This is a genomic window from Paraliomyxa miuraensis, from assembly GCF_026337845.1.
GTDB classification, from domain to species: domain Bacteria; phylum Myxococcota_A; class Polyangia; order Nannocystales; family Nannocystaceae; genus Paraliomyxa; species Paraliomyxa miuraensis.
Genome location: NZ_JAOVZF010000152.1, coordinates 57,672 through 115,342, shown reverse-complemented (window position 1 = coordinate 115,342; position 57,671 = coordinate 57,672). Strand labels below are relative to the sequence as shown.

The window sequence follows — 57,671 nt, the reverse complement described above, 5'->3', positions numbered from 1 at the left end:
GCCACCTCCACGTTGGCCGCGTAGTCACACGCAGTGCAGGCCGCGATCGCATCCTCACCGCTTTGGGCCAGCACCTGGAACTCCGCGCTCCCGCTGCCCCCCATCGCCCCGCTGTCGGCCGCCACCAGGCGATACTGAAGCCCCAGCCGCCCGAACACGCGGTGGTAGGCGGCCTCCATCGCGTCGTAGCTCTTGCGGGCCGCCTCGGGTGACACGTCGAACGAGTAGGCGTCCTTCATCAGGAACTCGCGACAGCGCAACAGCCCCGCGCGGGGCCGCGGCTCGTCGCGGTACTTCATCTGGATCTGATAGAGATTGATCGGTAGCTGCCGGTAGCTCTTGATCTCCCGGCGCACCATGTCGGTGATGATCTCCTCGTGCGTGGGCGCGAGGTGGTACTCGCCGTGCTTGCGATCGTGCAGGCGGAACAGGGTCGGCCCGAACTTGTCCCAGCGCCCCGTCTCCTTGAAGTACTCGGAGGGGAGCACCGCCGGCATCAGGACCTCTTGAGCGCCGGCGCGATCCATCTCTTCGCGGATGATGGTGGCGATCCGCTGCAGCACCCGCACCCCGAGCGGCAGGAACTCGTAGAGCCCCGCCCCTACCATGCGGATGTAGCCCGCACGCAACAGCAGCGCGTGAGAGACGGTCGTCGCCTCCTTGGGGGTCTCGCGGAGGGTGGGAAGGAAGGCGGCCGAGTAGCGCATGAGCGGCGGGAACCTAGCAGACCCGCACGCCCTTGGGCATCCACTACCAAAGCGCCACGATCGCCACGAGCAACCCGCCGCAGAGCACCGTGGCGAGCGTCGACACGCCAAAGCCGATCCGAGCGGCGAGTCGAGCGGCACGCAGGCCTCGGGTGGGCCGACGCTCGACCATCCGACCCAACGTGCGCGACGCCCCCCGCATCGACAGCAGCCCCACCAGCGACAGCAAGAACGCCAGCAGCAGGGCCTGCATCGCTGCGGCCACTGCGCCCGCGCCGACAGCGCTCATCCCGCACGCCTCGGCGGTAGCGCTCCACCCCATCGCGCCGGCCCCTACCAATCCCGCTGCCAACCCTCGTGCGTGTCGCATGCGGAATGAGGAGACGAACGAGCGCGCGGTTCGGTTCCCGAGGGCCGAAGATCGAGCCGCAGGTCCTCCAAGCCGCCCCGATCGCCGCGGATGCCTCGGCCCGCGTCAGGGCCAGCGAGCCAGCATCCCGACCAGGACCTCACCGTAGCCTGCCTCGAGCGACTCCTCGCGAAGCTCGTACACGGGGGCCTCGCCGCTGCGAAAGTGAGTGGTCGCTCGCACCTTCGTCCAGGGCCCCACCCCGGCCCGCCCCACCCATGAGTAGCCCAACCCCACCTGCCCGTGGATCCCGTGCCGGGGCATGGGCTGACCGGCGGGCTCGAGATCTCGGTTCACGTAGTAACCCACCGCATCCATCGAGAGCCGATGAGCCGGGCGCGGATGAAAGGCCAGCCGCATGCTCAGCCGGACCTGGCGCTGGGTGTCCTGCTCGACCCACGCATAGCGGGCCTGGGCCTGCCAGCCGAGGCGCCAGCGCGTACCCAGCAGGTGGTCGAGGCCGTAGCCGAAGTGAACGATGGTGTCGTGCAAGCCGTTCGCCGACTCGGCGCCATCGGCCACCTCGCTCCAGCGGATTTCGTGCGTGGTGATCCCGACCGAGAGACGGTCGTCGAGCGCCACGTCGGGACGCGAGCCCGCCAGCGGTCGACCCGACAGCTCGGCTTGGTGCTCGTGCACGCGAAGGCGAGCCGTGTCGGCGTCGTACCACGCGACCGCATGCCGACCGCCCATCGCCAGCCATGGGGTCAACGCCAGCGCCCACGCACCCGCCGGCCGCACCGACCATACCGCGTGATCGGCCAGCCCAAACGAGGTCGGAAGGTAGGTCGCCGACGCGTCGATCCCCAGCCACAGCGTGCGACGATTCTCGGGATCGCGGTAGCGGATCGGACCCAGCTCGGGATAGGGCGCGAACACCTGCCACTGCCCCTCGTCGACGTCGCGACGCCGATCTCTTCGACGCCGGCTGCGATCACCCTCGAGTTCGTCCTCGTCGAGCGGGACGTCATCCGACTTGGCTTGGCCCGACGGGAGCGCCCCACGAGCGGGTGCTCCCGACTCGCCCGCTTCGCCTCCGCCTTCGCCTCCGCCTTCGCCTCCGACGACCGCGCTCGGGGCCGACGCTCCCGTCGCCGCACTGGCCGTCGACGCACTGGGCTCGCCCTCGCTCGGCTCGCCCTCGTCCGACTCGACTGCGTTCGGCTCGCCCTCGTCCGACTCGACCGCGTTCGGCTCGCCCTCGTCCGCTTCGGGCTCGCTCGGCTCCGACTCGGCCAAGCTCGCGTCGCCGTCCACGGCCTCGGCGTCGCTCGCCCCCTCGTCCTCCGGAGCGACGGCTCCCAGCGTCGCGGCGGCGATCAAGACCAGCGCGAGCATGGCCCTCCCCCGTCCTTCGCCGTGGTCGATGAAAGGTGCCCGGACACGCCCACCGAGTTATAGCAGACCCATCCGCAGCGCCACCGGACCAGGGCTCGCAATGGGATGGCTCACCCCGAAGGGGCCATGCTCTCGGTCGCCCGCGCCGCGATTGCCGTCAGCCACGCGGCCCCATCGCTGACCTGCGCGTCGTCGAGGGACTTCACCCACGCCACGTGATCGAGCTCGGCGCCGTCATCGAGCGGCAGCGGACATGCGGGCACCTCGGCGTCGAGCGCGAACGCAGGCACGTCCCCTCCCCGCTCGCGAACGAATGCCTCGAGCCGCTCGACCCGCTCGGCGATGCACGACTCCAAGGTGTCACGCGCGGCTTCGAGCACCGTCCGCCGGGGCGCGTGCGCGGCCCCGGTGGGCACCCGACGCAGCCGAACGTGCCGATACCATGCCCGCAACGCCACCAGCTGCCCGATGTACTCCACGTTGCGTCGCAGCCGAGGCTGCAGCTCGTCGAGCTTTCCGGCGGGAAACGGCCGATCGAGCTTGGGGGAAGCCTCGAGCACCAGCCGCTCCGGCCCCACCGTGCGACGCACGACCTGCCCCGCGGCCGTGACCGAGCCATAGCCCACGCGACCCGGGCCCACCAGCCCGCCCGCTCCCCCGAGGAAGATCCTTCGCTCGCGCAGGAACACCCCACGCGTCACGTCACCCACCAGGGTCGGCGTGGCCTTGTCGCCGCGCTCGCCCCACGGGGTGAAGTTGAAGTGGATGAAACCGCTCCCCACCTCGGAGTGATCGCGGCGCGAACTGCCCCCCGCCATCAGCACGTCGCAAAAATTGATCACCGAGCCCAGGGTCACGAACGAGAGCAAGATGGTGTGCTTGAGACCCACGCAGTGAGCGGTGGAGGCCTCCTCCTCGAGCAGCGTCCCCGGTCGGAGGTGCCCACCCCACCCCACCCGCGCCGCATCGAGGAGCACTGCGCCTTCCACGTAGCCAGCGTCGACCCGCGCTCTCGCCCCGAGGACCGCGTCCTGCAGCGTGGCCGGCCCTTCCACGCCAACCTCGGCCCCGGGGCCAAGGAAGGTCCGAGAGCCGCTCACCCGGCTCCCAGGGTGTAGGACTACACCGGAGCATACCCGCTCCAGCGAGACATCAGGGGCAACGTAGGTTTGGCGCGGGTCGACCACCTCCACCCCTCGCGCGACCAGGGCCGCGAGCCGCTCCTCCATTTGCCACGTGGCCATGGGTCGCCGTATACCACGACATGAGGCATCGAGCGTTTCGCTCGAGCCTCCCGAGAGGCACACGATCTCCCGGTCTTCCCAACGCTCTGGACGACGCGGCCTAGGCGTGAACGAGGAACAAACCGTCATTCACAAGCGCGTGCCGTTGGGCGGAGCTCCTCGTGAGCGCAACGCCTATCTCATCGTGCTCTCGGGCCGTGCCGTCGGGCAGATGTTCAAGCTCTCGCCGGGCGACCACATCCTCGGCCGCTCGGTCGACGCCAACATTCGCCTCGACGACGAGGGGGTGTCCCGCTCGCACGCGATGATGCGGCGCCGCTCCGACGGCACGGTGGAGCTGTCCGACCTCGACTCCACCAACGGCACCTACGTCAACGGCGCGCAGATCCGTCACTTCACGCTCAGCGACGGCGACCGCATCCAGATCGGCTCGGTCACCATCCTCAAGTTCAGCTACCAGGACTCGCTCGAAGAGCAGTTCCAGCAGCAGCTCTACGAGTCGGCCACTCGCGATCCGCTCACCCAGGCCTACAACAAGCGCGCCTTCAACGAGCAGCTCGACAAGGACTTCTCCCACGCGCAGCGCCACGACCTCCCGCTGTCGCTGGTGATGCTCGACGTCGACCACTTCAAGCGGATCAACGACACCCACGGCCACCCCGCGGGCGACCACGTGCTCCAGCGCCTCGCCGCCACCATCATGGCCTCGCTGCGAACCGAGGACGCGTTCTGTCGCGTGGGTGGCGAGGAGTTCGCGGTGATCATGCGCGACTGCACCGAGGGCGAGGCCACACAGCTCGCCGAGCGCCTGCGCCGGCTGGTGGCCAGCACCCAGTTCGTCTATGGCGGCCAGGTCCTCCCGGTGACGATCTCGCTGGGCGTGGCGAGCTTCGTGCAGGGTCGACACAGCCGTACCATCGATCTGGTGGAAGAGGCCGATCGCTGCCTCTACGAGGCCAAGCGACGCGGCCGCAACCGAGCCTGCCACCCCGCCGACCTCGGCAACCTCTGAGCACCCGGGCCCGAGCATCGGCCAGGGCATCGCGCACGCCGTCGCGATCCTGGTAGGCTAGCGTCCCCTCATGGCTCAGCTCAGCGACGAAGAACTGCGAGAAGCGGCCGCCGAGGCGGGGATCTCCCCGCACGAGCTCCGCCATGCCCTGGCCGAGCGCGACAGCAGCGGGCTCGCTCGACCGGAGCAGGCGGGCAGCCTCATGGGCCCCCCCGACCGTGGAGCCTCGGCCGCCCACGCCGAGGGACGCCTCGCCCACCCGCCCGCCCAGGCGCTGGCAGCCGTGCGAGCATCCATCGAGCGTCAGACCGGGCGAACCGGCCACCGCCAGGGCGAGCACGAGGCCGATGTGGTCGACGACGACCTCGGCCTCAACTACCGCGTACGAGCCCAGGACGACGGCGCCGGCGGAGCCCTCGTGCGCGTCGACGTCGATCCCACGTCGGGTCGCAGCGCTCGCAACCTCGCCCTCACCGGCGTCGTGGGCGTCACCCTCGCCATGGTGGGCCTGGCCGTGCTCGTCGGCTCCACCACCCTGCTACTGGGCGGCGTGGGCCTGGGCGTCCTCGGAGGCCTGCTCGTTGGTCGCAAGGCAGGCCGGCTGCAGCGCGGGCTCGTCAGCGCGCGCGCCATCGCCTCTCATGCGCTGATGGAGGCCGAGGACCAGAGCGACGGACCTCGCGGCGCCCTCCCTCCTGCGCGCTGACGAGGCCGACACTCCCCCAGCCTTCGGTGCGAGCTCGCGGAGCTGCCTCCACCCAGCCGAACCAAGCAACCAATGGACTGGGGCCCACCGAGTCGATCGATGGGCCCCGAAATCACCGAACACTCGAGCGTCCGCCGCTACGCGAGGCTGCGACGCCGACGCGAGGCCAACCCGAGCCCCAGGCCCAGCAACATCAGCAGCGAGCCTCCCAGGCCCGAGTGGGTCCGGCAGCCGCAGCCGCTGCCCTGGTTGTCGTCCGCCCCGCCGGTGGTCTCCGTATCGGCCCACGCGCCGCCGTTCCAGCCCATCGCATCATTGTAGGCGGCCAGCGCCGCGTCGATCGCCTCGGTGTTGTTGGCCAGCACCACTGGTGCACCCGCCGACATCACCTCCTGCACCTCCTCGGCCGACTCCATCGCCCAGGCGGGCTCGTTGTCGAAGTCGGGCCACGGGTCGCCCTGCGGCAGATAGACCTGGCGCCCGTCGGGCAGGATGTAGACCGAGTCACCGTTGCAGAGGATCCGCTGCACGCCGTTCTGAGCCGCCGCCACGTCACCGAGCTCGCGGTTCTCGTGGAACATCGGATCCTCGGTCATCTCGCCCGGCGAGATCGTGGTGTACATGCGCGTGAGGTAGGGGTTTTGGTCGAGCAGGTCGTTGGCGTGCTGCCCGGGGACGATCACCCGATCCTGCAGTGCCGCCGCGAACCGCACCCCGTCCCACGCGACGGCGTCGATTTGATCCTCGTAGCAGCTCAGGCAGCCGTAGAACTCGTCCGCCGAGAGCCCGGCCGGCACCGGCAGGAACTCGTCGAGGACGGGCTGCACCAGCGGGTGGGTGGCCGAGCATCCGTTGCCAAAGTCGAAGTCACAGAAGAACAAGCCCTGGGCCGTCAGCTCGTCGATGACCCCGATGGTCTCGATGGTCTCGAACACCTGGCTGTTCCACTGGTTGCTGTAGAGGTTGCCGCGCGGCACCACGTCGCTCGGGCCCGCGTACTCGGTCACGAACGCGCGCCCCGAGGCCCCCGGAGCATCCACGGCCTGCGTGATGATCTCCTTGTAGTTGCTGGCGATGCCGGCTGGCGTCCAGTCGATCTTGACGTGGTTGACCAGCACGTGCCGGTAGTTCTGCGGCACCGTGCGGTAGTCACCCAGGAAGAAGCTGCGCACGTCCATGTCCTCGACCGCGGCAATCCGGGTCAGGCGCAGCGGAATGCAGGGCTCGTTGCCCTGGAAGCGCAGGACGATCGGATGGATCTCGTCCACGTCGGCGCCCCCGGTGAGCTTGACCGCGCCGAACAGGTGGCCCTCGTCGAGGTAGGCCTGCAGGATCGGCTCGGCCTCCGGGTCTTGTTGGTAGCCGTTGTCGTCGAGCCACTGCACGACCTCGGCCGCCGTGCCCCCCGAGAGCACCGTGATCTCGTAGGCACCCACCGTCTGCTGCAAGACGATCGTCGGACCTCCGTCCTCGCCCCCATCCCCACCGGTGATGCCGCTATCCGCGGCACCGGTACCGGCGCCATTGTCCCCCGGGGGGAATGCCCCGCCCTCGTCCCCCACGTTGCAATCGTCCTGCATCGTCTGGGTGAAGTAGGTGGGGACCGATCCGGTCAGCAGGTTCTGGAACATCGGCTCGGAGCCGACCGAGAACTCGGGGACCGATTGCAGCGGAATCACCCAGCCAAAGCGCTCGGCTTCGCCTTCGTACTGGATCTGGATGTGAGCCTCGATGAACTGGCCATCGCGAACGAACAAGATGTTCTCGCCGGACTGGTCCACGGGCATCGGCAGCGGGCCGCCGTCACAGAAGGTGCCACCGCACGCCTCGGCGGTCTGCGGCATGGCCATCACTGCACCCAGGGCCGCACACGCGCCCAGCATCATCGTCAACGAGTTGAGTTTCATCCGATCGAGCTCCGGTAAGACTACACAGAAGAAATCCGTAACAACGGTAAGCGAGGAGCAGGCCGTGGGCCAAGCGCCAAGCCTGCAAGCCGCCCCGAAGGTAGCACCCGCGCCCTCATCCACGCACGGTTCACGGTTCGCGCGCGGTGAGAACGTCCCCAGACGCCCTCGTGACCGCCTCGCCTTCCGCCTGCGCATAACACGCGCAGCCATGAGCATGGAGGACCGGTATCCTGCGGTCGATGAGCGAGCGCGTCTTCGTTCCCGTGCGCGTGGCGGTGTTGACCGTCTCGGACACCCGCACCCGGGAGACCGACACCTCGGGCGGAACCGTGGTCGAGCGGCTGCAGGGCGCGGGCCACCACGTTGCAGCGCGCCAGATCGTGCCCGACGACCTGCCGGTGATTCGCGAGCAGCTGCGGGCCTTCATCACCGCCCCTGACATCGATGTCGTGATCACCACCGGCGGCACGGGAGTGACGGCACGCGACGTCACCCCCGAGGCCCTTGCACCGCTCGTCACCAAGCCGATCCCGGGGTTCGGAGAGCTCTTTCGCTGGCTCAGCTTCGCGGAGATCGGTACGTCGACGATCCAGAGCCGGGCCGAGGCCGCGCTCTGCGAAACGACCTACGTGTTCTTGCTGCCGGGCTCCACCGGCGCCGTTCGAATGGCCATGGACAAGATCCTGCTCTCGCAGCTCGACGTTCGCCATCGCCCCTGCAACTTCGTCGAGCTGCTGCCGCGAATCCGCGGCCAGTGAGCACGAGCCACCGCCCGTCGACTACTCGAGGCGCTGGCCGGTCACCAGGTCGTAGACCTGTCCCGGCAACGCGATGCGGAAGCCCAGCGCCTCGGCACGCGCGCGGTGCTCCTCGAGGTCGTCCTCGTGGTGCATGAGCACGATCTTGCGTCGGATGACCTCGGGCAGGGCCTCGAGCGCCTGGAACGAGCCATGGACCTGCCCTGGGTACTCGGTGAAGGTGCAATCGTGGAAGAACACGCTCGTGCGCGGCTCGAGCTCGGCGAGCAGATCGGGCATCACCGTCACGTCTCCGCTCCACCATGCGATCTTGGGGGCGACCATGGAGTCGCTCCCAGTCGCGTCGCCCGGCTCGTCCACCGCGATCTCGAGCGAGGTACTGGGCTTGCCCGGGACGTGCTCGGTGTCGCGAGCCACCATGCGAAGCCCGCCCACCGCGAAGTGCTCGGCTCGCGACCATGGCATGGCGGCCGGCGGCTCGACCTTCGAGGGCTCGATCACCTCGAAATAGGTCTCGAGACGACCCGAGGTGGGCGACTCGGGGTCGGGCACGTAGCGCAGCGCCGCGGCCATCGTCTGCCACACCTCCTCGCGCACGGCACGATGACACACGAGCTTGGGTCGCGGGCCGCCGTCGCGCACCGAGTCGATCCCGCGATCGGAGTGGAAGAAGCGCGAGAACGCAAAGTCCTCGAGCCCAAAGGTGTGATCACCATGCACGTGCGTGATGATCTGCCCCTCGATGTCGTGCCACGATACGCCCGCGGCGTGGAGCTGATCGGGAGCCTGGCGACCGCAGTCGATGAGCCACCGATGACCGTTGCGGAGCGTGATGCCCGAGCACGTCGTGCCGTACTTGCGAGAGAATGCACCGCCCGCGCCGAAGAAGCGCAGGGTCATGCTGGGGGAGGAGGCGCTCACCGTCGGGATCCGTGCGCGGGGGTCGGCCGAAGACGACGGCCCTCACGCCCTCGGAACGTAGCTCATCCGGTGCCACTTCTGCATCAAAACGGAGGATCCTGGCCGCAACCTCCGCTATGCGCAGATCTCGCGGATGGGCCACGGGCTGCTTCGCGAGAGAATGGGCCCAGCTGGCCGCCTGCGGGACCCCGCCGCGCTGGTCCGAGCACGAAGGCCCCCCTCTCCACGTGGCGGCTGGTCGGTGCCGTCGATGCGCTGGCATCAGGCAGCGCGGCGGCGCCACCACAGGACCAGGCTGCCGATGTTGGCTCCGGTGATGGCCAGCACCAGCAGCCACAACAGCCCCGCCCGAAGCTGGTCGCCCGGCGTCTCGCCGACCGCCACCACGAACCCCTCGGGGTCCACGGTGATGATGCGCTCGAGCCGAACCGACGCGAGCTGGGCCAGCGGCAGGCTCATCCGGTCGCTGGGTGCCCGCTCGATCAGGCGGCCACCCTCGACGTCATGACCGGGGCTGGCCGTGTTGTCCCCGTAGGGGAACACCACCGAGTCACCGTCGAGCGTCACGTCGCCGACGGCGGCGCCATAGTTGGCGGGCAGATCGAGCACGAACGCCCCGACCTTGGGGTCGGTGCTGTCCTCGACCCCGGTGAGCCCTGCGTTGAGGGCCGCCTGCGCCTTGGGGCGCTCGGCCTCGGGGATCCGCACCACGAAGCGAAAGAACGTCGCCGATGCCGGGAGCTGGACATACGGGTGGCCAAGGGCCGCCACCGCCCGCTCCGCCGCGGCTTCGTCCGCGAACGAGCTGCGGCCCAGCTGGACGCGTGCATCGGGCCCCTCGAACACCAGACGCAGCTGGTCGCTGGGACGCACGTCCACCGCACCACCCTCGAGCGTGGGCAAGCGACCCGAACCTACGGCCTCGACTGCCCCACGGGCCTCGAGATCGATCGAGCGGGTCACCCGCTCGGTCGCGTAGAACTCGGCCAGCCACTGGTACGCCCGATCCTCACCAAGACGACGCAGCCGGCCGACATAGCGCCCCTCGAAGTTGTTGTTGACCTCCTCGGACTTCGCTCGAGGCACGGCCGCAAACAGCCCTCCGTCGCCCTCGGTCACGCGCAGGTAGCCGATGAACTGCTCCTCCGTGGTCAGCCGAGTCGCGTGCTGGACGTCGGGCGTCCCCTCGATCGCGACGTACTGATTCTCGTAGGCTTCGAGCGTGCGGCCATCTTGTAGCAGGGTCGACGCATGGCCGAGCTCGACTGGCTCCCCGGAGCGAAGCCAGTAGCGAAAGTCGGCGAGCATGGTGACAAGGAGGTACACCCCGAACACGACCACCACCATGGAGATGAGCGGTGAGCGGCGAGGGCGGGCCTTGGCGGTCGTCGCGTCGTCGTCCTCACCGCTCGCGCTGCGCAGGCGAGCCACGACCCCGTCGACGCCCATCGCCTCGAGATCGCTGACGTCGAGCCCATCCTCTTCGGGGTCGCCGCCCTCGGCCTCCAGCGCCTCGAGGTCCACCTCACCCGGGCTCGTCCCCGGGGCCGGGGGCTCGTCGCCGCGTACGTCTTGGGGTTCGTTCCCCGTGTCGTCTCTGGTCTCGCTCACGGTTGCCTCGCTATGACTACCTACCACGGCGCCCACCGGGCGTTGTGCCACTTGCACGCCTCCATCGACCCCTCTTGCCGCAGAAGGTTCCCCGCCTTGCTCGGACCTCGAATCGCCGGGGCGCGGGCACGGCGCAGTGCCCCCGGTCCCCCGCATTCGCCCCCGGTGAACGAAACCAAGGGAGCGGCTCGGGGTACCGCTCGTTTGACAGGGACGCCGTGCCCCCCCACCATCGAAAACGATGGCCGAAGAGGGTCTGGTCGCCGCCCCTTCGAGGCAAGAAGCGGCGCCACGCGACCGGTTTCGCGTTCGTGTGGCGCTCTGCCCCGATGCCCTGTGGGATCGCGTGCTGGCCCACCCCAAGGTCCGTGTTGCTCACGAGCCGGCGCCAGATCCCGCTCCCCCCGAAGGCGCGCCCTTCTTGGCCGCACGGCAGTCGCCGACCGAGCTTCGCCTGCGGCACTGGGCGGGTCCCGCCGACGCTACATCGCCCGTGATCATCTTGGAGCTGCGACCGGACGGCCACGGGGGCACGCTCGTCGATGGTCGCTTCGAGACTCGACATCGGCAGCGCCTCCTCGTCGACTTTCCCCGCGTGCGTCACGGCGGGGCCGTTTGGATCGGTGCCGGAATCGTGGCCACCTTGCTCTCGCTGGCGCTGCTGACCCCCGTGCTCGTCGGTAGTCCCACACGATTCGTGGTGTCGGTGGTGGTGCTGTTGTTCTTCTTCACCATCCCGACCGCGCTGGTGTTCATCCCCGGGCTGCTCATCTGGAACGCGGAGGGACGAAAGCAGCTGACTCCTCCGCTATGGGAACTCGTGGGCGAGCTGATGACCCCGATCGCGCTGCCCGAGATCGACACGGACCGACCCTTCCGCGGGCATGCGCTCCCGGTCGCGCGGGAATGAGACCCGAGCCCGGCCCATCTCGGCCGAGCCGCTTTCTTCGTCCCCGCGGCCGATCGTGCGAGCGTGTCCTGCGCTGGTTCAATGCCCGGGATTCCCGGATTTTACGAAGCGTTGACCAATGCATGGGGCCAAACGCCCGTCTCACGACCCTCCGACGCCGATGGACGGCGCGGCAGACGACCCAAGGAGCACGACCATGCGTTTCGATCTCGAGCAGTTCCTCGCCCTCACGATGGCCCTCGGAACCGCAGGTGCGCTGGGCGTGGCGGTCTACAGCAGTCAGGACGCCACGGCCGCCTCGCCGCAGTCGGTGGCCGCGCCGCCCGATGGCGACGAGCCCTTCCCCGAGGCAGAGGACGAACCCGCCCCCCGATCGACCGAGAACGTGGCCTTGGCGCCTGCTCCCGAGCCCACCCCCGTACCGGCCCTCGACGCCGCACCCGAGGAGCTGGAAGCGGCCCCAGGACCGCAGGTCGAGACCATGATCTGGTGATCGACCCTCGCCGCACAGGCATCACACACCCGGACGCACGGCATCGTCCGCGCGTCCTTCATCGAAGTAGCGCAGTCCTAGGCCCGCCCTCGGCTCTCCCCATCGCGTACGGCCGACGCAATGAGGTGCGCCAGCCGCAGCGCCTCCGGGACGTTGCCCGTGTCGGTCAGCCTGAGCAAGGCCTGATGGGTGACGTCTGGATCCATGCCGCATACCTGGAACACGAACACACCGCGGCGGTGGATCGGCCCTGCTCTGCGCAATCGCTCGAGCCGCAGCTCCGGGCGCGACAGCGTTCGAATCGCCCGCTCCATGGCCACGAGATCGGGCAACCGTCGCATCACCGCCACGCAGGGCCGCTCGATCGCCTCGGAGAGTCGGGGCAGATCCACCACATTGAGCCCACCAAAGGCGATCCCGTCCAGGAGGACCAAGTGAACCTGCGGCAGGTACTTGCTCCCACGCAGCATCTCGATCACCCGCTCGGTCGCCTGCCACCCATCCTTGCGGGTGCGCCCCCACAGCAGGCCCTCGAAGCGCGTGCCTCGGCAGACCACTCCGGCCAGGTCCACGCGCGCGCCCCTACGTCGCACGAACGGTGCGTCGTCGAAGCCGATGACGCGAAGCTGACGGGGAGGCTTGGGCAATCGCACGACGCGGATCCTAGCGTCGCCGACGACGTCGGCTCGCCCCCAGCCCCAACGACGCCACGAGCAGGCCGAGCACACCACTCCCGGGGGCCCGGCGCCCGCTCCGGCACGCACATCCGCCGTCGTCATCGAGCCCGGGAAACGGCCCCGGCTCGGTCTCGCTGGGGCCCGCCGTGCTCCCCGTGCTCGTAGTTCCGTCGCTCATCGGCGGAAGCAGCCCCGTGCTGCCTCCGCTCTCGTCCAACCCTCCCGAGCTGGTCGAGGTCGAGGTCCCCGGAGTCCCGGTGCTCTCGCTCCCGGTGTCGTTGGATCCCGTCGAGCCTCCACTGCTGTCGCTGGTCGGTGCTTCCATCGTACAGGTGCGCGTGCAGCCGTCACCGTCGTCGGTATTGCCGTCGTCGCACTCCTCCATCCCGGTCCACACGAAGCCGTCACCACACGTCGCCATCAGGCAATTGCCGGGGCACTCGTCGGTGTCGTCCTCGTTGGCATCGTCGCACTCCTCCGTCCCGGCCCACACGAAGCCGTCACCACACGTCGCAGCAATGCACCCGGGCAAGCAAGCGTCGGTGGGCTCGGTGTTACCGTCGTCGCACTCCTCCACCCCGGCCCACACGAAGCCGTCACCGCAGCTCGCCGCCATGCAGTTGCTGGGGCACCCGTCGGTGTCATCACCGTTGCCGTCGTCGCAGAACTCCACACCGGCCCACAAGAACCCATCCCCACACATCGCGGCCACGCAGCCGACCAGGCACGCATCGAGGTTGCTCATGTTGCCGTCGTCGCACTCTTCGATCCCCGCGAGCACGAATGCATCTCCGCACTCGGCCACGGTGCACGTGGTCGGGCAAGCATCCGTGTCGTCACCGTTGCCGTCGTCGCACTCCTCGCCATCGTCGAGGATCCCGTTGCCGCAGCAGCTCACGGGAATCCGCACCATGGCCGCGAGCGGGCCTGCGCCGCTCATGTCGTCGATGTCGACCTCGAGGTAGATCGAGCCATCGTTGGTCAGCACGTCTCCGTGCGTGTTTCCGGACGCGTTGAGGTCGGTGACCAGGGCGTCCCCCACCCCGTCACCATCGAGATCGAGCTCGTCGATTCCGGTCGAGAGGATCGCCAGCGAGCTGCCGCCGAGATCGGTGGGATCGCACGCATAGAACAGGCTCTCGATGGCGCCATTGGCGTGGCTCCACGCGTGCGCGACCCGCCCCGACTCGGCCACGGAGAGGAAGCGAACCACCGCAGTGGTCGTGAGCGTCACGCCATCGAGCACATCGCCCTCGCGAATGACGATCACGCCGTTGCGCGCGATGAACTCGTCGGTCGCCACCACCCCGGTGGTGTCACCGCTGAACACGTAGCTCCCGGCGTTGTTGACCGCCACCAGATCGAAGTTGTCCCAGTTGTCACCGGTGCCGTTGGGCGTGTTCTCCTGGTGGAGCAGCGCGCCGTCGAGGAACACGTGGCCGTCGTTGATGGCGCTCCCGGTGTCCATCAGCAGCACCGCCACGTGGTGCGTCTCGTCATCCGAGATCTGGTACGACAGGTCGATCCCGGTGGGGCTGTCGATGACGAGCCCGCCCACCATGTCCCCCGTGGCGAGCACGACTTGAACGTCGGCTGGCGACGCGGTGGGGCTGCGATAGAGCACCCGCTCCTGGGTCGTGCCTCCGCCCGTGAGGTCGAGCCCGGCCACCCAGTAGGCCGTGCCAGTGGGCACCATGGTCGGGCGACTGTGGAAGGTGGTCACGACTCCCGCCGGATATACGGGCGCCTGGGTCCCTCCCATGGCGAGCAAGCCGTTGTGCGTCCATACCGCCTCCACGCCGTCGACGCTGGGTCCATAGATGAAGCCGCCCGTCGTCGTGGCTCCCATCGAGGCCTCCGTGCCCGTCAGCATCGACATCATCTCGTTGCTGCTCAGCCAGACCACCTGGTCGTCGATGAACACGTAGACATCACCGTCGGCGAGGGTGCCGGTGAACGCAGCCGTGCCGTCGGGGAGGGTGAACGGTGGCAACGTGGTGGCCAGCGGCACCGTCGCCCCGAGCGGGATGTCACCCGCCCGCGCCACCAGCTCGGCGGGGACCACGGCTGCATTCGCCAAGAGCGCCGGTCCCACGCCGAGCGACACGGCAAGCACGCAGAGACAGCGAGCAGCGGCGGCACGGAGCGAGGTACGGCGGCGATTGGCACGAAGGAACGTCGAGCGAGCGGCCATGGTCCGGCCAGGATATCCCTCGATTGGCGGTCGAAGCCGCACCCGAGACGAGGGTCGAGGTCGCGCTCGGCTCGAGGCGGCCACCACTCGCGCGCGGTCGCCCGACGGCTCGAGCACTCTCAAGTGCGCCTCGCTCGTCCGAGCCTCCCGCGGGCTCCTTCACCCTCGATCCATCCACAGGCAACCTCGGCCCCGCTCGCGGGTGGGCTCATCGCCGCTTCGACTGAAGGCAACGATGCGTTTGGACCATGAAAAAGTAGGTGCCTCCTCATTGCGGTTTGTTAGTATTAAGGCTGCACATATTCTCGTGACCGCCCCCACCTCTGGGCCGCTTCATCGCGTGCCCTGGATGCGCGATTTCGCGTAGTCCTGGCGTTTCCACCCCCAGAGCACACTCCCGAGACCCACCATGAAGCCTGCCCCCTTGCTTCGGCGCACTCGTGCGCCTCGCCGTCTTTGCGCGTTCTTCGCGTTCTTGTTCGCATGCTCTGCCCCCGAGGAGGACGCCGGATTTCGAGGCGGGCTGAGCACCACCTCCACCACCGGGTTCGGCTCGGAGGTCTCCGACGGTGGGATCGCCTTCATCGAGGAACCGTTCTTCGACGTGGGGGGAGGACCGGGGACCACCACGGGGGGCGGATCGGGCTCCGGGGGAGGGATCGAGGTGGAGCTGCCACCCGACGCCTGCGTGCCGCTCGAGCTACTCGACCCCCGACGCTCGCTCATCGAGACCAACGAAGCGGTGCTCGCCACGTTCTCGCTGCGGAACGTGTTCCATCGCCTCGCGATCAACAGCGGCATGAAGTCGGAGCCCTCGTCGACGCACGACTTGCTCATCGACACGGCCAACGACAGTGGGACGGCGCACCTGGCCAACATGGAGCACTGCGACGACGAGCTGACCGATGGGGTCCCGTCGCTCAACGGGTATCCGGTCCAGTGCCCCCGCGCCGAAGGCGGGCAGATCGGCAACCTCGACCAGTGGCAGCTCATCGCGTTGGTCAACCGCATCGACCTGGCGCCAGCCGACGGCTCGCACTGCGGCGAGCAGCGCATGATCTTCTCGAGCAACGCGCAAGATCGGATGTTCATCATCTTCGAAGCGCAGATCCCCAATCCCGATCCCGCCTGCGGTGTGGCGGCTTGCCGCCCGCTGGCGGAGTTCTGGGAGCAGCAGAGCGCCATCACCGACATCGAGGAGCGTACGACCCGGCTGCGCAAGGCGTTCCTGGCCAGCTGGCCGGAGCTGAGCGCGGCCGGCTTCCCCCCGTTCATGCGAGCGCAGCACATGACGTTCGGGACGGGACAGGTGCGTACCAACAACTTCGATCAGTTCCCGTGGGACCTCAAGGAGTTCAAGCTCGTCGAGGGCCCAGGCGGTCGCTTGAGCGTGCAGCGCGTCCCGGTGGCCTCCAACCTGTTCGGCCCCCTGCTCGACGACGGCTTCGCTCATCCCAACGGTCCCATGTGCCGACAGGCCTTCATCGATGCGCTGGACGGGCTCCTGGTCGATGACGTCAACCTGATGGCGCTCGACGTGCCCGAAGCGTGCCTGGCCGGGGAGAGCCTGGACGAATTCGACAACCTCTACGACTTCCAGATCGCGCTGGGCAGCCAGGGATTCCGCGACGCAATCCAGGCCGAGCTCGCCGCGCTCGGCAGCGACCTCACCATCGACGAGGTCGCTGCCCGGGCGGCGTTCGCGGGCTCGTGCATCGGCTGCCACCAGCAGCAGGTGGGCGCCGACCTGGGACACGGGGTGATCGCCCCGTTCTCGGGCGGCCTGGGCTTCGTGCACGTCGAGGAGTTCTTCACCGAGAGCTGCGGCCCAGGAGGTGGAACTTGCTTTGCGATCTCGCCCGCGCTTCAGGACGTGTTCCTGCCGTTCCGACACCAGGTGATGCTGGAGCTGTTGGCGGAGTGCCCGGATGCCTGCGCGTTGGCCCCGCTCGCGTTCGACCCCACCATTGCGACGGAAGCAGGAGGATTGCCATCGGCCACGCTCGGCCCTGCGGCCCTGCGCCAGATCGACCGCGCGGCTCGGGCCCGTCGTGGCGCGTACACCCTCGGGGGACGCCCGCTGGCGGCCGTGCACTGACGAGCGCCGGCCGCCCGCGGGTCGGGGAACGCATCCCGGCGCCGCACGGTGCCGACCGGCGGTAGCATCCGCAGCAGTGGACGGCCGCCGGACGAGCCCTCGAGGTGGCAGCGAGTCGAGCATCGAGACGCTCGACGATGCGGACGTGTCGATCCCGATCCCGGTCGCCACGTTCGAGCGTGGTGACGTGCTCGGCCACTACGTCGTGCTCGAGCGCCTCGGTGCGGGCGCGATGGGCATGGTCTACGCGGCCTACGACCCTCGTCTCGATCGCAAGGTGGCGCTCAAGCTGCTGCACGCGCACGGTGCGTTCGAGGAAGGTAGCCGCCGAGCCCAGCGCCTGATGAGGGAGGCGCAGGCGCTGGCGCAGCTGAGCCACCCCAACGTGGTCGCGGTCCACGACGTGGGCACGGCGCAGGGTCGGATGTTCCTTGCCATGGAGTACGTGCAGGGGGGGACCCTCACCGCCTGGCTCGATCAGCCTCGCTCCTGGCCGCAGGTGCTCGAGGTGTTCATGGCCGCGGGTCGAGGCCTGGCGGCGGCCCACACCAAGGGTCTGATCCACCGCGACTTCAAGCCCGAGAACGTGATGATCGGAGACGACGGCCGTGTCCGCGTGATGGACTTCGGACTCGCGCGTGTGGGCGACGACGCCAGCGGAGAGCTGGCGATCCCGCTGCGCTCGTCGTCGCAGGAGCTACGGGTGGCCACGCAGCTCACGCGCACGGGCGCCGTGCTGGGGACGCCGGCCTACATGGCGCCCGAGCAACACCTGGGGCAGCTGGTCGATACCCGCAGCGATCAGTTCTCCTACTGCGTGGCGCTCCACGAGGCGCTCTACGGCGTGCGTCCGTTCGCCGGCGAGACGCTGGCCATGCTCGGGATGGCGATCACGCGGGGGCTGGTGGTCGATCCTCCTCCGGGACGCGCGGTGCCGCAGTGGCTGCGCAAGGTAGTGCTGCGGGGTCTGTCCCGTTCCCCGAGCGATCGCTACCGCGACATGGACGAGCTGCTGCGCGCGCTGCAGCACGACCCCCGGCGACATCGACTCACGGCGCTCGTGGGTGCCGGCGTGCTCGTGGCCGGTGGAGGGCTGTGGCTCCTGCGCCCCACCCCGGAACCGGCCGCGGTGCCCTGCCGCAACGTGGAGCAGCACCTTGGGGGCACATGGGACGAGGAGCGCGCGGCAAGGGTGGATGCGGCCCTGCGAGCGACGGGGTCGCCGCTGGCCGAGGACACGGCGGAGCGCGTGGCGGCACGCCTGCGGCGCTACGCCGCCGACTGGGTGACGATGCGAACCGAGAGCTGCGAGGCCACGCGGATTCGGGGTGAGCAGAGCGAGGCCATGCTCGACCTACGCAACGCGTGCTTGGACGACCGACTCCACCGCATGCGCGACCTGGTGGAGGTGCTCGAGCGGGCCGATGCCGAGGTGGTGGAGCGAGCGGTGGGTGCGGTGGCCGAGCTGCCCTCGCTCGAGCCATGCGCCGACGTGGTCGCGCTGCGCAGCGGGCTCGCTCCACCCGACGATCCCGCGGTCGCATCCGAGGTCTCGCGATTGCGCGGCTCGATTGGACGCGCTCGGGCGCAGCTCGTGTCCGGCCGCTACGAGTCCGCCAGGGCGCTGGCGACCACGGTGCTCGACGAGGCCCAGGCTCTCGGCTATGCCCCCATGCTGGCCGAAGCACACGCACTGGTGGGCGAGGTGCTCGCCGAGACCAGTGAGCCCGAGGCCGCCGCCGAGGCGTTCACACACGCGTACTTCTCGGCGTTGCAGGTGCGCCACGACGAAGTCGCGGCCCAGGCCGCCGCATCGCTCACGTCGCTGGTGGGCTACGAGCTGGCCCGCCACGAGGAAGGCACCCGCTGGGGCGAGCACGCGCTGGCCATGGGGCTACGCGTGGGCAAGGACCGGCTGCCCGAGGCCGACGCTCGGCACCGGTTGGGGGTGCTGGCCGTCGCGCTCGGGGACACCGAGACGTCCAGGCTCCACCATGAGCGCTCGTTCGCGCTGCGCTCGACCCTGCTGCCTCCCGATCATCCCGACCTGGCCAGCTCGCTGAACGCGCTGGGTAGCGTACACCTGCGCCGCGGCGAGTACGACCAGGCATTGCAGCGCTACCGAGCGGCGCTCGAGCTACGTGAGCAGGTGTTCGGCCCTCACCACCCCGAGGTGGCGGGCTCGCTCAACAATGTCTCGCTGATCCTGCGCCGCCAGGGCGAGCTCGCGGATGCACGCCAGGCCTTGGAGCGTGCGATCTCGATCTACGACGCCGCGCTGGGACCGGACCACATTCCCACGGCGCAGTCGCTCGACAACCTCGGCCGAGTGCTCCGAAAGACCGGCGATCCCACGGCGGCCGAAGCTTCGCATCGTCGCGCGATCCGCATTCGCGAGCGAATGCTGGGTCCCGAGCATCCCGACGTGGGCGACTCGCTCCTCGGCCTCGGAGAGGCGCTGTCCGATCGAGGGCTCCACGCCGAGGCCGAGCCCTTGCTGATTCGAGCCTTGGGGCTCTACGAGCGGGGTTTTGGGCCCAATCATCCGGCCGTGGCCGATGCGTTGCTCGCCCTCGGCGCGGCCCGGCTCGCCCATGGCGACGCCGTGCATGCGGAGGCGGATCTCGAGCGAGCACGTGCGCTCCTGGCCGATCGTGGAGCCGCCACCGACGAGCTCGCCGAGGCCACGCGCCTGCTCGAGCGGGCGCGTGCGGCCATCGCGAGAGACTAGCAGCTCACCGGACAAGCTCCGCCGCAGTCGACCCCGTCTTCGTCGCCATTGGTCGACCCGTCGGTGCAGGTGGGCACGTCGAAGGTCTCGGAGATCGCGGCCGCCCACGCCTCGGCGCTGCGGATGGCATCGGGACCGCTGCGCTGGCAGGACGTGCCCTGGATGCACTTCTTCTGCTCGATGTGGATCAGCCGGGCCGAGACGTTGGGATGGAGGTAGGGGTCGAGGTCGGGGGCCACGCCCTCGTAGCCGCAGACCGGGTTGGAGATCTCGTTGGAGCCCTCGTCGGTAACTCCGTTGAAGTAGCGCGCGAGCGTGTTCGTGCTGCCGACCTGGCCGCAATCCGGCATTCCATCGCCCGGGTGTGCGATGCCCCATTGAGGGTTGTGGGCATGCAGCGCATCGACGAGCTGCAACGCCCCGTCGCCGAGCGCGAGCTCGCTGCGATCGCCGTTGCTGACGAGCACGTGCACGCTTCCGCAGTTCGCCAGCCCCATGGAGTGGAATTGGAGGACGTGGAATCCGGGAGCGGCCCCGGAGAAATCGACCACTCCCCCCGCCTCCTGCGCGCCATGGTAGGCCGCGATGGTCTTGCTCGCGACGTAGAAGGGATCGATGTTGTGGGCGACGTCGGCCTCGTAATAGGGATCGCCATCGGCGTCCGTCAGGTACCCCTGGCAGGGGCTCGACACCGTGTTGGCCTCCCGATGAGCACCCGCGATCAAGGCCGAGCGTGCGTGGGTCTGTTCGAACGTCTCGGCGGCCTGCCACGCGGTGTAGAGATCCGCGTGAGGGTGCGGAGCCTGGATGCACAGCTCGTTGTGGGCGTCGGGCGCGTACAGGAACGTGCCCCAGCCGAGATCCGCGTAGCCGTCGACATCGGCATCCCGAAACTCGTAGAGCACGCAGAACTCCCGATCGTTCGATTCGAACCGTACCACGCGGTAGTGCTCGTCGAGACTGGGGGGCACGCTGGCATCGCAGTCGAAGACCCCATCGTCCATGTCGGTCATCATCTGCTCCACCACGAAGGCGAAGTCCTGGGCGTCGGCGAAGCTGGGAGGCGTATAGAGCCCGGATGCGGCGGGAGGCATGGCCGCCCTCACGCACGTGACGAAGTCCGTGATCGTGGAGTCGAGCTCGCACTCGAGATCTTGGAGACTCGGGAAGATCGGAGGAACGCCGCCCGACGGACCGCTCCAGCACGAGAGCACGTCCATGGGGTCGGAGGGATCGTCGCACACGGCACCGCCATCGCCGGCCACCGAGATCACCGAGGTCGTGACCATCCAGGGAAGGAGGACGCCCAGGGAGATGAGGCAGACTTGTCTCGCCGTAGACATTCGCTCACCCACGGCCTACGACGAGGACCACGGGCTTCAAGGGGGCGCACAGCCGCTCCGTGGCCACACGTCAGCCGATCCCGCAGAAATTGGCCTCATGCGCCTGCGCCGGCCGTGGATGCTCGCTAGCGCCGCTGCGGAGCGTCTGGTACCAGCGATACCGTGACCGCGGCGCCGTCGCGCAGCACCACCACGTCGACCGCCTTGCCCGGCTCGAGCACCGCAAACGTGGCCATGTAGTCGTCGAGGTTGTGGATCTCGCGGTCGCCGATCTTCTGGATCACATCGCCCTTTTGGAGGCCAGCCTTGGCGGCCGCGCCTCCCTCTCGCACGCCGGTGAGCCGTACACCGTCGACCTTGGCGCCGTAGTCGGGGATGGTGCCCAGCGAGACCCGAAAGCCGCCGCGGCTCCCGGCCTTGCGAGCGACCTTGATGTAGTCGGGGCGGATCCCCCCGGTGCTGAGGGCATGGATCACCCGCAGTGCGATCCCGGCCACCGTGGCCGCGCCCGCGAAGTTGATCTTGTCCACGTCGTCGGTGGGCTTGTGGTAGTCGGAGTGCGTGCCGGTGAAGAAGTGCAGCACCGGCAAGCCGGCCTCGTAGAAGCTGGTCTGATCCGACGCCCCGTAGCCGTCGTCGGAGGCGCGGAGCTCCTGGGTGCCCCGCGACTTCTCGAGCAGGTCGGGCCACACCGACGAGGTTCCCACCCCGGCGACCACCAGACCCTGCTCGCCGCCGAGTCGCCCCACCATGTCGAAGTTGAGCATCGCGACCGCGCGTTGGCGTAGGGCGGGATCGAGGTGCTCGACGTAGTGCTTGGAGCCCAGAAGGCCCATCTCCTCGGCCCCGAACGCGACGAAGTGCATGGTGTAGGGCCGCTCGCCGACGGGCAGGGCTCCCAGCACGCGGGCCATCTCGAGGATCACCCCCACCCCCGAGGCGTTGTCGTCGGCACCGTTGTGCACGGCCCGTACGCCGGGTGCGAGCGAGGACGAGGTGCCGTTGCCCAGGTGATCCATGTGGGCCCCCACCACCAGCACCGGGCTCCCCTCGGGTCCCGGCAGCACTCCGGACACGTTGGCAGTGGTGAGCACGATGGGCTCGATCGGCGTGTGCAGCGAGGCCTTGCCCTTGCCCACGCGGCCGACCTTGGGTGGCCTCGTGCCACCGGGCATGCCCCCCAGCGCCTTGGCGAGCGCGTCGCTGCCCGCCTTGCCCACCCACGCCGCGGGCATGCCCAGGTCGTTGGCCTCACCGTGATTGGGATACGGGACCTCTTGCAGGGGCTCCCACAGGATGAAGCCGACGGCACCGTGGTCGCGCGCGGCGATGAGCTTGCTCTGCGGCCGCGTGACGGCCGGGGTGAGGTGGGGATCGTCGGACGGGCCGCCGCCGATGACCACGACGATCTTGCCGCGAACCACATCCTCGCGCCCCTCGTAGTCGCCGCTGCCCTTGCCCTCGGGCGCGATGCCGTGACCCATGAACACCAGCGGTGCGGTCACGGGCGCGGCGGTCGACCCGGTGAACGGCACCAGGCCATGGGGAACCGCGTTGCGGCCGATCTTCAGGCCGGGCTCGCCGGTGGGGCGCACGCCGTCGGTAACGTCGAAGGGCTGTCGATAGCCGTCGCCGAACGCGGGCCGAAGGCCCGCGAGCTTCATCTGCGCCTCCACGTAGTCCTGCACCCGCCGATCGGCGTCGGTGCCCGGCGGCCGCCCGAGCTGGGCATCGTCGGCCAGGAACTCCACGTGGGCGCGCACGCGCTGGGCGTCGGCATCGAGCACGACCGGTGCGGGCGCCGGTGGCATGGGCGCGGGCGCGACGACCGGCGCGGGCTCGGGCGTGACCGTTTCGGCCTTGGGCTGGCAGCCGAGGGCCAGCAGCAGCAGGGCGAGGGCAGAGGACGAGCGCATGGGGGGAGCCTACCCGCGGCGACGAGCGTCGTCACCCGGGGCGGCTCACACCATCCACACCAGGCAGCCCGTGATCCACAGGCCTCCCGCCAGCATCCAGATCGCCGTGTAGCCGATGATGTCGCGGGCTCTCACGCCCGTGATGGCGAGCAGCGGCAGCGCCCAGAACGGTTGCAGCATGTTGGTCCACTGGTCGCCGTAGGCCATGGCCATCATCACGTCGGAGACGGGCAAGCCGAGGCTCAGGGCCCCCTCGACCAGGATCGGCCCCTGCACGGCCCACTGACCGCCGCCCGAGGGGATCAAGAGATTGAGCAGACCGGCCGAGAGGAACGCCATCACGGCGAATGCCCCCCCGCCCACCGCCGAGAGCGAGCGCGACAGCGCGGCCGACAGCCCCGCGCCCGCCATCACCCCCATGATCCCGGCGTAGAGGGGAAATTGCAGGATGATGCCGGTGCAGCCGCGCACGCCGTCCTCGCAGGCGGCCAGGAACCGAGCGGGGCGCCCATGGAGCACCAGCGCCCCGCACCAGAGCGCCAGGTTGACGGTGTCGAAGTCCAGGCGCGACACGCCGTGCTCGGCGAGGGTGAGCCCCAGGGCCGCGGCCATGGGCAAGGCGAGCAGCCATACGATCGCCGAGCTCTGCTCGATGCGCTCGACCCACGTGCGCGGCGCGGAGGCGGAGGGCGGCTCGCGGACCTCCGCTGGCGCGGAGACTCGGGAGCTGCGATCGCAGGCCACGGCGTCGGGATCGTCTCCGGCGCGCGGGGTGAGCCAGTAGAACAACAGCGGTCCGAGCACGAGCAGCCCGCCGGTCACCACCATGTTCAGCGAGCCCAGCACCGATTCGGTCAGCGGGATGACCCCCGCACGAGCGGCCAGGTCGGGCCCGAGCACCTCCGTCATGCCCGCCGCGGTCGTGGCCTTGAGCGGGGCGCTGCCCGAGAATCCTCCGTGCCAGGTCATCATGCCGGCGTAGCCCGCCGCGCACAGCAATGGGTAGTGGACCGAGGTGCCCCGGCGAGCTGCCTCGCGGCCGGCCTCGCGGGCGAGCAGGGCGCCGCCCACCAGACACAGGCTCCAGTTGAGCAGCGACAGGACGATCGAGACCAGCGCGACCAGGGCCACCAACGCCCGCGGCGACGAGACCCGACGCGCCAGGCCCGAGAGGCCGGCCCGGATGGCGGGCGCTGCCGCCAGCGCCGTGCCCAGCACCAGCATCGCGCACATCTGCATGGTGAACGTCAGGAGCTTCCACAGCCCCGACCCGCGGCCCCAGTCGCGCAACAGATCGAGCGGAGCGCGTCCGCCGGCGAGGGCGGTGAGCATCACCGCGGCCGTCAACAGCACCGCGATGGCGAAGGGATCGGGCACCACGCGACCGAAGCCGCTGCGCACCGAGATCCCGAGCCTGGCCAGCATCGCGGCCAGGCTATCGCGCCCGCGTGATCCCGGCCATCCCGGTGATCCATGTCCGGCGGGCCATCGTGGCCGCGCTTCCCGGCCAGCCGCTCAGGAAGGCGTCGGCTCGGAGCTCACCCCGAACGCCTCGATGCGAGCGCGCAGATCGTCGGGCCAGGGGAGTGCTCGCGCGTAGGTGGGGCTTTGGCGGTCGAGATCCATCAACGCGCACACGGTCCGGCCGCGCAGGCGGATCGACTCCGCCTCCGCGTCGCATCCCACGAACACGCGGTAATTGAGATCGATCGACGTGCGCCCCAGACGAGCGACTCGCAGCTCGACCACCAAGCGCTCACCGAAGCGGCACGGCGCCTGGAAGTCGGCCTCGGTGTGCACCGACGGCAGGCCGAGCTTGCGCTCCATGATCAGCGCGTCGTAGGGCTGGCCGAGCGCATCACCGAACCAGCGCTCCATGGCCTCGTGGAACTTCTCGAAGAAGCGAGGGAAGTACACGATGCCGGCGGGATCACAGTCGCCCCAGGTCACGTCGACGGGGTAGCGGAAGACACCGGCACAGATGGATGGCTCGGGCACCGCGAAGGAGCATAGGTGACGACCCGCCGCCGCGCCGCAGGGTGCGCAGACGCTTCGAACCCGACTTGGGGGCCATGGCCGACAGTCACTCCGGGTGCCCCCGACGATCGAGGTCGGTCGGCCCCAAGTCCACGTCGAGCACGCATGGCCGTGCCGTCTCGCGCAACGATCAACGGCGTTCCAATGCGGAGAAACCATCGAAGTGATCGATCCATCGAGGTGCGTGCAGTGGCACCATGAACGTGAGAGTGCGAGCGATGACCACGCCATACGGGATAGGGGTCGACGAGCAGGTGGCCCTCGAGGACGGGGGGTCGGCCGTGCTGTCGGGGTCGGTCACCGTGACCGCGGCCGAGCCCGGGTTCGTGCGGGTCGAGATTGCACCCGGGAGCCCGGTGGTGACCCTGCGGGTCATCGATGCCATCGAGCTGTGCGATGGCGACCTCATCGCAGCAGGCAGCCAGTGGCTTCGCTTCCAGGCCGGGGCTTCGCCCGTCGATGCGCCGCGGCTGCACCTGCTCGACGAAGCGGGCGCGGTGATGCTCTCGTTCGGCCTGCACGGACCGTCGTTGTCGATCGGGCGCACGTCGGGGGACGTGGTGCTCGGACGCGACGGCCAGCTGTCCCGGCTGCACCTGCGAGTGCTGCGACGACCGGAGGGCGTGTTCTTGCAGGACCTCGACTCGTCCAACGGCACGTGGACGGTGGTTCGACCCGGGGAGCTGCTGCCCGCGGGCAGCGTGGTCGCGGTGGGGGAGCGGCTCTACCAGCTCGGCATGCCGGCGGCCCCGGTGATGGTCGAGGCGTCGGAGGACGACCTGACCTGGCCGATCGAGCTGGCGGCGGCGTAGCGGGGACGGTGAGACGGAGCTCGTGCGGGCGAGTGTATGCTCGCCGCCGACCGCTCCTTGGCACCGCCTGCGGGGTCGAGCGAGCGCCCCGACCGCTCCTTGGCCTCCGCCTGCGGGGTCGAGCGAGCGCCCCGACCGCTCCTTGGCCTCCGCCTGCGGGGTCGAGCGAGCACTCCGACCGCTCCTTGGTCACCGCCTGCGGGGTCGAGCGAGCACTCCGACCGCTCCTTGGCCACCGCCTGCGGGGTCGAGCGAGCACTCCGACCGCTCCTTGGCCACCGCCTGCGGGTCGAGCGAGCACTCCGACCGCTCCTTGGCCACCGCCTGCGGGGTCGATCGATCTCGAAGAAGGCCTTCACTTACCGCGAACGGTGCCGTCTGAGCGCACCAAGCCCTCGTGCACGACGTCCGAGCCGTCTTCGACGCAACGATGGCCGGTGGTGGCCGAGCTCAAGGGCATGCACCAGGGCCCAAGGCTCTCCGCCCCCGACCTCACCCGAGCGCCACGAGCCGAATTTCCTCCGTGGAGAGACCGTAGAGCGAGTACACGAGCGCGTTCATGTCCTGCTCTGCCGCCTCGATCTCCACGTCGAGCGCCTGGATCTCCCGATCGAGGCCAACGACCTTCGTGGCGATGGCTGGGTTCGAGGTGCTCCGAAGCAGGAGCAACGTGCGCAAGAGCTTCTTCCCGTCGAACTTCTCGGTGACATGGATGCTTCGCATGGCGTGTCGCCACTGGGCACCGACGAAGCCGGCCTCGTCGTCGGCGAGGAACACCCCCTCGATCGCAGCAACCCCGTTGACGAGCACGCGAAGCTCACCATCCCCGTGCTCCACGGCGAGCGTCGCCCCGGGCTGGAGCATCACATCCAGCCCGTCGAGGTGAGTCGCGAGCCGCTGCGCACGCTCGAGCTTCGCCCAGCGCGTTCGCTCTCGCCCCGTGAGGCTCGACGGCGCCTCCTTCATCAGCTGCTTCGCGGTCTTCACATCGGCCCAGATCCACGACTCGTCGCGCTCGTCGTCCTCGCACCGATCGCTTGCGAGACAGGCCTCCACCCTGGCCACCAGATCCAGTCGCTTGGTGTGCAGGTCCTCGAGAGCCCGAGCCCGCCGTGCCACGTCGTCACGCTCCTCACCGGTCGCGCGCGGTATCGGTAGGGGCGCGATGAACTGCTTGTTGGCCGCTCGATAGTCGTTCTGGAACGGCTTGGAGATCCGGCGCCAAACCCAATTGGCCACGGGAGCATTGAGGATCCCGAGCAGGAAGAGCGCATCCTCGATGCCGTCGGTCAGGATCCCATTGACATCGACGTTGTCGAGACAGCACCCCCCCTCGGCATCGAGCGCGGCGAATAGACGGAGGACCAGACGCGGCACCATCAGCTTGACGAGGTGCTGCTTGTTCAGGTTCTTGGGGTAGTTGTATCCCCACCATGCGTCGTCGACGTCCATCTTCCCGCGCTCGCGGGCACGAAGCGTCGCCTCGTGGCTCTTCAGATGGGCCCACGCCAGAGGGAACGACCGCGCCATCGTCTCCGCAGGCACGAGCGAGGCCCGCTCCTCGGCGTCGACTCGATAGGGGAACAGAATGTAGGTGTCCGTCCGAGGTCGCTGATAGCGATTGGCCTCGGCGCCGGAGATCAACGGGCGCATGATCTCGTCTTCGATCTGCACCTCGACGCGATCGTCGCGACCCGCCGCCCGGCTGAGGTAGCGCCCGGGGCCGCGCTTGACGAGGTGATAGATGTGGTCGGCGCTCGTCTGGACACCAACCGCGATCCGGCGGCAAGACTCCGCCAGGATCGGATGCTCCACCCGCAGCCGGTGCCAGAGACGAGCCTCGATCTGCGGCATCAGCTCCCACGCCGCACCGTCGTCGAGCGCCGAGTAGTCGACGAACGCCGCCGGAGCCCCCCAGTCCACCGCGGCCAACCCCTCGGGGCCTGCCGGCGCGAAGGCGCAGCGCAGCGATTGCACCTCGGAGCCGCGAAAGAGCTGGACCGCGGTGTACGTGACGGCCTCGTCGAAGACTTGATGGCTCTTGAAGTCGAGCCACCGATCCAGCGCCTTCGTACGCTTCACGAAGCGGCGCAGGCCCTCGCCATGCTCGTTGACCAGCCAGGCGCTGGGTGCGATGTAGCCGAGCTTGCCGGTCGCATTCAGCAGCTCGACCCCCCGCTCGATGAACGGCAGGTAGAGATCGAAGTTCCCCGTCTGGGTGCTCTCGTAGCGCGGCCGGCCATCGGCCTTCTTCGCCCTCAGCAGATACTCGGCCTGAACATCGAGGACCCTGCGGAAATTCTGCAGCTTGACGTAGGGGGGATTGCCGATGACGCAGTCGAATCCGGGGTTCTCTCGCGCGAACACCCCCGGGAACGCCGCCTCCCAGTCGAAGGGACTGAGGCGATCCATCGCGTCCGCCGGCATGCTGGCCGGATCCCGGCCGAGCTGCTCGCAGAAGTCGGTGCCGACCAGGGCGTTGCCACACCGGATGTTCTCGTCGAGGGCCGTCAGCGGTCGATCCGGCCCAGCGGTGTGCAACCACAACACCAGCCGCGTGATCTCGATGGACTCGGCATTGATGTCGACACCGTAGAGATTGTTCGAGAGCACGGCGCGCATGGCCTCATGGGCATCGAACCGACCGAGCACGCCCGTCACCCGCTCGAGCTCGGCCGCGACCCACCGGCGTTGCTCGTACAGGCACTGGAACGCCGCAATGAGGAATGCGCCCGAGCCACACGCGGGATCGACGACCTCGAGCGCGTCGAGCCGCCGCCCGTACGCATGCAGGGCCCGCTCGTAGTCCTCGACGACCGCCGCCTTCCGGCCATCCTGTCGATTCGCGGCAATCTGGGCGCGGGTGACCACACCAATGCGATCGAAGCCCAGCTCGTTGCGAATCTCGGCGAGGCGCGTCCCGATGGTCTGCTCGACGATGTACTTGGTCACCCACTCCGGGGTGTAGTAGACGCCATCCCGCTTTCGCCTGGTGATCTCGGACATCGACTCGCGACCGGCCGCATGCGCCTCCATCACCTCGAGATCGGTGATGCTCTGTTCGAAGATCCGCCCCATCGCCGCGAGGGTGAGCGTCCTGCCCGAGCTTCCGCCCGTGGTGCCAAAGTCGTACTTGGTCGAGAAGAACAAGAGCGTCTTGGGAGCTCCGACCCAGCGAGGCTCGGCGCCGCCCTGGCCTCGAGCGCAGAGCACGAAATTGGGCACCCGCAGGTCATCGAGCTCGGGCTCGACGGCAAACAGGCCACCGTTGAATTCGCGGATGTGGTCGTCGCCGAACGGACCGCCCTCACGCATGGCGGCAAAGAGCGCCCGAACCCGATCCCATGCCTGCGTACCCGTCTCGTCGTAGGTCTGGCCATCCGAGACCTCGATCAATCGATCACGCAGGACGTTCGGCGGGAAGTGGAGCTGTTGCCCCATGTCCTCGCAGTAGAGCACGAAGATGAAGCGATCGAGCAGGCGCTGGGTGAGGCCGACGAGCCGACGCAGACGCCCTTGCCGCTCGAAGCTCGGGTTGGCCTCGCGCAGCGCTGCGAACAAGTGCTCCCGATAGGCATGGTACTCCCGGTAGAACTCGGCCTCGAGGCGACGCTCGTGGGTGACCTGCTCGCGGAGGAGCTTCTCGAGCGGCGACTTGCCGCACTCGGCCAGCAGAACGTCGGCGTGGAAGATGCGCGCGAACACGAAGCGCTGGAACGCCGCCTCGTCGGAGTCGTCGATCAGGGCGACGGCGGGATCCCCCACGGGGGGCGTGATGACGAACCGCTGGTACTGGCTCCGGTTTCCGTAGACGTACAGGCGAAACTCGTTCATGTCCGACACGAAGGCCCATGTCGGGAGGACCCGCGACGACGGTCCTGCGCGAGCCTCTCTCAGCGTATCGAAGCACCGGTCGACGAGTGAGCGCCGATGGCGGCCGCCGTGCCCGAGGTCGAGTCCAGAGCGATCGGCCTCGACCTTGCCGACGACCTGGGGGATGCCTCCGCGCTCACCTCGCCCGAAGTGGCCGAGCGCAAAGGCGGCCTCGCCGATCACCCCATCGTGGCCGTCGTTCTCCACCCCGTACGGTTGCTGGAGCGTGTAGCCGCGCCCGGCATCACCCCGACCACCGAGCCGGTATCCCCATGTGGCCTGGAGGAAGTCGTCGACGAAGGCCCTGTGCGTGACGGTCACCTCTTGCAAGGCCCTGTTGGCCCAGCATCTGAGCCGTTCATGCAGGGCGACCGCCGCGTCGGAGCCCTTGAAGCCATCGAATTCCTCGCTCCAGAGCCATCGGAGACATGCGGTGCCGAGAAGCGGTCGATGAGCAGCTTCGGCTTGCTGGAGGTTGGACTTGCGCATCGTCCGGCTCGCTCGAGGGCCTCATATCACCGGGCTTGGACCTCATCCAGGCGTGCCAAGGCTTCGGCGGAGGACGCCTGCGCCCCCGGCATCTCGAGCGCTCACCGGTCGTGGCCCTGGTCCTGTCGATCGCGAAGTGATCGTCCTTCCGCCCTCGAGCACGTCCCGAGCCCCGGTGATACGATCGCCTCGCGGCCGTGGCGATGCGCCTCATCGAGTCCGACGCGTTCCCCTTCGAGTTCGTCTCCGCGATCGCCGAGCGCGAGAGCTGGCGCAAGGAGGTGCACCGCCCCGTCTACTATCTCCACAAGTGGTGGGCCAAGCGCCTGGGCAGCGTGTTCCGAAGCCTGTTGCTGGGCGCGGCCCTCGACGCCGACGAGGACTTGGGGGCTGCCTTCTATCGCCGGGCCTCGTTCGACGATCGGGCGGTGCTCGACCCCTTCATGGGCTCGGGCACCACCATCGGGGAGGCCCACAAGCTCGGCTTTCGTGCCTACGGCCGCGACATCAACCCGGTGGCGGTCGACGCGGCAAGGACGGCGCTCGGCCCCCTCGATGCGGAGGCGATCACGACCGCCTTTGCCCACCTCGATCGCACGGTGGGCGCGCAGATCCGCGAGCTGTATCGCACCACCGATCGCCGGGGCCGACCGGCGGAGGTGCTCTACCACTTCTGGGTCATGTGCGCGGCCTGCCCGCGGTGTCGCGCCCGGGTGGAGCTGCGCTCGTCCTACGTGTTCGCGAGCAACGCCAAGCCGCAGCAGCGGCCCGAGGTGCGGATCGTGTGTCCCGACTGCGGCGACGTGTTCGAGGGCAGGCATGGAGTGACCACCGTGACGTGCTCCCGTGGTCACCGTTTCGAAGCCACCGCGGGCCCCGTCCGCCGCAGCATGGCCACCTGCCGCCGCTGCGACGCGACCTTCAAGATCACCGACGCGATCGGCGGCAAGCGCCCCGACTATCACCACTACGCCAGGCTCGTCCTCACCGCCGACGGCCGCAAGGAGTACCTTCCACCGACGCCACGAGATGCGCTGGCCTACGCGCGATGCGGCGAGCGGCTCGACCCGCGCCGCCACGGGCTGCCCACCCTCGAGCTCGCCGACGGGCACAACACTCGCCAGGCCCTGGCCTACGGATTTCGCCGCTGGTCCGACTTCTTCAACGACCGCCAGCTGCTGGCGCTGTCGATGCTGCGCGAGGCCATCCTCGCCCTGCCCGAGCCCTCGACCCGCAACGCGCTGTTCACCCTGTTCTCGGGGACGCTCGAGTTCAACAACCTGTTTGCCTCCTACAAGGGCGAGGGCACGGGCGCGGTGCGCCACATGTTCGCGCACCACATCCTCAGGCCCGAGCGAGCGCCGATCGAGGCCAACCCATGGGGCACCGCCAAGAGCTCGGGCTCGTTCTCCAACCTGTTCCATCGCCGGCTGATGCGGGCGATCGCCCATCGTCGTGCCCCCACCGAGGTCGCGCTCCCAGGCTCGTTCGAGCGCCCGGTCTGCTCGCCACCGTTCACCGGCACCCTCGTGCCCTGGGCCCACCCGCTACCGCCGCGGTCGATCGCGCTGTCGGTGGGCGACTCGGCCCACACGGGACTGCCCGACGGCAGCGTGGATCTGGTGGTCACCGATCCCCCGTTCTTCGACAACGTCCACTACTCCGAGCTGGCCGACTTCTTTCGCGCCTGGCACGTACCGGGTACCCCACCCACCACGACGCGCGCCGAAGGGGAGGTCCAGGACGGCGACGCGGACCGCTTCGCCCACAAGCTCACCGCGGTGCTGACCGAGTGCCACCGCGTGCTCGCGGACGATGGCCTGCTGGTGTTCAGCTACCACCATTCCCGCGCCGAGGGATGGTCGGCGCTGGCACGGGCCATCCTGGGCGCAGGGTTCGTGGTGGTCAACGCCCACCCCGTCAAGGCCGAGATGTCGAGCGCAGCGCCCAAGTCGCGGGCCAAGGTCCCGATCTTGATCGACAGCATCATCGTGTGCCGCAAGGCCGGCTGCCCAAGACCCACGATCACGGTGGCGGCCGCACGAGCGTCTGCGCGGGCAAAGCTCGAGCGTCTGGCGGCCGCTGGATTCTTGCTGACGGCCAACGACGAGCTGGTGGTCGAGCAGGGGCAGCTGCTCACCACCCTTCGCCCGCCTGCGCCGACGGCGGTGCGAGCATCCGACTACGTGGTGCCGCCGGAGCTTCCGGTACCGGTGCCACTGCCCCCCGAGGAGCTTCCGGCGTCGGTGGAGCCGCCCGAGTCGGTCGAGCCAGCCGAGCCGCCGGTCGTACCGGTCGAGTCGACCGTACCGGTCGAGTCGACCGAGCCGGTCGAGTCGGCCACCCCAGTGCTCGACGGATCGGCGGTCGGGGGCAGCTCCACGCACAACCCCGACAAGCACGCGAGACCAGGATCGCAGCCACCGCCCTCGGTGCACTGGCAGGCCTCGGTGCCCGGCGAGCAGCCCGCGTCGACGCAGTGATCCGACGCGCAGATGAGGCCCGGATCGCACGAGCCCTCGGGGGTGCACGCACAGGTCTCCGTGCCCACGGGGCACGTGTCGGCCACGCACAGGTCGAGGTTGGTATTGCAGACGAACGGATCGTTGCACTTGCCGCCCGAGGTGCAGTTGCAGCCCTCGGTACCGACCGCGCAGCCGCCGGTCCCGTAGGTTCCCGCGTCGTCGTAGCCGCCCGTGATGATGCAGGCGGCGGAGCCCCACCCGGACAAGAGCAAGGAGAGCAGGAGGGTCGGTGCAGACGATCGAATGGCCATGGCTAGAGCCCCATGGTTCACCACGAACGCGCACCCGCCAAGGCCCACGTCCGATTTTATGGGCCCCGTGTGCCACAGCGCGCATGGATTCGAGGATGAGTACGGAGATCCCTCCACGCGCCGTGCACGGAGCGCGGCGCGCGAGAGGGCCGCCGAGAACGGCGTCATACCGCGCTGCTCCACAGAGCCGCGCTCATTCGCTCCCGCCTGGGCGCGCGGCCCGAGCGTCGTGGCGCCCCCGGCTGGTAGACTTTCGAGCCGAGGAGATCACGCGATGCACGGAGCCACCGCGATGCTGCTGGGCGCCGCCCTGGCCCTACTGACTTCGACCGCGGGCTGGGGCAGCGAGCCGGTACCCGATCACACCCCGCCGCCGCCGACCGCCGAGAACGAGGCGGAGATTCGCGCGTGCCAGGATCGCTGCAACGCCCAGGGCCTCGACGAGACCGACACCGCCACCTGCCGCCTCAACTGCCGCCAGTCCGTGCAGGGCCGCAACGAGAATCACATCATCCGATGGACCACGGAGAAGCCGGTGGGCGGCACGGTGCCCGGACAGGAGGCCGCGCCCACCGTGACCACGACCACCAAGGTCACCCCGGGTGGCACCACCGTACAGACCACCGCCACCACACCCAAGCCCGCCGTGGCGCCCCCCGCCCTGCCGCCCAAGGTCGAGGCGTCGCCGCGACAGAAGTACTACTTCGGGCTGTGCGACTGTCAGGACCGCTGCAACGGCAACCCCGACGAGTCGGCCCGCGCGCGCTGCAAGCTCCGGTGCCTGCGACTGCAGCCCGGACCACCGCCGCCTCGCGCAGCGGCTCCCCCATCCCAGGGATAGGCCCAGGGATCGGCCCAGGGATGAGCCCAGGGGCCGAGCTCACCGGGAGAGCTCGTAGGCCTCGAACACCTCTCGCAACCGCTCGAAGACCTGATCGCGAGACAGCCCAAGGTCTTCCAGCCGCGCGGCAGACCCGTCGGACGAGCGATGCCGACCGGCCTGCTCGGTCAGGGCGAGCTGCGCTTGCTCGGCCACCGCCGAGCGAGGCATGCCCAAGTGCTCGTAGACCCTCCCAACGGTCCCCATGGGATCGGCGACCAGATCGGAAAAGCGCAGGGTGATCCACTGCGACGATGGGATCCGTCGCTCCCAGCGAAGCAAGCGCTGGTAGGTCTCGATCACGAGCTCCGCATGCATCCGCCACATCGGGTGCTCGATCGGCATCTCGGGACGCTGACCGGGCGGAAGACCCAGGTAGTTGCTCACCCGGAACAATCGCACGGCCGACGGAATCACCTCGTAGGGCTGGCGCACGATGTGGATGAAGCGAGCGTCGGGGAACCGCTCCCACAGACTGCCGATCCGGCCGGCCGAGTGCACGTTCTTGGCGAGGTAGGTCCGTCCCGGGGCGCGATGGAGCAGCCGCTGCAGGGCGCGGTGGTAGGCCTCCATCACCGCGACCCGGGCCGCGGGTGGCTGATCGTCGAGCGCCGTGAGCTCGACCAGCTCTTCGCCGCGAGGGAAGAAGCGCAGCGACGAGGGACACATCAGGTGGCGGTCGAACAGCAGCGTGTCCTCCTCGAGCTCGCGGTGACGCACGCGATGGATCGGATCGGACTCGGCGAATCGCCCCTCCTCCCAGCGCGAGAAGCCCTCGGCGAGGCGACCACCGCGGTAGCGCTTGGCGAAGCCCCCGATGGCCTCGGCCGTGCGCAGCAGCGCGAGCGAGGGCAGCAGCGTCTCGTAGAGCCGCGGCGCGAACATCTGGGGATCGGCTGCGAGCAGCGAGTAGAGCAAGGTGGTCCCGCTCCGGGGCGGAGCGACCACGAACACGGGAGCCCGGACCTCGACGGCGCGAAACGATGGTGCGATCGCGTAGTCGAGCGCACGACCCACGTCGGAGATCGAGAGCCGAAGGACCAGATCACGGAGCAACCGCAGGCCCATGGAGGACAGCTCGCGCTCCTCGGGGGTACCGTGGCGGCGTACCTCGAGGTGCTGGCGAAGACCGCGGAGGAGGAGGGAGCGAGCGGGAGATCGGGACACGCGTCCCCACCGTAGCAAGCACCCGCCAGCCCTGCTATGCGCCCTTCTTCTGCTGCTCGTGCCGGTGCTCGGGATGCTCGTTGTACCAGGTCTCGATGGACTCCTGCGAGATCTCCACCACCAGCGGCTCGCAGTCCTCCGGCACCTTCACCTGACATCCCAGCCGGCTATAGGGCCGTACGTCGAAGCCCATGTCGAGGCGATCCTCCTCGTCGTCCTCCATCTCGGGCAGGTCGTCCAGACCCTGCCGGATGTAGCAGTGGCACGACGAGCACGCGCACACCCCTCCGCAGGCCGAGCCGAGCTTGGCCCCGTGGTCCTCGGCAATCTCGAGCAGGGTCTGGCCTGGCTTGGCCTCGACCACGGTGGTGGTGCCCTCGGGATCGATGAAGGTGATCTTGACCATGGCTGGGCTCTCGGGGAGTACGGACATTGGGCCGACGCTCAGGCTAGGGGCTCGGGCTCGTGACCAGCGCGGCGCTCGGCCAGCCGCTCCTCGTCGGCCAGCGCCGACTCGATCTCGGCCAGGCTCTTGCCCGACATGCCCGACTGAAGGGCGCGCTCCATGCGGCGACGGGCAAACGGCTCGCTGACCTTCTCGAGGCCCTCGCGCGCGGCATTGATCGCCTTGTGCACTTGCGGGCCCTGCGGACCCATGGCCTGCTCGGCGCGCGCCAGCGCCTCTTCGATGGCGGTGCGCTCCTGCGGCGGCAAGAGCTCGCCAAGGTGCCCCACCTCGTGCAGCGCGGTGCGAACGGCGAGCACCACGCGTCCCAGCTCGACCCGAGCTTCCGCCAGGTTGCGCGCGTCGTAGTCCTCCTCGGCGTGGTCGAGGCTCTCCATCACCAGCGCATCGACCTCGGCATCGCTGAGGCCATAGGTGGGCTTGACCTCCACCGTCTGCTTGATCCCGGTCATCAGCTCGCGCGCGCTCACGGTGAGCAGCGCGTCGGCATCGAGCTGGAACGAGACCTCGATGCGCGCCATGGAGGGCGGCAGCCGAGGCAGGCCCTTCAGCTCGAAGCGGGCCAGGCTGCGGCAGTCGGCGGCCAGCTCGCGCTCGCCCTGCACCACGTGGATCACCATGGCGGTCTGCTTCTCGGAGTAGTTGGTGAACACCTGGCGCGCGCCGATGGGGATGGTGGCATTGCGCGGGATGATCTTCTCGACGATGCCCCCCATGGTCTCGAGCCCGAGCGACAGCGGCACGACGTCGAGCAGGGTCACGCCCTCGCGCGCGCTGCCCGAGAGGATGTCGGCCTGGATCGCCGCGCCGTAGGCCACGACCTTGTCGGGGTCGATGTCGGAGAGCGGCGGCTGCTTGAAGGTGGCCTCGACCAGGCGCCGCACCAGCGGGACGCGGGTGGAGCCGCCCACGAGCACCACGCCGCGAAGCTCGCTCGGCCGCACTCCGGCGTCGCGCAGGGCCTGGCGGCAGGGGCCCACGGTGCGACGTGCGATGGGCTCGAGCAGCGCTTCGAGCTCGACCCGGCCGAGCCGATGACCGACAAGACCCGAGCGCGGCAGGTCCACCGTGACGGTCTCGGCCTCGGTGAGCGCCTCCTTGGCCGCGCGCGCGGCAACCAGGGCCTCCTCGCGCTGCCGTGCATCGTGCTGGCCGCTGGGCGGTGCCCCGGCGACCTCCAGCAGGTGCTGGGCCAGCGCACGATCGAAGTCGTCTCCCCCCAGCGCCGAGTCGCCGCCGGTCGCCAGCACCTGGAACACACCATCGCGAAGCCGCAGGATGCTGATGTCGAAGGTGCCGCCGCCGAGGTCGTAGATCGCGAACAGCCCCTGCCCGCCCCCATCGACGGACCGGTCCAGGCCGTAGGCGAGCGCCGCCGCCGTGGGCTCGGCCAGCAGCCGATACACCTCGAGGCCGGCGATCCGGGCCGCGTCCTTGGTGGCCTGCCGCTGCGCGTCGTCGAAGTACGCCGGCACGGTGATCACGGCACCCGCCACCGGCTCGTGCAGCTCCGCCTCGGCCCGCGCCGCGAGCACGCGCAGGATCTCGGCCGAGACCTCCATGGGCGTCACCCGTCGCGACGAGCCCGACCGCCCCGCCTCGAAGCCCGCGTCGACACCCACGTCGAACCGCAGCACCGACGACTCGGCCTCGACGTGCAGCCGGTAGGGATGCGCGAAGTCGATGTCGCTCGCCCCGCGCCCCATGAAGCGCTTGGCGCTGCTGATGACCCGCGCGGGCTCCTCCACTCGCCGGGCCGCCGCGCCATGACCGACCTCGACCGCGTCCTCGAGATACGAGACCACCGAGGGCAGCAGCGCCCTCCCCTGCTCGTCGAGCAGCTCGCGCGGTGCCGCCCCATGCGGAGCGATGGCCACCAGGCTGTGGGTCGTGCCCAGATCGATGCCGATCCCACGCCCCGGGTGTCGCGCTGGACCGCGCGGGCCTGCGTTGGGCTCCTCGATCTGGAACAGCGCGCCAGGGTCGTCCCAGGTGATGTCTTCGTTGGCCATGGTCGTCTCCCGGCGTCCGTCGCTAGCGCTCGACCTCGTCGTCGAGCTCGTCGAGCAGGCGCTGGAGATAGCGACGCTCGACCAGCGCCTCTGCGGCCCGACGCGAGTCGCCCTGCTGCAGAGCCGACACCGCGCGGTCGAGCGCATCGTCGAGCTCACCCTCGACGCCGTCGCGCAGCTCGTCGAGCGCCGAGGGACCCTCACGACGTGCGTCCTCCACCGCCTCGCGCCGCTCGATCATCTCCATCAAGAAGGCCTGGCCCATCGCGGGCGCGCCGCCCTCGGGCTCGCTGCTGTCGACGTCGATGCCGGCGAGCCGGCACAGGTACTCGGCCCTGCGCACGGGGTCGCGGAGCACCCGGTAGCCCTCGTTGAGGCTGGCGCTGCGCTCCATGGCCGAGCGCTGCTCGGCCGAGCTCGCGCCCACGAACCGATCGGGATGAGCCGCCTGCGCGCGCTCGAGGTAGGCCCGCTCCAGCGCGTCGCGATCGATCGCGTACTGGCGCGGCAGACCAAGCAAGCCGAAGTGATCCACCGCGCCCTCAGAAGGAAACGGACTCGCCACAGCCGCACGAGCCGTCGACGTTGGGGTTGGCGAAGCGAAAGCCATGCCCGCGAATGCCGGTCTCGAAGTCGATCTCGGTGCCACGCACCAGCACCAGGCTCTTGGGATCCAAGTAGACCCGCACCCCGTGTGCCGCCTCGACCACGGTGTCCTTGGCCCGCGGCGGGCCGTCCTCGAACTGGAACATGTAGGAGTAGCCGGTGCAGCCACCGCCGCGGATGCCGAAGCGGATCGCGGCCTGTGGGGTGCCGCGCTTGTCGAGCTGCGCCCGCATCACCTTGGCCGCACGCACGGTCACGCGCAGCGGCGAGGCGGGGGGCTCGGAGGCCGGCGCGCCGCTTCCGTCGGAGCCTGGGTCGTTCGTGATCTCGGCCAACATCGGGTCCCTTCACTCGGTGTGCGCTCGGCCGGCCGGATGCTAGGCCCCGCCGTGCTTCTTCTGGTAGTCGACGATGGCCGCCTTGATCGCGTCCTCGGCGAGCACCGAGCAGTGGATCTTGACCGGCGGCAGCGAGAGTTCCTCGGCGATCTGGCTGTTCTTGATCTCCATCGCGTCCTCGATCTTCATGCCCTTGACCCACTCGGTCACCAGGCTCGAGGAGGCAATGGCGGAGCCACAGCCGTAGGTCTTGAACTTGGCGTCGGTGATGACGCCACCCTCGACCTTGATCTGGAGCTTCATCACGTCGCCGCACGCGGGCGCGCCCACGACCCCGGTGCCGACGGACTCGTCGCCCTTGTCGAGGCTGCCCACGTTGCGCGGGTTCTCATAGTGATCGATGACCTTGTCGCTGTACGCCATCTGACTGTCTCTCCTAGTGCGCGGTCCACTGGATGGAATTGAGGTCGATGCCCTCCTGCACCATCTCCCACAGCGGGGACATGTCGCGCAGGCGGGTCACGTGCTTGCCGATGAGTTCCACCACGTAGTCGACCTCTTCCTGCGTGGTGAAGCGCCCGATGGTCATGCGCAGGCTCGAGTGCGCCAGCTCGTCGTCGAGCCCCATGGCCCGCAGCACGTAGCTCGGCTCGAGGCTGGCCGAGGTGCAGGCCGAGCCCGAGGACAGCGCCACGTCCTTGAGCGCCATCAAGAGCGACTCGCCCTCGATGTACGAGAAGCTCATGTTGAGGGTGCCGGGCAGCACGTGCTCCTCCGAGCCATTGAGCGTGACGTGCTGCACTTCCTCGCGCAAGCGGTCGCGCAGGCGGTTGCGGAGCGCGGCGATGCGCACCGACTCCTCGCCCATGCCCTGCCGCGCGATCTCGGCCGCAGCGCCGAAGCCGACGATGGCCGGCACGTTCAGCGTGCCCGAGCGGTTGCCACGCTCGTGGCCGCCACCGTGGATCTGCGGGGCCAGGCGCACCCGTGGCTTGCGACGACGCACGTAGAGCCCGCCCACGCCCTTGGGCCCGTAGATCTTGTGCGCCGACATCGACAAGAGATCGATGTTCATGGCCTGCACGTCGATGGGTACCTTGCCGAACGCCTGCACCGCATCGGTGTGGAACAACACCTTGCGGTCGTGGCACACCTTGCCGATCTCGGCGATGGGCTGGATGACCCCGGTCTCGTTGTTGGCGAACATCACCGACACGAGCACGGTCTCGTCGGTGATCGCGTCGGCGACCTGCTGGGCCGTGACCAGCCCCTGCGCATCCACGGGCAGGTAGGTGACCCGCTTGCCCTGACGCTCGAGGTGCTTGCAGGTGTCGAGCACCGCCTTGTGCTCGGTGACCACGGTGATGACGTGGTCGCCCTGCTCGTGCAGGTACTCGGCGATGCCCTTGATCGCGAGGTTGTTGGACTCGGTGGCCCCGCTGGTGAACGTGAGTTCCTTGGGCTCGGCCCCGATGGTCTGGGCGACCTGCTCGCGGGCACGCTCGACCGCCTCCTCGGCGGTCCAGCCGAAGGCGTGGGTGCGGCTGGCCGCATTGCCGTAGGCCTGGGTGAAGAACGGCACCATCTGGTCGACCACGCGCTGGTCGACGGGGCACGTGGCCGCGTAGTCGAGATAGATCGGAGTCTTGACGGTCATGGGGATTGCCTCGGATCACGACCCGACGGCGCAACCCCGAGTGGGGCGGCCGGCGATGCGGTGACGCTGGGAGGAGCAGTGACGGTGGAGGTCCGGGCGGTGGGCGCGGTGGTGAGGCGCACGCCCGCCACCAACGAAGGCGCACGGGTGTCGGAGTGCACCGGAGAGTCGCAGCTCGCACACCCCTCGAGATCGTGCTCGGAGGTGCACACGCGACACCCCTCGAGATAGGCCAGGCTCTCGGCGAGGTCGCGCTCGAGCTGCAGCAGGCGCTCGACCTGCTCGCGGGTCTTGAGCAGGCGGCTACGGAACATCTCGCGCAGGCTCTGCATGGCCTCGGGCGCCGTGCCCGACGACTCGACGGTGGCGATGAGACCCTGCACCTGGGTGAGGCTGAAGCCCATGTCCTGAAGCTTGGAGATCCAGTAGACGCGAGCGAGCTCGTCGGCCCCGTACAGCCGAAAGCCCCCTTCGGATCGCGCCGAGCCGAGCAGGCCCAGCTCTTCGTAGTGCCGCAGCGCGCGGACCGACTTGCCGGTCTTGCGAGCGAGCTCGCCGATCTTCATCTGGCCCGAGGCGCTCGAGCCGGAGGTGCGGCGGCTGGGGGTGGAGGCGCTCATGACGGAGACTGCGTGCTTTACGCAACCCTGACCCTAACGTTACGTCAGCTCAGGGATCAGCCCCGAGGATGGCGAGGACCCACGAGGGTGTCAATGGCCCCGTCGTGGCCCCGATAACAGCGATTCGCCATCCCGCGCCCTTGGCTGCCCTCGGAGGCCAACTCTCACGCATACGTGAGGGTTGGGGCGGAGTCGACCGGCGGAAACTCATGGCCCCATTGCGCCGGGGTCGCCTCGCCCAACGGGCGAGCTCGGGTTCGAGCCTCGGTTCGAAACGGCCGACGCGCCGCCGACCGTAGCCGAGCGACGCGTCGTGCCGTCGATGCGAGTCCGATGAGTCGGCCTGCTACTCGCCCTTGTGCTTGCCCTGCCCCAGCCGCTTGGGCACGCGGACCGTGGGCTTGGGATCTTCGGTGGGCTTGGGCGGCAACGGCCGCGTGGGCTCCACGATGGGGCTCTTGGGATCCTCCTGCGGATCCTCCGTGGGCTTGGGCTCGACCGGATCCGCCTTGGGCTCGACGGGCGTGGTCACCGGCCGCTTGGGAGCAGTGGTGGGCTTGAGCTCGGGCTCGGGATCCTCGGGCTTGACTCCCAGGTCCTCGGCCAGCGCCTTGTTGCTCGCCCCCATGGTCAGCGGGACCGCGACCGCGGCCACGGCCATCACCGCCCCCACGCCGCTGCCGACCATGTAGCCCGGACCCTCGGTGCCGGCGCGAGTCTTGTAGGCCCACGCCATCGGCGAGGCCGCGTACGCGGTGGCGAGGCTGGCGAAGGCCACCGCCGGGTCACCGCCGTCGGCCACCGTATGCGCCGCGTCGAGGGCCGCGCGGCCCTCGTCGGTGGCACGGTTGCCGATGGCCTGCACCGAGATGTGGATGACGGGCTCGGCGCCGGACTTGGCGATCCACATGGTCGCGCTGGAGAGCGGCGCGGCCAGCCCGGCCAGTGCCAATAGCTGGTCGGGCGGCGCCGTGGGAACGTCCTTGAGGGCCGAGCGCACCAGGCTGTGCATCTGGGCGCCGTGCAGGAAATCCATCGGCATGTGCATGATGAATCCCACCTCGCCCTTGCCCAGCCCCTCGGCCAGCTGCGGCGGCAGGCTGTCGAGGGTGGCGGCGCTCGGACCTCCGGCGCTCACGTCGAGCAGCTTGCCCACGTGATCCTTGTCGGGCCCCACCGCCAGCGTGAACACGTCATTGGCCGCAAACGCCCAGGCGTCGGCGTGCAGGCCGGTGTAGCCCTTGAGCACGTCGAGCTCGCTGAGCCCCGTCAGCCCCAGGTGCATGGCCTGCGCCGTCTTGCCGCCCCCCTCCACGGGGACCAGTTCGAACGTCACCGACGACCCGGGCAGCTCGGGGATCGACTTGGGCACCTGGGCCTTGCCCATGTCCACGCCCAAGGTCAGCGCGCCCTCGAGGGCTGCGGTGTCGGTGGTGCCGGCCTGGAAGATGAGGCCGCCCGGATCCACCGAGCCGGCCAGCACGAACTCGCCGGTCATCGACTTGGTGACCGACGCGGCCATGGGGTTGCTGCCCGCGGGGCCCATCGACTTGGTCATCAGCTCGGGGCTCACGCGCCCCCAGATGAAGCCCGCGCCGGGCTGCACCTGAGCCAGGGTCTTGGCCTCGCCCGGAGTCATGCCGGTGCGCAGTTCGGCCAGGTCGGGGTTCTTGGGGGTGGAGACGGCCATGTAGAGCTGGCCGGGGATCGTGCTGACGGCGAAGTAGACCTCGTCGGGCTCGCCCTTCTCGATGTGCGCGACCACGTTGGCGTCGTCGAGGTTCACGCCCGGCAGGGCGGCGGCGAGCGAGGCGCGGGTGGGCGCGGGATCGGTGGACGGCGCGTAGGCATCGACCTCGGCCTGCGAGTCGGAGCAGACGTTGAAGCCCGGCACCGCCTCGATCGCCTTGCACTTGAGGTCGCTCAGCTCTCTCTCGCCGGTGGCCTTGCCCACCGCGACCAGGGCATTGGGATCGGCCGCGTTGAAGATGATGTAGGCGTTGTTGGCCGGCGTCTGGACGATCGCCGCACCTTCCTTGAGCTGGATGCCCGAGCCCTCGAGCGCCGCCTTGATGACGTCGGTCTTGGCCTTGGCCTCGGCGAACGCCTCCTTCATGTCCTGCAGCTCGCGCTCGCCGGCAAACGGACCGGTCTCGAGCGTGCCCATCGGGCCATCGAGGAAGCGAGTGCCCTCCTCCACGTACTCGGCCACCACGGTGGCGTCACGAGCGATCATGAATTCGGCACCATCGGGCACCAGCGAGAGCATGAGATCGAGGCCGGTGTGCAGGGCCTCGACCGGGATCGGCTCGACGACCGCCTCGACCACCGGCTCGGTCGGGGCATCGCCACCGTCGGCCTTGGCCTCACCGCCGCCGTCGGCCTTGGCCTCACCACCACCGTCGGCCTTGGCCTCCTCGGGCTTGTTCTCGGCCTTCTCTCCTCCGGTCAGCTCCTCGAGCTTGTTGCAGCCGGGTGCCACCCCGAGGGCGAGCACGGCCGCAAGCGACACCAACGATCGTTTCGAGCGCATGGCCGCGGAGCATACAGGCTTTCCTCGGCCGTCAACAAAGGCGCGATCCGCCCCGTAGTGGCCCCAGGGCGCAGTCGCGCAGGGTCCCGCCGAGCCCGCCCAGAAACGTTGCTCCCCGGTCGCAGGGGCTCGTCCGAGATCAGCGTCACCCGGCTCGGGGGCCGCCCTACGAGCCCCCGGAACCGGCCGCGGCCGCCGAGGTCTGGCGATCCACTTCGGAACCGCTTCACTCCGGGGGCGAGGCCGCGCTAGCGTGCACGACGCGAGGAGGATCGCCGATGGGCTTTTCCGAGAAGATGCGCGAGAGCCTGGGGGCCGAGGGGGCCCGCGTGCACGTCAAGGCGCCCGAGGGCGCGGTCGAACGGGGCCAGACCGCGACCGCATCGATCACCATCGTGGGCGGTACCCGACCGGCGACCGTCGACACGCTCGTGGTGCGCATCGTCGAGGCCGATCGCCACTGGATCCGCGACGAGGACGGCGCGCGGGTGAGCGAGCAGGACGCCCAGGCCATGGGCGACCGCAAGGGCCTGACGGCCGGCTGGGATCGGCACCCCGTGGTCGAGCAGCGGGTCGAGCTGGCGCGTGCGATCGAGCCGGGCGCGGAGCACGAACTGACCGTCGACATCGAGGTCCCTCAGTGCCAGGCGACATCGCCGTACTGCAGCCATACGCTGAACGTGCGGGCCGACATCAAGGGGCAGATCGATCCGGCGGGCAACGCCCGGATCGCGATCCAGTAGCGTCGGGCGATCGTCTCGCATCGATCACGAGCCGAGCTGGTCGGTGACGTGAGCACGCCCCTTCGGCCCGGCGGGTGAGGGCAAATGCCACAGTCTGGCAAGACGTGTGTGTCATTGTTGATCAGCACGTCCCGCTCGAGGCGCGGCCGTGCGGCTGATCGGCGAGCACGGTGGTGACCAATCGCGGTTGGCCGTCGACTTCCGGCGGGGCCTGGTTCTTCTCGGGCAACTGGCATGCCCTGTGCAGTTCTCGTGAGGCCATGGCGGAGGACAAGCACAAGCCGACGAAGAACGAACGGGTCGCGCGGCCATCGGCGACGCCTACGCCAGACGATGGGGGCGAGCCGAAGCGCGAGCAGGCCGCACGGCCAGCGCCGACGATCTCGCTGGAGGAACGTCCGGGCAACAACCGGTCCGAAGCTCAGCTCGGCAGCGCGAGATCGGAAGACATGGGTCACGCCGGGCTCGATCAGATTCGGGAGATCCTGTTCGGCCCCATGTACCGCGAGCTCGAGCGCGGACTCCTTCGTCTCGACGCTCACCTGGCCGCACGAGCCCGCGATCTCGAGGAGGAGAGTCGTCGGCGCACGGAAGTGCTCGAGCTGCACCTCAAGAACGAGACCGCCGCCATATCGTCCCGCCTCGACCGGGAGCTTGGCGAGCTCGGTGACGCCGTGCGCAGGATCGGTCGGGAGCACCGCGAGGCGATCGCAGACGTGGAGCACAAGCTCGCCAGGCTCGAGGAGTCCGGCGCCAGGAACGACCGCGAGCTGCGGCACCAGCTCCTGGAGCACGCCAAGTCGTTCCTCGACGAGACCCAGCGCTTGCGCAAGGAGCTGTTTGCCATGCTGCAGCAGGAGCTCGGTCTCGTGGAAAGAGAGGTCGCGGAGGATCTACATGACACGAGGGAGACCCCCCGACACTGGCTCCGGCCGGCCCGCGCCGAGGAGGCGCTGGGGCGCAGAAGCCAGCAGGGATGACGCGACCAGCCTGGCCGAGCTGCGACGCATCGTCATGGGGCCCGAGCGGGTCCGGCTCGAGCAGCTCGAGGAGCGACCAGTCGCATCCCCGGACACGATCGGCGACATCCTGCCGGAGGCGTTCGCCCGGGCGAGCACGACCCGCCAGCGAGTGCTCGCACTCGCCGTCGAGCCGGTGATGGCCACCGCGGTGCGCACGGTCGTTCGCAAGGACGCGGACTTCCTGGGGGAGCTCCTCGCCCCGACCATCGGCGCCGCGGTCCGCAAGGCCGTGAGCGAGGCCATCAAGGCGATCCTCCAGAGGTTCAACGAGGCGCTCGAGCGCAGCCTGTCGGTCCGGAGCATACGGTGGAGGATCGAAGCACGTCGTACCGGCCGCCCGTTCGCCGAAGTGGTCCTGCTGCACACGCTCGTCTACCGCGTGGAGCAGGTGTTCCTCATCCATCCGACCACGGGCCTCGTCCTGGTGCACGTCGCCGACGAGAGCTGCGCAGTCCGGGACCCGGACCAGGTGGCCTCGATGCTCGAGGCCATCGACGCGTTCGTTCGCGAGGCGTTCCGGCCCCAACCGCCCGGCGTGCACCTCCACCACGTCGAGGTCGGAGACCTGACCGTGTGGGTGGATCGCGACGCATCTCTTGCCATGGCTGCCGTGGTTCGCGGCGTCCCGCCGCGGGCGCTGGGCGAGTGGCTGTACGAGGCTCGACAGCGGGTCCGCTTGGCCTATCAGCCGGAGCTCGAGCGGTTTCGCTCGGATGTGTCACCGTTCGCTCCGGCCCGGTCGCTGCTCGAGCCCATCCTCCGCTCGGCGCGCCGTCCCGCGCCTCGCAGGGCCCATCTGTGGCTCATGCTCCTCGTCGCGGCCATCGCCTCGCTCGTGGGCGCCCTGGTCGACCGCGCCATCGGGCAAGCACGGCTGCTCGACACATACGTGGACCTCTTGCAGGCGGAGCCGGGAATCATCGTCACGTCCGCGACGCGGGATGGAGGACACGTGCGACTCGAGGGGCTGGCCGATCCCCTGGCGTCCCACCCGAGCGACGTGCTCGAACGCCGCGGTCTGACGGCGCCCGAGCTGACCTTCGAGCCGTTCTCTTCGCTCGATCCGCGGATCGTCGAGCGGCGCGCCCAACAGCGGCTGCACCCGCCCGCGGGCGTGATGCTGACCCTTGGCGACGCAACGCTGCGCGCCGCCGGCGTGGCACCTCGCGCCTGGATCACGCAGGCGCGATCGTTGGCCCTCGCGGTCCCCGGCATCGAGCGCTTCGACGACCAGGCACTGCGAGCCGAAGAGGCGGACGTCGAGGTACGGGAAGACGTCGAGGAGGAGGCGAGGGTCGCGGCGCTCCGGGCCGCAGCGAGGGCATTGGAGACGACGACCCTGTACTTCATGCGGGGCTCGGCCGAGCTCACGCCCGATGCAGCGCTCGACCATGCACGTGCACGGTGGCACGCGCTGGTCACCGCGGCCGACGCAGCGGGTCTGCCGATCTGCGTCGCGATCGTGGGCCATACGGATCCGACCGGGTCACGACGAGCCAACCAAGCGCTCAGCAAGGCGCGAGCGGCTCATGTGGCCCGCGCGTTGGCCATGGACGATGCACGAGTGCAGATCGTCGGCGCCGGGGCGCTGCACGACGCGCGTCCCCTGCACCGGGCGCGCCGCGTCACCTTCTGGGTGGATGTCGGCGCCGGCTGCCCGAGCCCCGACGGGAGGCGCGATGATTGAGAAGCTCAAGGTCTGCATGATCGGCGCGACGGCCGTGGGCAAGACGAGCCTGGTGGCGCGGTTCGTCAGCAGCGTGTTCAGCGAGCGCTACGCCACCACCATCGGCGTCCGGATCCACACGCGGCGCGTCGCGCTCGGCGAGCGGCAGGTCGACTTGATCATCTGGGATCTGAGCGGCGAGGACGAGTTCCAGAGCGTGCAGCCGTCGTACCTCCGCGGCGCGTCCGGATATCTCGTGGTCATCGACGGAACGCGACGCGAGACCATGGATGCTGCGATCGCCCTGCAGGAACGAGTCCGCAAGACGATCGCCGATGCGCCGTTCGTCGCAGCGCTGAACAAGACCGACCTGGCCACCGCGTGGGACCTCGCCGACGAGGAGCTCGCCGCGCTCCACGGCAGGGGCTGGAGCCTGCTGCCGACGAGCGCAAAGACCGGCGAAGGCGTCGAGGAGGCCTTCGATCGGCTGACCACCAGGATGCTCGCACGACAGGCGGACTCATGGACATGAGCGCAGTGATGGCCGTGCTCGAGCGACTGGTGCTCGAGCGCCTCCCGGACGGGCGCTTCGTCCGGCGAGGGACCCTGCCCGCATGGTGTCGACGGCTCGGTCGGCCGGCGCTGCGAGCTCCGATTCCGGTCGTCATCGGCGAGCTGTTTCCCTGCCTGGATCCGTTCATGGAGGCCGCCGAGGTGGTCTGGCGTGGCGAGGCGGGCGCCCGGGTCTCGTCCGGGTTCTGGACCGACACGGACACGGACGGCGCCGAGCTCCACCTCGAGGCGCTCGCGGTCCGGGTCGACGGGGCCGAGGTGCTCGTGGTCGCGCACGACGAGCGCCTGTTCCGAGAGCAGCAGCGTCTGCTGCAGCGAGCACGCGAGCTGCGCCTTGCCCATGACGCACTGCTGCGCGAGATGGAGCACAAGGACGTGCTGCTGCACACGATCGTCCACGAGCTCGCAGCGCCGCTGCACACCATCCTGGGCATGCTCTCGCTGCTCGACGAAGCGCCTCGCCACGCGTCGGGTGTGCAGGCGATCGACAGCGCCCTCGCAGCGGCGAGGGAGCAGAAGCAGGTGATCGGCGAGGTCCTCGAGGCGTTCTCGGCCGAGCACGCGCCGCCCGCGGTCGCGCTCGCCGATGCCCCGGATCTGCGCCTCGTCCTCGACCGGGTCGTCCGAGAGCGACAAGCCGTCGCCGCCGAGCGGAACATCCGCCTCGAGCTCGCCCCGGGGGCGCCACTGCACCACGTGGTGGCCGAGCACGACCGGCTGGTCCGCGTGCTCTCGAACCTCGTGGACAACGCGCTGTGTCGGAGTCCGACCGGCGGCACGGTCCGGCTGACGGTGCGACGGGAGGGTGCGTGGGCCTACGTCGTGATCGACGACCAGGGGCCCCCGGTGCCGCTCGAGCGCCTGTCGCGACTGTTTGGGACGCTCGCACTGCGCCGGGACGCCGCCGTGGCCTACGGAGGGCTGGGTCTGTTCTTCTGCCGCATCGCGGTCGAGCGATGGGGTGGAGGCATTGGCTACGAGCCGAGCGAGCACGGCGGCGCCAGGTTCTGGGTGCGCTTGCAGGGCAAGGACGGAGATCACGATGACCGATCCTGACGAGGGCACGACGCGGGACGCGAAGCTGCGGCAGCAGACGGCCCGGGCGCGAGCGGTGGAGGAGCGCCTCGAGCGCTCGTTGTCGCTGCTGCGGGGCGTGGTCGAGACCACCACCGATGGCCTGATGGTCGTGGATCGGACGGGGAAGATCACGCTGGTCAACGAGCGCCTGCTGGCGCTGTGGGACCTCCATGTGCAGGAGGTGGAGGGGGCGGACGAACGGGAGATTCTCGACGCAATGATCGCGCACGTGGAGGATCCCGACGGCTTCCGCGCGGGCGTGCTCGGGCTCCAAGATCAGCCGCAGCGCGAGTCCATGGACGTCATCCGACTGCGGGACGGGCGGGCGTACGAGCGCCATACTCGCCCGCAGCGCATTGGTGACGCCGTCGTCGGCCGCATCTGGAGCTATCGGGACGTCTCGGAGCAGGAGCGTCTGCTGCGTCGTGCGGTGTTCCTGGCCGACGCGACGCAGCTGCTCGTGTCCGTGGACGTGGAACGAGCGCTCGACGCCGTCGCGAAGCTCATGGTGCCCGACTTCGCCGACCGTTGCATCATCGACCTGGTCGACGAGGGGACGCCACGGCGCTCGCTCGCGGTCTCACGCGCTTCCCGGAGCCCGAGCTCGTTCGCGGTGCACCCTTGCGTGCTCGAGGGTCAGCCGGTCCTGTACCAGGTCGGCTCCACTTCCCATCTCGGGGTTCCCATCGGCGTCGAGGATCACGTCATCGGTGCCGTCACGCTGGCCGCTCACCCCCATCGCAAGTACACGCAGATCGACCTCGAGCTCGCCGAGGAGCTCGGGAGTCGCATCGGCCTGTGCATCGACAATGCTCGACTCCATCAGCGTGCACGAGACGCGCTGCGCATTCGGGACGAGCTGCTGTCGATCGCCTCGCACGAGATCCGCGGGCCGATGACGTCCTTGCACCTCGCCGTACAGCTGCTCCGTGCCGGTCACATCCCGCCGCACGCACAGGCCTCGACCCTGGATCTCATCGAGCGCGAGGGCCAGCGCCTCTCGCGTCTCGTCGACGAGCTGCTCGATGTCGGCCGGATCCGCGCAGGCACCCTCCGGTTCGAGTTCGAGGACGTGGACCTCGGAGAGGTCGTGCACGACGTGACCAGCCGGCTCGGTCTGGAGCTCGCGAGGGCGGGCTCGGCCCTCGTGCTCGAGCTCGAGGACCGGGTGCGCGGCGTGTGGGACCGCCGCCGGCTCGACCAGATCGTCACGAACCTCCTGTCGAACGCCATCAAATTCGGTCTGGGCCGGCCCATCACCGTGTCGGTCTCGACTCGCGACGAGCTCGCGATCCTCGTCGTGAGCGACCAGGGAATGGGCATGACGGCCGAAGTACGGGCACGCATCTTCCGGCCGTTCGAGCGTGGGGTTCCCGTGCGTCACTATGGCGGGCTGGGCCTGGGACTGTACATCGTCAAGACCCTCGTCGATGGCTTCGGCGGACACATCAGCGTCGAGAGCACGCTCGGCACCGGGTCGAGATTCACGGTCGAGCTGCCGAGAGTGAGGACGGCGGATGCAGACGGCGCCATCGATCCTCGTCGTTGACGACGACCAGGACATCCGCCACGTCATGGCGGTGGCGCTCGGCGTCCTGGGGTATGCCGTCGAGGTCGCGGCCAATGGGCTCGTGGCGAGCCGCCTCCTCCTCGACGGCTACCGCCCCGCGCTCGTGCTGCTCGACCTGATGATGCCCGGCATGGATGGAGAGAGCCTCCTCGCCATCATGCGACAGAACCCCGACACGGCCGACATCCCCGTCGTCATCATGTCCGGCAACCGGGTGACTCCGGAGAAGGCGGCAGAGCTCCACGTCGAGGGGTACCTGCTCAAGCCCTTCGACTTCGACGAGCTCGCGCGAATCCTGGCGCGAGCCCTGGCGTGACCGGTGCCGGGCTGGGAGTTCGCACGGCCGCGCGTCCGAGCCCCGCCGGTCACCCCACCGGCGGGTAGGGCTCGCACATCGTGGTCTCCACCGCCTCGACCACCGCGTCGGCCAGCGAGACCTGCCCCACCAGCACCAGGTCGATGTCGTAGACGCCACCGCCCGTGGCCTGCGGGATCGGATCCATGCCCATGTAGGGGCTCGACCAGCCCATCGTGACGTCCTCGCACTCGCACATGCCGCCGATCTGGCCCGCAAACGAGAAGTCACGGATCTCCCGCTGCTGCAGCGCCATGGCCGTCTCGGCGTAGCCATGCTGGATCATCACCCCGTTGCCGGTGGTGGGCCCGTCCCAGAACGTGTCGTCGGTGGTGTGGATGACCAGACGCAGCGTGCTCTCGGCTGGACGCCACTGGAAGCCCGAGGCCGCCACGTAGATCGCATCGAGGCTGTTCTCGGGCCAGGTGCTGTTGAAGTTGCCGCCGCCCACCTGCTGGTTGCTGGCCGTGAACGCGCTCCACGAGTTGAAGTCCTGCTGCAGCACCGCCACGCTGTCATAGGGCGCCCCGGCGTTGAGCAGCGCGAAGTCGTCCACGAACACCACCAGGCCGTAGTGCGGCTCACCGGGCAGGTCCATGGCATCGAGCGCCTCGTCCACGAAGATGATCTCGGTGGCGAGCTGATCGAGGAACGGGCCCATCGTGGTCGACACGTCCATCACGAACACGATGTCGACGTCCTGATCACAGCCGGTCATGCCTTCGGTGATGTTGGGCGCGTCGCCCACCGGCATCACGTCGAGCTTGCCGCCGGTCTCGCTCGCCCCATCGGCCGGTGTGGTCGTGGCCGAATCGCTGGTGGACATGGGGAGATCGTCGGTGGTCACCCCAACCGCGGGCAGGGTGGTCTCGGTCTGCTCGTCGGGCCCGTTGCACGCCGCGGCGCCTGCGACGAAGGCAGCGCCCACCGCCAGGATGCGCATCCCCCGTTGTCGACTCGTCATGTCGTCCACCCTCCCGTGGAGATCCTACCGCCCTCGCTCCGCCTGCGGTAGCGTCGGCCCGGGATGAGCAAGAGCGCCAGCCCCACCTTGCGCCTCGGCATCGATCTCGGCACCACCCGCACGGTGGTGGTGGCCAGCGATCGCGGTCGCCATCCCGTGGCCAGCTTCGACGTGGGGGGCGCATTCCAGGACCACCTGCCGGGCGTGGCCGCGTTCGCCGACGGCCGCTGGTGGTTCGGCGAGCAGGCGCGCGCACGCATGGCCACGCCCTCTCCCGAGACCTTCGCCCATGCCTCGGTCAAGCGACTGGTGAGCCGGCTGCCGCCCGACGAACCGATCCCGGGGGCGCCCGATGGCACCACCGCGCTCGGGCTGCTCGAGCGCTACGTGGGCTGGGTTCGACACATGCTCACCTCCCGCAGCAACCTCCGGCTGCCCGCCGACGCCGTGCTGCCCGCAATGGTGGCGGTGCCCGCCAACGCCGGCACCCGCCAGCGCTACCTCACCCTCGAGGCGTTTCGTCGCGCGGGCTTCGACGTGCTCGGCCAGGTGGGCGAGCCCACTGCGGCCGCCATCGAGTTCGCGCACCGCGAGCCGGTGGTGCTCTCGCCTCGCAGCCCCAAGCGCTACGTGGTGGTCTACGATCTCGGGGGCGGGACCTTCGACACCGCCGCCGTCTCGCTGCAAGATCGCCGCTTCGAGCTGCTCACCTCCGAGGGCATCGGCCGCCTCGGCGGGGCCGACTTCGACGCCGTGATCCTCGATCTGGTGCGCGAGACCCTGGAGGGCGACGTGCCCGCGGCCCGACTCGACGCGCTGCCCACCGCGGCCGCGCTCGAGCTGTGCCGCGACGCCAAGGAAGGCCTGCGCCCCAGCAGCCGCCGCCTGGTCGTCGACATGAGCCCCCTGCTCCCACAGGCACCTCCCACCATGATCGCCACCGAGCGGATCTACGAGCGCTGCCGGCCCTTGATCGCCCGCACCGTGGCGCTGGTGGACGAGCTGTTCGCGCGCCTGCCCCAAAGCGGGATCGATCCCGAGGACCCGCGCCAGCTCGGGGCGCTCTACCTGGTGGGCGGCTCGGTGGCGTTCCCCCCGGTCGCCCGCGCGCTGCGGGAGCGCTACGGTCGCAAGATCAAGCTCTCGGCCCAGCCCCATGCCGCCACCGCCACGGGGCTGTCGGTGGCGGCCGATCCCGAGGCCGAGATCCGCGTGCGCGAGGCCACCACCCGACACTTCGGGGTGTGGCGCGAGGCCGAGGACGGGCGCGAGAAGATCTTCGATCCGATCCTCAGCAAGGACGCGCTGCCCGACGACGACGAGGGCTCGCCCCGAGGCGGCGAGGGCTGGGTGGTGCAGCGCCGCTATCGCCCCGCGCACACGGTCGGGCACCTGCGATTCCTCGAGTGCACGCGGCTGTCGGACCAGGGCCATCCCGACGGCGATCTCACCCCATGGCAAGAGCTGCGCTTCCCCTACGACCCCGCGCTGGCCGAGTTCCCGCTCGACGAGCTGTCGGTGGAGCGGCGAGCACCCGACGTGGAGATCGTGGAGACCTACCGCCGCTCGAAGGATGGCACCATCACGGTGGAGATCGACAACCCGGCGGCATCGCTCCGACGCCGCTACGTGCTGGGAGCGTTGCGCTGACAACGCATGAGCAGGGAACACCGAGTGAGCGAACGAGCATCAACGATCGAATCGAGGCTGCGGGTGATGACCGTGCGCCCCTACTGGTCGCGCATCCGCACTCGAATGGTCGCGATGATGGACAGGGCGGGGCTGTACGTGGACGAGGACCTCAAGGTGGAGAACGGCACCCCGGACGAGGACGCCATCCAGCAGATCCTCGACACCGATCCCGACGTGCTGCTGGTCCCGTTCAATGCGCACCGCGACGCCGAGGGCAAACCGCTCGACGGGCTGACGCTGTGCCGAAGGCTGTCGGAGACCACGGGTGCCCGCCCGTTGCCGGTGCTGATGCCGGTCTCGTCGATGGGGGCCGCCATCTTGCGCCTGATGAGCACCACGGGAGTCCACGCCGCCGCGTACGCCGACCTGCTCGCCGACCGCATCCTCGTGCTCGAGGAAGACACGCTCGACGACCCCGAGGTGCCAGCGCGGGTGGTCGCCCACGTGCGCCGCATCAGCCACATGGGGGGATGAGCCAGGGGTGAGCACCCCTCCGTTCCCTGGCTCCACGACGGGAGCGAGCGCCACGGAACGACGAGAAACGCGCCCCCGTTGCCGCTCAACGCCGCGGGTCGACGGCCGACCTTTCGCCACAGCCCTCGGCCGGCATAAGATCCCCCCATGGCTTCTGGACGCGCGTGGCTCGGCTCGCTCTGCTCGCTCGGCACCCTCTGCATGGTGGGAGGGGTGCTGCTCGTGCCCGGCACGGCGCAGGCCCGCCGAACGGTCTTCATCAACCTCGACCCCGAGGTGCTGGTCAACACCAACGGCCAGGACCCCACGACCAACTCGTACAACACCACGGGCTTCACCCCCGGTCCGATCAGCGGCTGGCCCACGATCACCGAGGACGACAAGACCGAGCTGCTCTACTGGTTCAAGGAAGCCTCGGTCCCGTTCGACATCGTCTACACGTTCGATCGCCCCCCGGCCGGCACGCAGTACGACATGGTGGTGACCGGCACCGCGGCCGACAACATGGCGCTGTTTCCCGGCCTGGGCTGCTCGGGCGCGATCGGTCTGGCCGACTGCAGCGACGGCAACCTGGAGAACGTGAGCTTCTTGTTCTACGGCTGCATGAACGCAGCCGACCAGGCCAACATGCACCGGGTGGCCTTCACCGCGTTTGCGGCGATGGGCTTTGGCTGGGGCCTCGAGAACCTCACCGGCACCGGCCAGATCATGGCCGGCTACTCGATGAACGCGCTGCAGTTCGGCAACACCTGCAGCAACATCTCGGGCGGGCAGATCTGCCCCGGACAGCACCCCGGCTGCTCCGATCCCCAGCAGAACTCCACCTCGGATCTCATGGCGCGGATCGGTCCACGGGTCGACGATGGCCCCCCCGTGGTCACCTTCCTCGCGCCCATGCACGGCGAGGTGGTCCAGCCCGCCATCACCGTGAACGCGGCGGTGGGCGACCTGTTCGGAGGGCTGGAGGTGCAGCTCGAGATCGTCGAGGTCCCCGGGATGGTGCTCGTCGACGAGCGTCCGCCCTACGAGTGGAACCTGGCCGGAATCCCCCAGGGCACCTGGACCCTGCGCGTCACGGCCATCGACGCGGACATGAACGTGACGGTGGAGGAGATCCAGGTCTGCGTGGACCTGCCCGAATGCGGCGTGGAGCCGCCCGATGGCAGCACCGGGGCCGACGACACGGCCGGCGCCACCGCAGGCGACGAGTTCACCACCGAGGTGTTCGAGCCCGAGACGAGCACCAGCACCGGGGCCGGGAGCAGCACGGGCCCGGATACCGTGCCCCCGCCCCTCGCCACCACCACCACGCCTTCGCAGAACGACACCTTCGGCAACGAGCCCGACGTCGGTTGCCAGTGCCGAGCGAATGACGGGAGCGGCGGGCCGTGGCCCGGCCTCCTGGGTCTGTTGATGCTCGGCGCCTTCACTCGACGCGAATGAAGGTCCACGGGCGCTCGAGCAGCCCGCGCTCGCCGAAGGCCCCGGTCAGCGCCGAGTCCTCGCGGTTGATGAGCAACCAGCCCTCGCCGCGCCCCCCGTGACCGTCCTGCCACGTGAAGGTCGCTCGGTTGCCCGCAATGGGCTCGCCGGCCGTGCCCACGGGCACCAGGTCCTGCTCGAGCAGCAGCACGTACTCCACCGCCACGTTCTCGCCCTCGTAGAGCCCGCGATAGCGTCCCTGCCCCAGGGAGGTGATGCTCAGCAAGCCCACCTCGCCCTCGACCTCGCCGATCCACTCGCCGCTGAAGTCGCTGGGGCGCTCGTAGGCCTCGGCCGGGGGGATCGACGAGGCCTGAGTGCCGTCGTCCCTGCAACCCAAGGCCAACAGCCCCCACAAGGCGAGGCCGCTCCATGGGATCGCGCGCCGCCCCGGACGACGACGCCGAGCCGCCCCGGACGCCGGGAGGGGCTCCGCGGCGCGGAGGGCTGCTGCTGAGCGAACGAGCGGCACGAGAGGCGGCATCTATACCCCAGGGGCCGAGCGCTCGCGCCGTGGACGCGGCACGATTACAATCCGCTTGCCAATGGCCGACGACGCGCGACTCGCTCACCCTCGGGTTGGCTCCCGGTGGGCTCCCCTGGTGGCTCTGGCCCTGGCCCTGGGGCCCGCGCTCGGGCATGCCGAGCCCCCCATTTCCGATGCCGCAGGCCCCGCTCCGAGCGAGGTCGCCTCGACGGCCGAGGACGAGCCGACCGCAGGCCCTTCGACCACCGAGCCCGAGCCCGAGCCCGAGCGGGCCAACGAGACGCCGCCGGCCGAGCCCACCGAGCCCGAGCCCCAGTCCGAGCCGAGCGCGGAGGACGAAGTGGTCGAGGACGACACCGAGGTCGAGGACGAGGCCACCCCCGGCGCGGCAGGCCCCACGGCGGAGCCCCTGCGGCCCATGCAGACCGCCGCGTGGTGGACGATGTTCGGAGCGTTCGCAACCGGCACCGCGGCCGGGGTGCTCTCGGGCCTGGCCGAGCGCCAGGAGGATCGCGCGGTGCGGCTGTCGACCCTGTACGATCTGGAGACCGGCGCGCAGCCCCTCTACGCCGACCGCAAGGACGAGTACGAGCAGTACCTGCAGCGGGGCGAGGCCTACGCCAGGGCTGCGATCGGAGTGGGCGTGATCGCGGGCGTGGCCACCGTAGCCGCGATCACGCTGTTCGCCATCGATGCGCGGCGGCAGCGTCCCGAGCGTCGCCGAACCGCGTTGCGCGTGCGTGGCGGAGGAGTGGAGGTGAGGTTTTGATCGGCCGCGCGCGACCTCCCCGGCTCGCCCTCGTGCTCGCGCTCGGCTGGGCGCTGGGCTCGACCGGCGCCTGCTTCGACGCCCCCATGCCGGCGGTCCAATTCAGCTGCGACCCCGACGAAGCTCCCGCGTGTCCCACCGGCTACACGTGCGAGGCCGACGGCTGCTGCCACCGCGATGGCTCCAACGTCGACGAGCACCGCGGGCAGTGCCAGCTCGGCGGCGCGATCTCGGGCTCGGGCACCGGCCCGACGCCCACCACCGAGGGCTCGACCGGCGAGAGCACGAGCGAGGCGACCGGCGAGAGCACGAGCGATTCCACCGGCGGGACCACGAGCGGGAGCACGACCGACAGCGGCTCGAGCAGCGATGGTGGGAGCTCGTCGGACAGCACGAGCACGGGCTGAGCTCCTCTCACCCCGCAGCACGCTCGATCGCGCATCCCTCGACCGTAGCGACCCACTTCGAGTCATCGATTGTAAGGACATCCCGCAGCAGCGCTCATCGGGATCGTGGCGCAGATCATCGATTTCGGTGTTTCGCTGACACCCGTGCGTGGGATCATCGTAGGGACGCTCGTGATGCATCCGAATGGGCGGAGCCACGACTAGTAGCTTGCGGACACGATCCGTCCGCGACCTCGTGTGTGAACCGGAGGAGCCACATGTTCGGCACCATGCAAGCCATCCCGATCGCGTTCTTGCTCGCAGCAGGTACGACCACGAACGGCAGCGAGCCAGCGCCCGCACCTGCACCTGCAAGCGAGCCCGCACCCGCACCCGCAACGGAGCAGACCATCGAGGACAACGGATGGGGGCCGAGCGAGCCTGCACCCGCACCTGCGACTGCGCCTGAGGCCACGGCCACGCCCACGACACCCGCCGTGGATCCCGCCGAGGAGGAGCGCCTGTGGCAGCTCAAGCAGCGCAATCGCTTCAGGGGGATGCTCATCTCCGGCTTCTCCCTCTTCGGTGGAGTCTATGGCGGCTCGGTGCTGGTCGGTGCGCTCTCGATCGACCTCGCCGAAGGCAGCGACGCGACACGGCAGCGAATGTACGGTCGGCGAATGATGATCCCGCTCGCGGGACCGTTCGCCGCGACGCCGGTGTCCGGCTCGGCCACGCTGGGGCTGCTGACGGTCACGGCCGGAGTGGGACAGGCCCTGGGCCTGGCGCTGGGGATCGCAGGGGCAGTGAAGATCAAGGAGTACCCCAACCCCAAGAAGAAGCAGTTCGCCCTTGGCGTCGCGCCCACGTGGGACGGAGCCGAGGTGGGCCTGTCGCTGCGCTTCTGATCCGACGCGGGCGAGAACTGCCAGTGATGTCGTCCGCGACGTCACGCCCGCGGTCATGGCGCGCAGCGCCGTCACCCGTTGACTCGCCTGCGTCCAACGACCCGCCAGCCACCACCACGCGCGCCCGTCAGCTCTCCCCGCCTTCGTGCCATCCTCTCCCTGGTCGAACGGGTTGAACCGTGTCCGGCGACACGCTAAAAGCCGGGCCGCAGCCGGGCGAGGGCAAATCGACGTGGGCCTCAAGGACCTCTTTTCCAGC

The 57,671-nt window shown here is 69.5% G+C and carries 49 protein-coding genes (2 of these 49 cut by a window edge); 24 read left to right on the top strand and 25 right to left on the bottom strand.

Annotated elements, in window-relative coordinates; all coding sequences use genetic code 11:
- From OEB96_RS19820 to OEB96_RS19805, 4 genes are all read right to left on the bottom strand, one after another.
- Window positions 1–707 carry the 5' end (the start) of a proline--tRNA ligase gene (locus OEB96_RS19820; protein WP_266217888.1) on the bottom strand. The gene continues 988 nt to the left of window position 1, outside the view, so only the first 707 of its 1,695 coding nucleotides appear in the window; it begins with the start codon at window positions 705–707; its stop codon lies beyond the left edge, outside the window.
- Between the two features lie 43 nt (window positions 708–750).
- Window positions 751–996 carry a hypothetical protein gene (locus OEB96_RS19815; protein ID WP_266217886.1) on the bottom strand — a complete coding sequence of 82 codons (246 nt, stop codon included), beginning with the start codon at window positions 994–996 and terminating at the stop codon, window positions 751–753.
- Between the two features lie 186 nt (window positions 997–1,182).
- Window positions 1,183–2,454, bottom strand: coding sequence for a hypothetical protein (locus tag OEB96_RS19810; RefSeq protein WP_266217884.1), 1,272 nt, complete (start codon window positions 2,452–2,454; stop codon window positions 1,183–1,185).
- 110 nt (window positions 2,455–2,564) lie between these two features.
- Window positions 2,565–3,554 carry a UDP-N-acetylglucosamine pyrophosphorylase gene (locus OEB96_RS19805; protein ID WP_266217883.1) on the bottom strand — a complete coding sequence of 330 codons (990 nt, stop codon included), beginning with the start codon at window positions 3,552–3,554 and terminating at the stop codon, window positions 2,565–2,567.
- 250 nt (window positions 3,555–3,804) lie between these two features.
- Between OEB96_RS19805 and OEB96_RS19800 the strand changes: the two genes are divergently transcribed.
- A complete protein-coding gene (locus OEB96_RS19800) occupies window positions 3,805–4,710 on the top strand; it encodes a GGDEF domain-containing protein (protein WP_266217881.1) in 906 nt (301 codons plus the stop codon).
- A 70-nt stretch (window positions 4,711–4,780) separates the two neighbouring features.
- Window positions 4,781–5,416 (top strand): hypothetical protein, encoded by a 636-nt coding sequence (locus OEB96_RS19795; RefSeq protein ID WP_266217879.1) that lies wholly within the window; start codon window positions 4,781–4,783, stop codon window positions 5,414–5,416.
- A gap of 137 nt (window positions 5,417–5,553) precedes the next feature.
- On the opposite strand, the gene OEB96_RS19790 is transcribed toward OEB96_RS19795, so the two are convergent.
- Window positions 5,554–7,323: a DUF2330 domain-containing protein gene (locus OEB96_RS19790; RefSeq protein WP_266217878.1), complete on the bottom strand. Its 1,770-nt coding sequence runs from the start codon at window positions 7,321–7,323 to the stop codon at window positions 5,554–5,556.
- Window positions 7,324–7,565: 242 nt separating this feature from the next.
- Between OEB96_RS19790 and moaB the strand changes: the two genes are divergently transcribed.
- Complete coding sequence (gene moaB / locus OEB96_RS19785) at window positions 7,566–8,084, top strand: molybdenum cofactor biosynthesis protein B (RefSeq protein ID WP_266217876.1); 519 nt, start codon at window positions 7,566–7,568, stop codon at window positions 8,082–8,084.
- Window positions 8,085–8,105: 21 nt separating this feature from the next.
- Here the strand turns inward: moaB and OEB96_RS19780 are convergent, their stop codons facing one another.
- Both OEB96_RS19780 and OEB96_RS19775 read right to left on the bottom strand, forming a co-directional pair.
- Complete coding sequence (locus tag OEB96_RS19780; RefSeq protein WP_266217874.1) at window positions 8,106–9,005, bottom strand: MBL fold metallo-hydrolase; 900 nt, start codon at window positions 9,003–9,005, stop codon at window positions 8,106–8,108.
- Window positions 9,006–9,266: 261 nt separating this feature from the next.
- Complete coding sequence (locus OEB96_RS19775) at window positions 9,267–10,616, bottom strand: hypothetical protein (protein WP_266217872.1); 1,350 nt, start codon at window positions 10,614–10,616, stop codon at window positions 9,267–9,269.
- A gap of 241 nt (window positions 10,617–10,857) precedes the next feature.
- On the opposite strand from OEB96_RS19775, the gene OEB96_RS19770 reads away from it, so the two are divergent.
- Both OEB96_RS19770 and OEB96_RS19765 read left to right on the top strand, forming a co-directional pair.
- On the top strand, window positions 10,858–11,526 hold the full coding sequence (locus OEB96_RS19770) for a hypothetical protein (protein ID WP_266217870.1): 669 nt from the start codon (window positions 10,858–10,860) through the stop codon (window positions 11,524–11,526).
- Window positions 11,527–11,722: 196 nt separating this feature from the next.
- A complete protein-coding gene (locus OEB96_RS19765) occupies window positions 11,723–12,019 on the top strand; it encodes a hypothetical protein (protein ID WP_266217868.1) in 297 nt (98 codons plus the stop codon).
- 77 nt (window positions 12,020–12,096) lie between these two features.
- Here the strand turns inward: OEB96_RS19765 and OEB96_RS19760 are convergent, their stop codons facing one another.
- Both OEB96_RS19760 and OEB96_RS19755 read right to left on the bottom strand, forming a co-directional pair.
- Entirely contained in the window at window positions 12,097–12,672 is a 576-nt protein-coding gene (locus OEB96_RS19760; protein WP_266217866.1) for an endonuclease dU, read from the bottom strand.
- Between the two features lie 10 nt (window positions 12,673–12,682).
- Window positions 12,683–14,890, bottom strand: coding sequence for a DUF4215 domain-containing protein (locus OEB96_RS19755; protein ID WP_266217864.1), 2,208 nt, complete (start codon window positions 14,888–14,890; stop codon window positions 12,683–12,685).
- Window positions 14,891–15,299: 409 nt separating this feature from the next.
- On the opposite strand from OEB96_RS19755, the gene OEB96_RS19750 reads away from it, so the two are divergent.
- On the top strand, window positions 15,300–16,988 hold the full coding sequence (locus tag OEB96_RS19750; RefSeq protein WP_266217862.1) for a hypothetical protein: 1,689 nt from the start codon (window positions 15,300–15,302) through the stop codon (window positions 16,986–16,988).
- A gap of 145 nt (window positions 16,989–17,133) precedes the next feature.
- Window positions 17,134–19,719, top strand: a complete 2,586-nt coding sequence (locus OEB96_RS19745; protein ID WP_266217860.1) for a serine/threonine-protein kinase — start codon at window positions 17,134–17,136, stop codon at window positions 19,717–19,719.
- Here OEB96_RS19745 and OEB96_RS19740 read toward each other — a convergent pair.
- The 4 genes from OEB96_RS19740 to OEB96_RS19725 form a co-directional block, all read right to left on the bottom strand.
- Complete coding sequence (locus OEB96_RS19740) at window positions 19,716–21,008, bottom strand: hypothetical protein (RefSeq protein WP_266217858.1); 1,293 nt, start codon at window positions 21,006–21,008, stop codon at window positions 19,716–19,718. The two genes, OEB96_RS19745 and OEB96_RS19740, sit on opposite strands and share 4 nt — an antisense overlap.
- Window positions 21,009–21,187: 179 nt before the next feature.
- Window positions 21,188–22,978, bottom strand: coding sequence for a M28 family peptidase (locus OEB96_RS19735; protein ID WP_323137415.1), 1,791 nt, complete (start codon window positions 22,976–22,978; stop codon window positions 21,188–21,190).
- A gap of 45 nt (window positions 22,979–23,023) precedes the next feature.
- Entirely contained in the window at window positions 23,024–24,403 is a 1,380-nt protein-coding gene (locus OEB96_RS19730; RefSeq protein WP_266217857.1) for a TIGR00366 family protein, read from the bottom strand.
- Window positions 24,404–24,493: 90 nt separating this feature from the next.
- Entirely contained in the window at window positions 24,494–24,976 is a 483-nt protein-coding gene (locus tag OEB96_RS19725) for an acyl-CoA thioesterase (protein WP_266217856.1), read from the bottom strand.
- Window positions 24,977–25,233: 257 nt separating this feature from the next.
- On the opposite strand from OEB96_RS19725, the gene OEB96_RS19720 reads away from it, so the two are divergent.
- Window positions 25,234–25,827 (top strand): FHA domain-containing protein, encoded by a 594-nt coding sequence (locus OEB96_RS19720; RefSeq protein ID WP_266217854.1) that lies wholly within the window; start codon window positions 25,234–25,236, stop codon window positions 25,825–25,827.
- A gap of 492 nt (window positions 25,828–26,319) precedes the next feature.
- Here OEB96_RS19720 and OEB96_RS19715 read toward each other — a convergent pair whose 3' ends face one another.
- Entirely contained in the window at window positions 26,320–30,021 is a 3,702-nt protein-coding gene (locus OEB96_RS19715; RefSeq protein WP_266217853.1) for an Eco57I restriction-modification methylase domain-containing protein, read from the bottom strand.
- 371 nt (window positions 30,022–30,392) lie between these two features.
- Here OEB96_RS19715 and OEB96_RS19710 point away from each other — a divergent pair, with 371 nt between their 5' ends.
- A complete protein-coding gene (locus OEB96_RS19710; protein WP_266218098.1) occupies window positions 30,393–32,672 on the top strand; it encodes a DNA methyltransferase in 2,280 nt (759 codons plus the stop codon).
- Between the two features lie 567 nt (window positions 32,673–33,239).
- Complete coding sequence (locus tag OEB96_RS19705; RefSeq protein WP_266217851.1) at window positions 33,240–33,806, top strand: hypothetical protein; 567 nt, start codon at window positions 33,240–33,242, stop codon at window positions 33,804–33,806.
- Between the two features lie 39 nt (window positions 33,807–33,845).
- Here the strand turns inward: OEB96_RS19705 and OEB96_RS19700 are convergent, their stop codons facing one another.
- The 9 genes from OEB96_RS19700 to OEB96_RS19660 all read right to left on the bottom strand — a co-directional run bounded on the left by OEB96_RS19700 (window position 33,846) and on the right by OEB96_RS19660 (window position 43,244).
- Complete coding sequence (locus tag OEB96_RS19700) at window positions 33,846–35,012, bottom strand: sulfotransferase family protein (RefSeq protein ID WP_266217849.1); 1,167 nt, start codon at window positions 35,010–35,012, stop codon at window positions 33,846–33,848.
- Between the two features lie 34 nt (window positions 35,013–35,046).
- Window positions 35,047–35,445, bottom strand: coding sequence for a 2Fe-2S iron-sulfur cluster-binding protein (locus tag OEB96_RS19695; RefSeq protein WP_266217848.1), 399 nt, complete (start codon window positions 35,443–35,445; stop codon window positions 35,047–35,049).
- Between the two features lie 11 nt (window positions 35,446–35,456).
- Entirely contained in the window at window positions 35,457–37,490 is a 2,034-nt protein-coding gene (gene hscA, locus OEB96_RS19690; RefSeq protein ID WP_266217846.1) for a Fe-S protein assembly chaperone HscA, read from the bottom strand.
- Window positions 37,491–37,512: 22 nt separating this feature from the next.
- On the bottom strand, window positions 37,513–38,025 hold the full coding sequence (gene hscB, locus OEB96_RS19685; protein WP_266217844.1) for a Fe-S protein assembly co-chaperone HscB: 513 nt from the start codon (window positions 38,023–38,025) through the stop codon (window positions 37,513–37,515).
- Window positions 38,026–38,032: 7 nt separating this feature from the next.
- Window positions 38,033–38,434: a HesB/IscA family protein gene (locus OEB96_RS19680; protein ID WP_266217843.1), complete on the bottom strand. Its 402-nt coding sequence runs from the start codon at window positions 38,432–38,434 to the stop codon at window positions 38,033–38,035.
- A gap of 39 nt (window positions 38,435–38,473) precedes the next feature.
- The gene (gene iscU, locus OEB96_RS19675) at window positions 38,474–38,857 is read right to left on the bottom strand and encodes a Fe-S cluster assembly scaffold IscU (protein WP_266217841.1); all 384 of its coding nucleotides are present in this window, start codon (window positions 38,855–38,857) and stop codon (window positions 38,474–38,476) included.
- Between the two features lie 13 nt (window positions 38,858–38,870).
- Window positions 38,871–40,091 (bottom strand): IscS subfamily cysteine desulfurase, encoded by a 1,221-nt coding sequence (locus OEB96_RS19670; protein ID WP_266217839.1) that lies wholly within the window; start codon window positions 40,089–40,091, stop codon window positions 38,871–38,873.
- Window positions 40,088–40,711 carry a MerR family transcriptional regulator gene (locus OEB96_RS19665; RefSeq protein WP_266217838.1) on the bottom strand — a complete coding sequence of 208 codons (624 nt, stop codon included), beginning with the start codon at window positions 40,709–40,711 and terminating at the stop codon, window positions 40,088–40,090. The genes OEB96_RS19670 and OEB96_RS19665 overlap by 4 nt, the downstream gene beginning before the upstream one ends.
- Before the next feature lie 346 nt (window positions 40,712–41,057).
- Window positions 41,058–43,244, bottom strand: a complete 2,187-nt coding sequence (locus OEB96_RS19660; RefSeq protein ID WP_266217836.1) for a hypothetical protein — start codon at window positions 43,242–43,244, stop codon at window positions 41,058–41,060.
- Window positions 43,245–43,522: 278 nt separating this feature from the next.
- On the opposite strand from OEB96_RS19660, the gene OEB96_RS19655 reads away from it, so the two are divergent.
- From OEB96_RS19655 to OEB96_RS19625, 7 genes are all read left to right on the top strand, one after another.
- Entirely contained in the window at window positions 43,523–43,987 is a 465-nt protein-coding gene (locus tag OEB96_RS19655; protein ID WP_266217834.1) for a sporulation protein, read from the top strand.
- A gap of 449 nt (window positions 43,988–44,436) precedes the next feature.
- Window positions 44,437–44,967 carry a hypothetical protein gene (locus tag OEB96_RS19650; RefSeq protein WP_266217833.1) on the top strand — a complete coding sequence of 177 codons (531 nt, stop codon included), beginning with the start codon at window positions 44,437–44,439 and terminating at the stop codon, window positions 44,965–44,967.
- The gene (locus tag OEB96_RS19645; protein ID WP_266217831.1) at window positions 44,885–46,696 is read left to right on the top strand and encodes an OmpA family protein; all 1,812 of its coding nucleotides are present in this window, start codon (window positions 44,885–44,887) and stop codon (window positions 46,694–46,696) included. Before OEB96_RS19650 ends, OEB96_RS19645 begins: the two co-directional genes overlap by 83 nt.
- Window positions 46,689–47,207 carry a Rab family GTPase gene (locus OEB96_RS19640; RefSeq protein ID WP_266217829.1) on the top strand — a complete coding sequence of 173 codons (519 nt, stop codon included), beginning with the start codon at window positions 46,689–46,691 and terminating at the stop codon, window positions 47,205–47,207. The genes OEB96_RS19645 and OEB96_RS19640 overlap by 8 nt, the downstream gene beginning before the upstream one ends.
- Window positions 47,198–48,304: a sensor histidine kinase gene (locus OEB96_RS19635; RefSeq protein WP_266217827.1), complete on the top strand. Its 1,107-nt coding sequence runs from the start codon at window positions 47,198–47,200 to the stop codon at window positions 48,302–48,304. Before OEB96_RS19640 ends, OEB96_RS19635 begins: the two co-directional genes overlap by 10 nt.
- Entirely contained in the window at window positions 48,291–49,874 is a 1,584-nt protein-coding gene (locus OEB96_RS19630) for a sensor histidine kinase (RefSeq protein ID WP_266217825.1), read from the top strand. The genes OEB96_RS19635 and OEB96_RS19630 overlap by 14 nt, the downstream gene beginning before the upstream one ends.
- Entirely contained in the window at window positions 49,843–50,211 is a 369-nt protein-coding gene (locus OEB96_RS19625) for a response regulator (RefSeq protein WP_266217823.1), read from the top strand. Before OEB96_RS19630 ends, OEB96_RS19625 begins: the two co-directional genes overlap by 32 nt.
- 49 nt (window positions 50,212–50,260) lie before the next feature.
- On the opposite strand, the gene OEB96_RS19620 is transcribed toward OEB96_RS19625, so the two are convergent.
- Window positions 50,261–51,214, bottom strand: coding sequence for a vWA domain-containing protein (locus OEB96_RS19620; RefSeq protein ID WP_266217821.1), 954 nt, complete (start codon window positions 51,212–51,214; stop codon window positions 50,261–50,263).
- A gap of 63 nt (window positions 51,215–51,277) precedes the next feature.
- Between OEB96_RS19620 and OEB96_RS19615 the strand changes: the two genes are divergently transcribed.
- The 3 genes from OEB96_RS19615 (at window position 51,278) to OEB96_RS19605 (ending at window position 54,823) form a co-directional block, all read left to right on the top strand.
- The gene (locus OEB96_RS19615) at window positions 51,278–52,864 is read left to right on the top strand and encodes an Hsp70 family protein (RefSeq protein ID WP_266217819.1); all 1,587 of its coding nucleotides are present in this window, start codon (window positions 51,278–51,280) and stop codon (window positions 52,862–52,864) included.
- Window positions 52,865–52,930: 66 nt separating this feature from the next.
- Complete coding sequence (locus OEB96_RS19610) at window positions 52,931–53,380, top strand: PleD family two-component system response regulator (protein ID WP_266217817.1); 450 nt, start codon at window positions 52,931–52,933, stop codon at window positions 53,378–53,380.
- A 147-nt stretch (window positions 53,381–53,527) separates the two neighbouring features.
- Complete coding sequence (locus OEB96_RS19605) at window positions 53,528–54,823, top strand: hypothetical protein (RefSeq protein ID WP_266217815.1); 1,296 nt, start codon at window positions 53,528–53,530, stop codon at window positions 54,821–54,823.
- Here the strand turns inward: OEB96_RS19605 and OEB96_RS19600 are convergent.
- Window positions 54,807–55,202 (bottom strand): hypothetical protein, encoded by a 396-nt coding sequence (locus tag OEB96_RS19600; RefSeq protein ID WP_266217813.1) that lies wholly within the window; start codon window positions 55,200–55,202, stop codon window positions 54,807–54,809. The two genes, OEB96_RS19605 and OEB96_RS19600, sit on opposite strands and share 17 nt — an antisense overlap.
- 262 nt (window positions 55,203–55,464) lie before the next feature.
- Between OEB96_RS19600 and OEB96_RS19595 the strand changes: the two genes are divergently transcribed.
- The 4 genes from OEB96_RS19595 to OEB96_RS19580 all read left to right on the top strand — a co-directional run.
- Entirely contained in the window at window positions 55,465–56,118 is a 654-nt protein-coding gene (locus OEB96_RS19595) for a hypothetical protein (protein WP_266217811.1), read from the top strand.
- Between the two features lie 32 nt (window positions 56,119–56,150).
- Window positions 56,151–56,525 carry a hypothetical protein gene (locus OEB96_RS19590; RefSeq protein WP_266217810.1) on the top strand — a complete coding sequence of 125 codons (375 nt, stop codon included), beginning with the start codon at window positions 56,151–56,153 and terminating at the stop codon, window positions 56,523–56,525.
- A 476-nt stretch (window positions 56,526–57,001) separates the two neighbouring features.
- Entirely contained in the window at window positions 57,002–57,412 is a 411-nt protein-coding gene (locus tag OEB96_RS19585) for a hypothetical protein (protein ID WP_266217808.1), read from the top strand.
- A 232-nt stretch (window positions 57,413–57,644) separates the two neighbouring features.
- Window positions 57,645–57,671, top strand: the 5' portion of a protein-coding gene (locus OEB96_RS19580; RefSeq protein ID WP_266217806.1) for a HEAT repeat domain-containing protein. It continues 702 nt past the right edge of the window; the window shows 27 of its 729 coding nt (coding positions 1–27); its start codon is at window positions 57,645–57,647; its stop codon lies off the right edge, out of view.

Excerpts from the sequence above, each read along its gene's own strand:
- OEB96_RS19815 (WP_266217886.1), bottom strand. The coding sequence starts at position 996 with ATGAGCGCTGTCGGCGCGGGCGCAGTGGCCGCAGCGATGCAGGCCCTG.
- OEB96_RS19810 (WP_266217884.1), bottom strand. The coding sequence starts at position 2,454 with ATGCTCGCGCTGGTCTTGATCGCCGCCGCGACGCTGGGAGCCGTCGCT.
- OEB96_RS19795 (WP_266217879.1), top strand. The coding sequence starts at position 4,781 with ATGGCTCAGCTCAGCGACGAAGAACTGCGAGAAGCGGCCGCCGAGGCG.
- OEB96_RS19790 (WP_266217878.1), bottom strand. The coding sequence starts at position 7,323 with ATGAAACTCAACTCGTTGACGATGATGCTGGGCGCGTGTGCGGCCCTG.
- moaB (WP_266217876.1), top strand. The coding sequence starts at position 7,566 with ATGAGCGAGCGCGTCTTCGTTCCCGTGCGCGTGGCGGTGTTGACCGTC.
- OEB96_RS19770 (WP_266217870.1), top strand. The coding sequence starts at position 10,858 with ATGGCCGAAGAGGGTCTGGTCGCCGCCCCTTCGAGGCAAGAAGCGGCG.
- OEB96_RS19765 (WP_266217868.1), top strand. The coding sequence starts at position 11,723 with ATGCGTTTCGATCTCGAGCAGTTCCTCGCCCTCACGATGGCCCTCGGA.
- OEB96_RS19755 (WP_266217864.1), bottom strand. The coding sequence starts at position 14,890 with ATGGCCGCTCGCTCGACGTTCCTTCGTGCCAATCGCCGCCGTACCTCG.
- OEB96_RS19750 (WP_266217862.1), top strand. The coding sequence starts at position 15,300 with ATGAAGCCTGCCCCCTTGCTTCGGCGCACTCGTGCGCCTCGCCGTCTT.
- OEB96_RS19740 (WP_266217858.1), bottom strand. The coding sequence starts at position 21,008 with ATGGTCACGACCTCGGTGATCTCGGTGGCCGGCGATGGCGGTGCCGTG.
- OEB96_RS19735 (WP_323137415.1), bottom strand. The coding sequence starts at position 22,978 with ATGCGCTCGTCCTCTGCCCTCGCCCTGCTGCTGCTGGCCCTCGGCTGC.
- OEB96_RS19730 (WP_266217857.1), bottom strand. The coding sequence starts at position 24,403 with ATGCTGGCCAGGCTCGGGATCTCGGTGCGCAGCGGCTTCGGTCGCGTG.
- OEB96_RS19720 (WP_266217854.1), top strand. The coding sequence starts at position 25,234 with ATGACCACGCCATACGGGATAGGGGTCGACGAGCAGGTGGCCCTCGAG.
- OEB96_RS19710 (WP_266218098.1), top strand. The coding sequence starts at position 30,393 with ATGCGCCTCATCGAGTCCGACGCGTTCCCCTTCGAGTTCGTCTCCGCG.
- OEB96_RS19705 (WP_266217851.1), top strand. The coding sequence starts at position 33,240 with ATGCACGGAGCCACCGCGATGCTGCTGGGCGCCGCCCTGGCCCTACTG.
- OEB96_RS19695 (WP_266217848.1), bottom strand. The coding sequence starts at position 35,445 with ATGTCCGTACTCCCCGAGAGCCCAGCCATGGTCAAGATCACCTTCATC.
- hscA (WP_266217846.1), bottom strand. The coding sequence starts at position 37,490 with ATGGCCAACGAAGACATCACCTGGGACGACCCTGGCGCGCTGTTCCAG.
- OEB96_RS19680 (WP_266217843.1), bottom strand. The coding sequence starts at position 38,434 with ATGTTGGCCGAGATCACGAACGACCCAGGCTCCGACGGAAGCGGCGCG.
- iscU (WP_266217841.1), bottom strand. The coding sequence starts at position 38,857 with ATGGCGTACAGCGACAAGGTCATCGATCACTATGAGAACCCGCGCAAC.
- OEB96_RS19670 (WP_266217839.1), bottom strand. The coding sequence starts at position 40,091 with ATGACCGTCAAGACTCCGATCTATCTCGACTACGCGGCCACGTGCCCC.
- OEB96_RS19665 (WP_266217838.1), bottom strand. The coding sequence starts at position 40,711 with ATGAGCGCCTCCACCCCCAGCCGCCGCACCTCCGGCTCGAGCGCCTCG.
- OEB96_RS19660 (WP_266217836.1), bottom strand. The coding sequence starts at position 43,244 with ATGCGCTCGAAACGATCGTTGGTGTCGCTTGCGGCCGTGCTCGCCCTC.
- OEB96_RS19655 (WP_266217834.1), top strand. The coding sequence starts at position 43,523 with ATGGGCTTTTCCGAGAAGATGCGCGAGAGCCTGGGGGCCGAGGGGGCC.
- OEB96_RS19650 (WP_266217833.1), top strand. The coding sequence starts at position 44,437 with ATGGGTCACGCCGGGCTCGATCAGATTCGGGAGATCCTGTTCGGCCCC.
- OEB96_RS19645 (WP_266217831.1), top strand. The coding sequence starts at position 44,885 with ATGACACGAGGGAGACCCCCCGACACTGGCTCCGGCCGGCCCGCGCCG.
- OEB96_RS19640 (WP_266217829.1), top strand. The coding sequence starts at position 46,689 with ATGATTGAGAAGCTCAAGGTCTGCATGATCGGCGCGACGGCCGTGGGC.
- OEB96_RS19635 (WP_266217827.1), top strand. The coding sequence starts at position 47,198 with ATGGACATGAGCGCAGTGATGGCCGTGCTCGAGCGACTGGTGCTCGAG.
- OEB96_RS19630 (WP_266217825.1), top strand. The coding sequence starts at position 48,291 with ATGACCGATCCTGACGAGGGCACGACGCGGGACGCGAAGCTGCGGCAG.
- OEB96_RS19625 (WP_266217823.1), top strand. The coding sequence starts at position 49,843 with ATGCAGACGGCGCCATCGATCCTCGTCGTTGACGACGACCAGGACATC.
- OEB96_RS19620 (WP_266217821.1), bottom strand. The coding sequence starts at position 51,214 with ATGACGAGTCGACAACGGGGGATGCGCATCCTGGCGGTGGGCGCTGCC.
- OEB96_RS19615 (WP_266217819.1), top strand. The coding sequence starts at position 51,278 with ATGAGCAAGAGCGCCAGCCCCACCTTGCGCCTCGGCATCGATCTCGGC.
- OEB96_RS19610 (WP_266217817.1), top strand. The coding sequence starts at position 52,931 with ATGACCGTGCGCCCCTACTGGTCGCGCATCCGCACTCGAATGGTCGCG.
- OEB96_RS19605 (WP_266217815.1), top strand. The coding sequence starts at position 53,528 with ATGGCTTCTGGACGCGCGTGGCTCGGCTCGCTCTGCTCGCTCGGCACC.